General features: G+C 33.8%; 58 protein-coding genes, 2 pseudogenes and 1 other annotated feature (2 of these 61 cut by a window edge). Of the genes and pseudogenes, 12 read left to right on the top strand and 48 right to left on the bottom strand.

Going from position 1 to position 57,671, the window contains the following annotated elements; genetic code table 11:
- The 3 genes in view from AT726_RS11295 to AT726_RS11285 are tightly spaced (at most 15 nt apart) and all read right to left on the bottom strand, a layout consistent with a single transcriptional unit that may run on beyond the window.
- Nucleotides 1-1,827 carry the 5' portion of a PTS fructose transporter subunit IIABC gene (locus AT726_RS11295; protein ID WP_068759612.1) on the bottom strand. Its footprint begins 81 nt before the window's first position, so only the first 1,827 of its 1,908 coding nucleotides appear in the window; the start codon lies at nt 1,825-1,827; its stop codon lies off the left edge, out of view.
- Nucleotides 1,828-1,842: 15 nt separating this feature from the next.
- The gene (pfkB, locus tag AT726_RS11290; RefSeq protein ID WP_068759611.1) at nt 1,843-2,763 is read right to left on the bottom strand and encodes a 1-phosphofructokinase; all 921 of its coding nucleotides are present in this window, start codon (nt 2,761-2,763) and stop codon (nt 1,843-1,845) included.
- Nucleotides 2,760-3,506: a DeoR/GlpR family DNA-binding transcription regulator gene (locus tag AT726_RS11285; protein ID WP_068759610.1), complete on the bottom strand. Its 747-nt coding sequence runs from the start codon at nt 3,504-3,506 to the stop codon at nt 2,760-2,762. Before AT726_RS11285 ends, pfkB begins: the two co-directional genes overlap by 4 nt.
- Before the next feature lie 413 nt (nt 3,507-3,919).
- Between AT726_RS11285 and AT726_RS11280 the strand changes: the two genes are divergently transcribed.
- Complete coding sequence (locus AT726_RS11280; protein ID WP_201023060.1) at nt 3,920-5,143, top strand: IS256 family transposase; 1,224 nt, start codon at nt 3,920-3,922, stop codon at nt 5,141-5,143.
- Nucleotides 5,144-5,157: 14 nt separating this feature from the next.
- Here AT726_RS11280 and AT726_RS11275 read toward each other — a convergent pair whose 3' ends face one another.
- The 7 genes from AT726_RS11275 to AT726_RS11255 all read right to left on the bottom strand — a co-directional run bounded on the left by AT726_RS11275 (nt 5,158) and on the right by AT726_RS11255 (nt 10,894).
- Nucleotides 5,158-6,444 (bottom strand): ISL3 family transposase, encoded by a 1,287-nt coding sequence (locus tag AT726_RS11275; RefSeq protein ID WP_068759609.1) that lies wholly within the window; start codon nt 6,442-6,444, stop codon nt 5,158-5,160.
- Between the two features lie 237 nt (nt 6,445-6,681).
- Nucleotides 6,682-6,858, bottom strand: a complete 177-nt coding sequence (locus AT726_RS13075) for a hypothetical protein (RefSeq protein ID WP_172678164.1) — start codon at nt 6,856-6,858, stop codon at nt 6,682-6,684.
- A 294-nt stretch (nt 6,859-7,152) separates the two neighbouring features.
- The gene (locus AT726_RS13660) at nt 7,153-7,926 is read right to left on the bottom strand and encodes a proline--tRNA ligase (protein ID WP_443079925.1); all 774 of its coding nucleotides are present in this window, start codon (nt 7,924-7,926) and stop codon (nt 7,153-7,155) included.
- A complete protein-coding gene (locus AT726_RS13655; protein WP_443079924.1) occupies nt 7,926-8,582 on the bottom strand; it encodes an aminoacyl--tRNA ligase-related protein in 657 nt (218 codons plus the stop codon). Before AT726_RS13655 ends, AT726_RS13660 begins: the two co-directional genes overlap by 1 nt.
- Nucleotides 8,583-8,705: 123 nt before the next feature.
- Nucleotides 8,706-8,920: a binding site (T-box leader), on the bottom strand.
- A gap of 193 nt (nt 8,921-9,113) precedes the next feature.
- Nucleotides 9,114-9,392 carry a hypothetical protein gene (locus AT726_RS11265; RefSeq protein ID WP_055242216.1) on the bottom strand — a complete coding sequence of 93 codons (279 nt, stop codon included), beginning with the start codon at nt 9,390-9,392 and terminating at the stop codon, nt 9,114-9,116.
- Nucleotides 9,393-9,842: 450 nt separating this feature from the next.
- Nucleotides 9,843-10,277, bottom strand: coding sequence for a hypothetical protein (locus AT726_RS11260; RefSeq protein ID WP_055275370.1), 435 nt, complete (start codon nt 10,275-10,277; stop codon nt 9,843-9,845).
- A 305-nt stretch (nt 10,278-10,582) separates the two neighbouring features.
- Complete coding sequence (locus tag AT726_RS11255; protein WP_055275368.1) at nt 10,583-10,894, bottom strand: hypothetical protein; 312 nt, start codon at nt 10,892-10,894, stop codon at nt 10,583-10,585.
- 458 nt (nt 10,895-11,352) lie between these two features.
- Here AT726_RS11255 and AT726_RS11250 point away from each other — a divergent pair, with 458 nt between their 5' ends.
- Nucleotides 11,353-13,140, top strand: a complete 1,788-nt coding sequence (locus AT726_RS11250) for a glycerophosphodiester phosphodiesterase (RefSeq protein ID WP_068759608.1) — start codon at nt 11,353-11,355, stop codon at nt 13,138-13,140.
- A 134-nt stretch (nt 13,141-13,274) separates the two neighbouring features.
- Nucleotides 13,275-13,535 carry a hypothetical protein gene (locus AT726_RS11245; protein ID WP_055275364.1) on the top strand — a complete coding sequence of 87 codons (261 nt, stop codon included), beginning with the start codon at nt 13,275-13,277 and terminating at the stop codon, nt 13,533-13,535.
- Nucleotides 13,536-13,704: 169 nt separating this feature from the next.
- Here AT726_RS11245 and AT726_RS11240 read toward each other — a convergent pair whose 3' ends face one another.
- A complete protein-coding gene (locus tag AT726_RS11240; protein ID WP_068759607.1) occupies nt 13,705-15,234 on the bottom strand; it encodes a hypothetical protein in 1,530 nt (509 codons plus the stop codon).
- Nucleotides 15,235-15,439: 205 nt separating this feature from the next.
- Here AT726_RS11240 and AT726_RS11235 point away from each other — a divergent pair, with 205 nt between their 5' ends.
- The gene (locus AT726_RS11235) at nt 15,440-15,829 is read left to right on the top strand and encodes a (deoxy)nucleoside triphosphate pyrophosphohydrolase (protein WP_055242202.1); all 390 of its coding nucleotides are present in this window, start codon (nt 15,440-15,442) and stop codon (nt 15,827-15,829) included.
- A gap of 43 nt (nt 15,830-15,872) precedes the next feature.
- Here the strand turns inward: AT726_RS11235 and AT726_RS11230 are convergent, their stop codons facing one another.
- Nucleotides 15,873-18,038 (bottom strand): DUF3427 domain-containing protein, encoded by a 2,166-nt coding sequence (locus AT726_RS11230; RefSeq protein WP_237297104.1) that lies wholly within the window; start codon nt 18,036-18,038, stop codon nt 15,873-15,875.
- Between the two features lie 46 nt (nt 18,039-18,084).
- Between AT726_RS11230 and AT726_RS11225 the strand changes: the two genes are divergently transcribed.
- A complete protein-coding gene (locus AT726_RS11225) occupies nt 18,085-18,291 on the top strand; it encodes a hypothetical protein (RefSeq protein ID WP_068759606.1) in 207 nt (68 codons plus the stop codon).
- A gap of 146 nt (nt 18,292-18,437) precedes the next feature.
- On the opposite strand, the gene AT726_RS11220 is transcribed toward AT726_RS11225, so the two are convergent.
- From AT726_RS11220 to AT726_RS11190, 7 genes are all read right to left on the bottom strand, one after another.
- The gene (locus AT726_RS11220; protein ID WP_068759605.1) at nt 18,438-18,836 is read right to left on the bottom strand and encodes a hypothetical protein; all 399 of its coding nucleotides are present in this window, start codon (nt 18,834-18,836) and stop codon (nt 18,438-18,440) included.
- Nucleotides 18,837-19,150: 314 nt separating this feature from the next.
- Entirely contained in the window at nt 19,151-19,387 is a 237-nt protein-coding gene (locus AT726_RS11215) for a DUF2922 family protein (RefSeq protein ID WP_055305080.1), read from the bottom strand.
- A 28-nt stretch (nt 19,388-19,415) separates the two neighbouring features.
- Nucleotides 19,416-19,622, bottom strand: coding sequence for a DUF1659 domain-containing protein (locus tag AT726_RS11210; protein ID WP_055276117.1), 207 nt, complete (start codon nt 19,620-19,622; stop codon nt 19,416-19,418).
- A gap of 754 nt (nt 19,623-20,376) precedes the next feature.
- The gene (locus AT726_RS11205; RefSeq protein WP_068759604.1) at nt 20,377-21,108 is read right to left on the bottom strand and encodes a hypothetical protein; all 732 of its coding nucleotides are present in this window, start codon (nt 21,106-21,108) and stop codon (nt 20,377-20,379) included.
- Between the two features lie 162 nt (nt 21,109-21,270).
- Nucleotides 21,271-21,759, bottom strand: a complete 489-nt coding sequence (locus tag AT726_RS11200; RefSeq protein ID WP_055277594.1) for a hypothetical protein — start codon at nt 21,757-21,759, stop codon at nt 21,271-21,273.
- Nucleotides 21,760-21,761: 2 nt separating this feature from the next.
- Complete coding sequence (locus AT726_RS11195) at nt 21,762-22,739, bottom strand: hypothetical protein (RefSeq protein ID WP_055245068.1); 978 nt, start codon at nt 22,737-22,739, stop codon at nt 21,762-21,764.
- A 1,395-nt stretch (nt 22,740-24,134) separates the two neighbouring features.
- Nucleotides 24,135-25,267, bottom strand: a protein-coding gene (locus AT726_RS11190; RefSeq protein ID WP_144436975.1) for an IS3 family transposase whose coding sequence is annotated in 2 segments (ribosomal slippage) — nt 24,135-25,006 and nt 25,006-25,267 — 1,134 coding nt in all. Because the reading frame shifts where the segments join, the coding sequence is not laid out codon by codon here.
- Between the two features lie 392 nt (nt 25,268-25,659).
- Here AT726_RS11190 and AT726_RS13650 point away from each other — a divergent pair.
- The gene (locus tag AT726_RS13650) at nt 25,660-25,857 is read left to right on the top strand and encodes a transposase (protein ID WP_144436974.1); all 198 of its coding nucleotides are present in this window, start codon (nt 25,660-25,662) and stop codon (nt 25,855-25,857) included.
- Nucleotides 25,858-25,992: 135 nt separating this feature from the next.
- Here AT726_RS13650 and hflX read toward each other — a convergent pair whose 3' ends face one another.
- The 3 genes from hflX to AT726_RS11170 all read right to left on the bottom strand — a co-directional run bounded on the left by hflX (nt 25,993) and on the right by AT726_RS11170 (nt 29,217).
- A complete protein-coding gene (gene hflX, locus AT726_RS11180) occupies nt 25,993-27,237 on the bottom strand; it encodes a GTPase HflX (protein ID WP_237297102.1) in 1,245 nt (414 codons plus the stop codon).
- A 174-nt stretch (nt 27,238-27,411) separates the two neighbouring features.
- A complete protein-coding gene (gene erm, locus AT726_RS11175) occupies nt 27,412-28,185 on the bottom strand; it encodes a 23S ribosomal RNA methyltransferase Erm (protein WP_068759601.1) in 774 nt (257 codons plus the stop codon).
- 153 nt (nt 28,186-28,338) lie between these two features.
- On the bottom strand, nt 28,339-29,217 hold the full coding sequence (locus tag AT726_RS11170; protein ID WP_068759600.1) for a methyltransferase domain-containing protein: 879 nt from the start codon (nt 29,215-29,217) through the stop codon (nt 28,339-28,341).
- Between the two features lie 423 nt (nt 29,218-29,640).
- Here AT726_RS11170 and AT726_RS11165 point away from each other — a divergent pair, with 423 nt between their 5' ends.
- Complete coding sequence (locus AT726_RS11165; RefSeq protein ID WP_201023059.1) at nt 29,641-30,864, top strand: IS256 family transposase; 1,224 nt, start codon at nt 29,641-29,643, stop codon at nt 30,862-30,864.
- A gap of 120 nt (nt 30,865-30,984) precedes the next feature.
- Here the strand turns inward: AT726_RS11165 and AT726_RS12750 are convergent.
- From AT726_RS12750 to AT726_RS11105, 14 genes and pseudogenes are all read right to left on the bottom strand, one after another.
- A pseudogene (locus tag AT726_RS12750) lies at nt 30,985-31,209 on the bottom strand (IS1595 family transposase); the annotation flags it as partial.
- A 1,009-nt stretch (nt 31,210-32,218) separates the two neighbouring features.
- Nucleotides 32,219-33,061: a S1 family peptidase gene (locus AT726_RS11160; protein ID WP_068759599.1), complete on the bottom strand. Its 843-nt coding sequence runs from the start codon at nt 33,059-33,061 to the stop codon at nt 32,219-32,221.
- A gap of 2,704 nt (nt 33,062-35,765) precedes the next feature.
- Nucleotides 35,766-36,440, bottom strand: a complete 675-nt coding sequence (locus tag AT726_RS11155; RefSeq protein WP_068759598.1) for a hypothetical protein — start codon at nt 36,438-36,440, stop codon at nt 35,766-35,768.
- A gap of 447 nt (nt 36,441-36,887) precedes the next feature.
- The gene (locus AT726_RS13485) at nt 36,888-37,784 is read right to left on the bottom strand and encodes an N-acetylmuramoyl-L-alanine amidase (RefSeq protein WP_068759597.1); all 897 of its coding nucleotides are present in this window, start codon (nt 37,782-37,784) and stop codon (nt 36,888-36,890) included.
- 2 nt (nt 37,785-37,786) lie between these two features.
- Nucleotides 37,787-38,227 (bottom strand): phage holin family protein, encoded by a 441-nt coding sequence (locus AT726_RS11145; RefSeq protein ID WP_055275811.1) that lies wholly within the window; start codon nt 38,225-38,227, stop codon nt 37,787-37,789.
- 37 nt (nt 38,228-38,264) lie between these two features.
- Nucleotides 38,265-38,459: a P27 family phage terminase small subunit gene (locus AT726_RS13645; protein WP_262955215.1), complete on the bottom strand. Its 195-nt coding sequence runs from the start codon at nt 38,457-38,459 to the stop codon at nt 38,265-38,267.
- Nucleotides 38,460-38,481: 22 nt separating this feature from the next.
- Nucleotides 38,482-38,655, bottom strand: coding sequence for a hypothetical protein (locus AT726_RS12895; protein WP_158508553.1), 174 nt, complete (start codon nt 38,653-38,655; stop codon nt 38,482-38,484).
- Between the two features lie 433 nt (nt 38,656-39,088).
- Complete coding sequence (gene ssb, locus AT726_RS11135) at nt 39,089-39,628, bottom strand: single-stranded DNA-binding protein (protein WP_068759595.1); 540 nt, start codon at nt 39,626-39,628, stop codon at nt 39,089-39,091.
- 142 nt (nt 39,629-39,770) lie between these two features.
- Nucleotides 39,771-40,139 carry a hypothetical protein gene (locus AT726_RS11130; protein WP_068759594.1) on the bottom strand — a complete coding sequence of 123 codons (369 nt, stop codon included), beginning with the start codon at nt 40,137-40,139 and terminating at the stop codon, nt 39,771-39,773.
- A gap of 28 nt (nt 40,140-40,167) precedes the next feature.
- The gene (locus AT726_RS11125) at nt 40,168-40,347 is read right to left on the bottom strand and encodes a hypothetical protein (protein WP_055242852.1); all 180 of its coding nucleotides are present in this window, start codon (nt 40,345-40,347) and stop codon (nt 40,168-40,170) included.
- Nucleotides 40,344-41,255 carry a rolling circle replication-associated protein gene (locus AT726_RS11120; RefSeq protein WP_144436973.1) on the bottom strand — a complete coding sequence of 304 codons (912 nt, stop codon included), beginning with the start codon at nt 41,253-41,255 and terminating at the stop codon, nt 40,344-40,346. The genes AT726_RS11125 and AT726_RS11120 overlap by 4 nt, the downstream gene beginning before the upstream one ends.
- A gap of 154 nt (nt 41,256-41,409) precedes the next feature.
- On the bottom strand, nt 41,410-41,625 hold the full coding sequence (locus AT726_RS11115; protein ID WP_068759592.1) for a hypothetical protein: 216 nt from the start codon (nt 41,623-41,625) through the stop codon (nt 41,410-41,412).
- 31 nt (nt 41,626-41,656) lie between these two features.
- The gene (locus AT726_RS11110) at nt 41,657-41,983 is read right to left on the bottom strand and encodes a hypothetical protein (RefSeq protein ID WP_068759591.1); all 327 of its coding nucleotides are present in this window, start codon (nt 41,981-41,983) and stop codon (nt 41,657-41,659) included.
- 25 nt (nt 41,984-42,008) lie between these two features.
- Nucleotides 42,009-42,281, bottom strand: a complete 273-nt coding sequence (locus AT726_RS11105; RefSeq protein WP_144436972.1) for a helix-turn-helix domain-containing protein — start codon at nt 42,279-42,281, stop codon at nt 42,009-42,011.
- A gap of 307 nt (nt 42,282-42,588) precedes the next feature.
- Here AT726_RS11105 and AT726_RS11100 point away from each other — a divergent pair, with 307 nt between their 5' ends.
- The 4 genes from AT726_RS11100 (at nt 42,589) to AT726_RS11085 (ending at nt 45,951) form a co-directional block, all read left to right on the top strand.
- Nucleotides 42,589-43,218, top strand: a complete 630-nt coding sequence (locus AT726_RS11100; protein ID WP_068759589.1) for a LexA family protein — start codon at nt 42,589-42,591, stop codon at nt 43,216-43,218.
- A gap of 72 nt (nt 43,219-43,290) precedes the next feature.
- Entirely contained in the window at nt 43,291-44,232 is a 942-nt protein-coding gene (locus AT726_RS11095) for a recombinase family protein (RefSeq protein WP_068759588.1), read from the top strand.
- A complete protein-coding gene (locus AT726_RS11090; RefSeq protein ID WP_068759587.1) occupies nt 44,189-44,650 on the top strand; it encodes a hypothetical protein in 462 nt (153 codons plus the stop codon). Before AT726_RS11095 ends, AT726_RS11090 begins: the two co-directional genes overlap by 44 nt.
- A gap of 14 nt (nt 44,651-44,664) precedes the next feature.
- Nucleotides 44,665-45,951 carry a recombinase family protein gene (locus tag AT726_RS11085; protein WP_068759586.1) on the top strand — a complete coding sequence of 429 codons (1,287 nt, stop codon included), beginning with the start codon at nt 44,665-44,667 and terminating at the stop codon, nt 45,949-45,951.
- A 105-nt stretch (nt 45,952-46,056) separates the two neighbouring features.
- Here the strand turns inward: AT726_RS11085 and AT726_RS11080 are convergent, their stop codons facing one another.
- From AT726_RS11080 to AT726_RS11070, 3 genes are all read right to left on the bottom strand, one after another.
- A complete protein-coding gene (locus tag AT726_RS11080; RefSeq protein ID WP_068759585.1) occupies nt 46,057-46,749 on the bottom strand; it encodes a phospholipase D-like domain-containing protein in 693 nt (230 codons plus the stop codon).
- A 109-nt stretch (nt 46,750-46,858) separates the two neighbouring features.
- On the bottom strand, nt 46,859-47,542 hold the full coding sequence (locus AT726_RS11075) for a hypothetical protein (protein WP_055275358.1): 684 nt from the start codon (nt 47,540-47,542) through the stop codon (nt 46,859-46,861).
- Between the two features lie 708 nt (nt 47,543-48,250).
- Nucleotides 48,251-48,508, bottom strand: coding sequence for an SH3 domain-containing protein (locus AT726_RS11070; protein WP_055242197.1), 258 nt, complete (start codon nt 48,506-48,508; stop codon nt 48,251-48,253).
- A gap of 185 nt (nt 48,509-48,693) precedes the next feature.
- Between AT726_RS11070 and AT726_RS11065 the strand changes: the two genes are divergently transcribed.
- Nucleotides 48,694-49,344, top strand: coding sequence for a phosphoribosyltransferase (locus AT726_RS11065; protein WP_068759584.1), 651 nt, complete (start codon nt 48,694-48,696; stop codon nt 49,342-49,344).
- 25 nt (nt 49,345-49,369) lie between these two features.
- On the opposite strand, the gene AT726_RS12635 is transcribed toward AT726_RS11065, so the two are convergent.
- The 9 genes and pseudogenes from AT726_RS12635 to AT726_RS11025 form a co-directional block, all read right to left on the bottom strand.
- On the bottom strand, nt 49,370-50,203 hold the full coding sequence (locus AT726_RS12635; RefSeq protein ID WP_237297100.1) for a L,D-transpeptidase family protein: 834 nt from the start codon (nt 50,201-50,203) through the stop codon (nt 49,370-49,372).
- A 103-nt stretch (nt 50,204-50,306) separates the two neighbouring features.
- On the bottom strand, nt 50,307-50,732 hold the full coding sequence (locus AT726_RS11055) for a flavodoxin (RefSeq protein WP_055242192.1): 426 nt from the start codon (nt 50,730-50,732) through the stop codon (nt 50,307-50,309).
- Between the two features lie 23 nt (nt 50,733-50,755).
- Nucleotides 50,756-51,304, bottom strand: a complete 549-nt coding sequence (locus AT726_RS11050; protein WP_055275354.1) for a DUF3793 family protein — start codon at nt 51,302-51,304, stop codon at nt 50,756-50,758.
- Between the two features lie 275 nt (nt 51,305-51,579).
- On the bottom strand, nt 51,580-52,467 hold the full coding sequence (locus AT726_RS11045) for a glycoside hydrolase family 73 protein (RefSeq protein WP_068759583.1): 888 nt from the start codon (nt 52,465-52,467) through the stop codon (nt 51,580-51,582).
- A gap of 229 nt (nt 52,468-52,696) precedes the next feature.
- Nucleotides 52,697-53,251, bottom strand: coding sequence for a DUF3793 family protein (locus AT726_RS11040; RefSeq protein WP_055242187.1), 555 nt, complete (start codon nt 53,249-53,251; stop codon nt 52,697-52,699).
- A complete protein-coding gene (locus tag AT726_RS11035) occupies nt 53,244-53,972 on the bottom strand; it encodes a DUF434 domain-containing protein (protein WP_068759582.1) in 729 nt (242 codons plus the stop codon). The genes AT726_RS11040 and AT726_RS11035 overlap by 8 nt, the downstream gene beginning before the upstream one ends.
- A 192-nt stretch (nt 53,973-54,164) precedes the next feature.
- Complete coding sequence (locus tag AT726_RS13315) at nt 54,165-54,395, bottom strand: DbpA RNA binding domain-containing protein (RefSeq protein ID WP_237297252.1); 231 nt, start codon at nt 54,393-54,395, stop codon at nt 54,165-54,167.
- Between the two features lie 264 nt (nt 54,396-54,659).
- Nucleotides 54,660-55,603: pseudogene (locus AT726_RS11030) on the bottom strand (DEAD/DEAH box helicase); the annotation flags it as partial.
- A gap of 418 nt (nt 55,604-56,021) precedes the next feature.
- A protein-coding gene (locus AT726_RS11025) for a helicase-related protein (RefSeq protein WP_068759581.1) crosses the window boundary here: on the bottom strand, nt 56,022-57,671 show its 3' portion. Its footprint extends 117 nt past the window's final position; the window shows 1,650 of its 1,767 coding nt (coding positions 118-1,767); the start codon falls outside the window, past its right edge — the gene reads right to left on this strand; it ends in the stop codon at nt 56,022-56,024.

The raw sequence follows: 57,671 nt of genomic DNA, 5'->3' as shown, positions 1-57,671 counted from the left end.
CATGAACCAGTTTCCAATTACTGGTAAAACAAAGATTCCACCGTGTGGAGCTGGTAACGTACAACCAAAAATCATCGTTAATGCCCCTGCAACAGCTGAACCAATGACACATGAAGGAATCACTTTTAATGGATCTGCGGCTGCAAATGGAATCGCCCCCTCAGTAATGAATGATAATCCCATGATATAGTTAACTTTTCCTGAGTCACGTTCTTGTTTTGTAAATCGATTTCCGAAGAATGTTGTCGCTAAAGCAATGGCAAGTGGTGGTACCATCCCTCCGGCCATAACCGCTGCCATAACCGCTTCATTTCCTGACTCTAATGAAGCAATCCCAAAGACATAAGCGGCTTTATTAAATGGTCCTCCCATATCGATTGCCATCATACCCGCTACTACAATCCCTAAAATAACTGCTGAACTTGTTCCTAAACTATTTAAGAATCCTGTTAACGCATTATTAACGAAAGCAACTGGTGGATTAATAATAAATGTCATAATGACACCAATTAACAGTGTCCCAAATAACGGATACAATAATACTGGTTTAATTCCTTCCAGTGATTGTGGTAAGAATGAGAAGACTTTACGTAAACCTAATACTAAATATCCAGCAATAAACCCAGCAAGTAAAGCCCCTAAGAAGCCTGCTCCACCTGTACTAGCTAATAATCCTCCAACAAATCCAACAACCATTGCTGGACGATCACCAATACTTACAGCAATAAATCCTGCTAAAACTGGTAATAAGAAACCAAACGCTGCATCTCCGACTGTTTTAAAGAATGCTGCAAATGGGGTATTTGATCCAAAGTTCGCTGGATTAATCGTGCGATCATCGAATAAGAAAGCGAGGGCAATTAAAATCCCCCCTGCTACAACGAATGGGAGCATATTTGAAACACCATTCATCAAGTGTTTATATAATTGACGTCCTAAACTTTCGTTTGATATCTCTTCAACGTCACTAGAACCTTCTGCATTATGATAAATGGGAGCATCTCCATTAATAGCACGAGTAATTAACTCCTCTGATTTATGAATTCCATCTGCTACTTTTGTTTGAATAACTTTTTTACCATTGAAACGTGCCATTTCAACCTTTTTATCAGCTGCCACGATAATCGCATCACAATGTTCAATCTCTTCTTTTGTTAAAACATTTTTAGCTCCTGCTGATCCATTTGTTTCAACTTTAATTGAGATTCCCATCTCAGCACCTTTTTTATTTAATGCTTCTGCCGCCATGAAGGTATGGGCAATCCCTGTTGGACAAGCTGTGACCGCTAAAACACGAGGATATTGAGCATCTCCACGTTTTGGAGTTTCATAGAAATCATCTTTTTGCTCTTCCGTTTCTTCAGGGAAAGCCTCTGTTTCTTTTGCATCAATTAATGATAAGAACTCATCTACTGATTTGGCATTCATTAAATTTTTACGGAAATCTTCATCCATTAAAATCGTTGATAAATGAGATAATACTTCTAAGTGTGTATTATTCGCTCCGTCTGGAGCCGCAATCATGAAGAATAAATGAGCTAAACTTCCATCAAATGATTCATAGTCCACCCCTGATTTACTGACAGCTGCTCCTAAACAAGCTTTTTTAACCGCTTTCGTTTTGGCGTGTGGAATAGCGATTCCCTCGCCAATTCCCGTTGTACTTTGCTCTTCACGAGCAATAATTCCTTTTTTATACGCTTCCTTATCACTTAAGTTTCCACTCTCATTAACTAAATCAACTAATTCATCAATGGCAGCTATTTTACTAGTTGCTTTCAAATCTAGGTTGATTGACTGTTTACTTAATAAGTCTTTAATCCTCATCATTTAACCTCCACTTTATAATTTAGTTACATTAATTTGTGATACCAATTCATCAATATCCCCTCTAGTTGCCACATCACTTGAAAAAGCTGTTGCACTTCCACTCGCAGCCCCTAATCGTAATGCCTCTTCGTAACTAGCATCTTTTTGGTAACCTGCAATAAATCCAGCTACCATTGAATCACCCGCACCAACCGAATTTTTAACTGTTCCTTTTGGAACATTACTACGATAAATCTCTCCAGTTTCTGAAATTAAAATCGCACCATCTCCCCCCATTGAGATTAAAACATTTTGTGCTCCCATCTCTTTTAGCTGATTTCCGTAATGTAACAAATCTTCTGTACTAGAAATGGTTACATTAAACATTTCGGCAATTTCATGATGATTCGGTTTAATTAAGAATGGTTGATACTTTAATACATTTAATAATAAGTTTTTCGTCGCATCAACAATAACCTTCACTTGTTTTGGTGCTACATATTTCATGATTTGTTCATAAAAATCATCTGGTAATGAAACAGGAATACTCCCAGCTAGCACTAGCGTGTCTTCAGAAGTTAAACCATCTAGCTTTTGATATAGTTTTTCAATTTCCTCATTTGAAATCTTTGGTCCTGATCCATTGATTTCCGTCTCATCAGATAATGTCTTCACTTTCATATTGATACGTGAATATCCTTCTTTTAACTGAATAAAGTCTGTTTTAATCCCTTTTTCTTGAAGACTACCTTTTATAAAATCACCTGTAAATCCACTAATAAAACCAAGTGCTATATTATCAATCTCATGTTGATTTAAAATTTGCGAAACATTAATTCCTTTTCCACCTGCATAAAAATGTTCTGTGTTTACTCGATTGACTGCACCTTCCGTTAATTGATCCATGTTTACGACATAATCAATGGAAGGATTTAGTGTTACTGTATAAATCATTTTCTCACTACCTTCACTGTTGTTTTATCTTGATATTGAGTCAAATCATCGTCACTATTTGTAATGATGGTTGCCTCACCTATTTCTGCAAACCTTGTAAAACTGACCTCTCCAAACTTACTATCGTCTACTAAGATAAAGATGTCATTTGAAGCTTTAATCGCATTTTCCTTAATCATTGCTTCTTCTGGGTCAGGGGTTGTAAATCCATGTAACGAATGAACCCCATTACTTCCCATAAAACATTTATCAAAACGGTAACGATGAAGGGCCGAAATAGCTTCATAGCCAACAACCGCTTTTGTTTTTTGCTTCACTTTTCCACCAAGGACGAAACAAGGAATATTGTATTCAATTAGCGATTCAACACGTGATAACCCATTGGTCACCACAACAATTTCTTTCCCTTTCAAATATTTAATCATCTCGTAAGTCGTTGTTCCAGAATCAAGATAAATACTATCTCCTTCGTCGACTAATGAAGCAGCATACTGGGCAATCAGATCCTTCTGTGCAACAAATTGATGTGATTTATCATTAAAGCTTTTCTCAACAAACTTATTCTGAACAGGTACTGCACCACCATGTACACGTTTCAAGTAATTTAATGCCTCTAATTGAACTAAATCACGACGAATCGTGGATTCAGAGATATTAAATTTTTCAACAAGATCTGCGACTCTTACTGATCCTTTTTGCTTTAATTCAGATACAATCAATTGATGTCGTTCTTCCGTAATCACTTTTTCACCTCATCTCATAACTTATCCAATTATTACTGATATTATTAACTAAACTTATTTTTTTGAATGTTTTAACTTAATTACAATTTTATTATAAGAAAAGCGTTTACAAAAGTCAATCCTTTTCAATCAAATTCATTCATTTTCATTCAAAACCAATCACGATAACAATCTAAATAGATTATAGCTACATAAATTACTATGAGATCACTCATTTTCATTCATTTTTCTTTTTAAAACCTTCATTTTCATCTTTCATTGACTCATTGAATCTATTTTATTCTAATCACCAGATGTTTAATTATTATAAAAAAGGCTCAACACCAAAATTGGTGAGGTTGTAAGATAAAGTGTGTAAACTCTTAGAATAGTTACCATAATAAGTTAACTAATTTCGAAGGAGTTTATCATTTATGACAAGAAAAGCTGCAATGAATCAATTATTTAACCTCATTCAAGATGAATATGAAATTAAATCTGCTGGTGATATTGAAGCTGCCTTATTAGATATGTTTGGTAGCTTTATCGAACAAGCACTTGAAGCAGAATTAGACCAACACTTAGGTTACAGTCGATATGATTTTCGTAATAAATCAACTTCAAATGCAAGAAATGGACGTAAACCCAAAACGATTCAGACACGACTCGGAGAAACAACAGTGCAGGCTCCAAGAGATCGTGAGGGGTCATTTCAACCTCAAATTGTTCCTAAGCGTCAAACGAATGTGATTGGAATTGAAGATAAGATTCTATCTCTTTATGCTAAGGGATTATCGACACGTGATATCTCTAAAACGTTAGAAGAAATTTATGGATTCGAAACCTCTCATGAAACCATTTCCGCTGTGACTGATAAAGTCATCCCACTCATTCAGGAGTGGCAACAGAGACCTTTGGATGCGGTGTATCCTATCATCTACTTAGATGCTCTTCATGTCAAAGTGCGTGATGGAATAAGTGCTTCGAATAAGGCTGTTTACTGCATCATAGGAGTATCTTTGGAGGGCCGTAAAGACATCTTAAGTCTCTCTATTGGTGAAGCAGAGAGCGCCTCTTATTGGATGAGTTTGTTAGATGAACTAAAAGCGCGTGGAGTGCAAGATATTTGTATCGCTTGTGTCGATGGTTTAAGTGGTTTTAAACAAGCCATTCAAGCTGTTTTTCCTCATGCCTTAGTTCAACGTTGTTTAGTTCATTTAATCCGTCAATCAACAAAATTTGTTTCTTATCAAGATAGAAAATCATTCTGTTATGACTTGAAACAAATCTATCAAGCCATCAATCAACCGGCAGCAGAACAAGCCTTTAAGACCTTTAAGGATAAATGGAATCCACTGATACCTTTAGCAGTTAGGGTTTGGGAAAATAACATCGAAGAAGTTTATCAACTCTTTCATTTTCCGAAAGAAATACGAAAAATGATTTATACAACAAACGCTATTGAGAGCTATAATAGTCAATTAAGAAAAGTTCTGAAAAATAAAGGAGCTTTCCCAAATGAAACATCTGTGATGAAATTAATCTATCTACAAACCATGGAATTCACTAAGAAGTGGCAACGTCAAATCTCAAACTGGAGTCAAATATTAAATCAATTATTAATCTTATATCCAGATCGTTTAACACCCTACCTATAAATTTTAAAAATAGTTTACACACTTAACTTGACAGGCTCAAATTGGTTCTTGACACTTAATTCATCTATAAAAAATCGTTCATTACATTCTAAGAAGATTCTATTCTCATAGATCATTCGATTCGGAAGAAAATAACTTCTTCGAATTAATGTTTTAATTTTATTATTTCGTCCTTCTACTGAACCATTTGTGTAACGACACTTATGGTAATTAGAAATTTCTTCTGTCCAATTTTCAAAAGGTTTAAGCGCTTCAGTTAATTCAGGAATATTTAGGGCTTTAGCTCGAGCGATCCATTGAATTAAACGTCTATAAGAATTTGTTTCATCACTTAATTCATACCAATTAATCAGTGATTCTTTAATGGCATACACTTCCGTCAGTTCTTTTGAATAGTTTAGAAGTTTTCCTAATTTTCGTTCTTCTTTCTCGCTCAAAGAATCATATCGTTTACCGATAAGGTTTTTATTTCGTTTCAGATATTTACGACTTTCCGGTGTTAGCGATAAACTAATCCGTCTTCTCACAGCCTGTAAGGCATCTGTTAGATAACGATTCACATGAAATCGGTCAGCAATTCGGATAGCATCAGGAAAAACTTCAGCGACAAATTTGTGATAAGAACGTGCTAAATCCATCACAACAGCGTAGGGTTTCAACTCTTTGAGTTGCTTCATTAAGGCTTGATTTTGAATTAACGTTTGATAAGTTCTTCCCATGACTAATGTTAACAGGTTACCATTTCTTAGGTCATGAAATCCTGTATTATAAGTATGACCTTTTCGAATCGCAAAATCATCAATGCCTAATATGAGCCGAGTTGATCCTTGAGCAGCAGCGATCACTTTTCTTTGAATAGACGGAATTAAATGAGCAAGATGTTGCTTAATGAAGCGTTCACCAGTTGAGTAAGGGACCTTAAACGTATCTGTTAATTGTTTAACAGTGGTACCGACTAACGGTTTAGAAAGTTCACGTTTATAATCGTTTGTATAACGAGTTTTCCCTGCCAAAAATGCATATTGATAGGTAAAAGAAACTTCACACTGTTTACAGAAAAGCCGCTTCATCGGAATCAATAAAATGGTTTCACGATTGAAACAACGTAAATGTCTAACTTGACGTAGTTTTTGACGGCTACCTTTACAAATAACAAATGCTTGAGTACGGCAACAAGGACAAGGTTGTTTACTCTTTGTTGGACACAGGCTTAAAAATAAAACATGATCTTCTGAAATATAATAGTTACTGACTGTAACATCTTGTAATTGAATTAAATCATTGATATGATGTAAGTGCATCTAAAATCTCCTAACTTTGATTTGGTCGCACTTACTAAAGTACAAGATTTTAGATGTTTTTTTTATAGGTAAATATAAGCATTTATTTAGTCAAGCACCATTTCTGGTGAAGACTCATAAAAAAAAAGCTTTATTTAAAGGATAGTAACAAGTGAGACACACTTAATACTTCTTCTAAATAAAGCTAAATTAATTTTTCCCCTTAATTTCTATGTTTGTTATCCTTATTATATAGGACTAAAGTTCCCGTGCAAAATAATATAAGCAACCATTGACACCACAAAGACGCCATCCTTCTTTTCCAAGTTCATTTAATTTTTCTTCAAGCTGATCATGAAGCTCAGTATATGCTGGATTTAAAGCTGATTTAATATCAATATGTAATTCCTCTAATCGGTATTCAAATTTTTTCATGATTATTAGCTCCTTTAATGGTTTGATATCACATTATAAGAAGCAAGTTGTTAAAATATGCATAAAATTTTAAACTATATAAAATTAATAAATCATTTATATGATTGGCGTCAAAGTTAAAGTTTCAAAATGTTAGAAACATCAGATAACGATAGAAGCAATAAAGAGTTTTCCATCGTAAAAACTTTACTGCTTCTTATATATTGATTAATTTTTCCCGCTTTGATTTTCTTGTTATTTTCTCACTTGTTCAATGTTTAAATATCGATAGCTTGGCTTTTAAAAATAGAATCATTAGTAAGCTTTGGCCCAGTAAACCATCGTCTTCGCTTTTTTTCCACAGCAGACGCACGTTTGTGAAATTTCTTCTTGGACAAATGGCATACAGCGTGATGTAAATCCAACTTCTTCTTTAATTTTATCTTCACAAGCTTGATTCATACACCACATAGCCTTTGTGAAACCTGGACGATTCTGTGCATTTTCTTTTAATTCATCCATCGTCTTCGCTGTATATGTCATCGCTTCACGCTTCGCTAAAGCTTTTGCATATAAATGACGTTGGATATCTTCTAGTAATTCTGCAACTTTTATTTCTAATTCATCGAGTGATACGACGATTTTCTCACGTGTATCACGACGAACTAAGACTGCTTGATGATTTTCAATATCTTTTGGCCCGATTTCTACACGAACAGGAATTCCTTTCATTTCATATTCACTAAACTTCCATCCTGGTGTTTTATCAGATGTATCACATTTGACACGAGCGACAGTTGCTAAGCGTGCTTGTAATTCATTCGCTTTTTCAATCACTCCTTCTTTGTGTGCGGCAATTGGAATAATAACGACTTGTGTTGGCGCTACTTTAGGTGGTAAAACAAGACCTGAACTATCTCCATGTACCATGATAATCGCACCGATTAAACGCGTTGTCACTCCCCATGATGTTTGATGTGCATATTTCATTTCAGAATCTTTATCTGCAAATTTAATATCAAAGGCTTTAGCAAATCCGGTTCCAAAATTATGTGATGTTCCACTTTGTAATGCTTTTCCATCGTGCATTAAGCTTTCAATCGTATACGTTGAATGGCTCCAGAAAATTTTTCTTTTTCTGTTTTTTGCCCTTTAATCACTGGAATGGCTAAGAATTCTTCACACATTTTGGCATAAGTATCTAACATTAACAAGGTTTCTTCTTGAGCTTCTTCAGCCGTCGCATGAACGGTGTGACCTTCTTGCCATAAGAATTCAGTGGTACGTAAGAATGGGCGCGTTGTTTTTTCCCAGCGAACAACCGAACACCATTGATTATATTTTTTGGGTAAATCATTATAACTTTGAACAATTTTTGAATAATGATCACAGAATAAAGTTTCTGACGTTGGACGAACGACTAATCGTTCTGCTAACTTCTCATTTCCACCATGTGTCACCCAGGCTACTTCCGGTGCAAATCCTTCGACATGATCTTTTTCACGTTGTAATAGTGATTCTGGAATTAACATTGGCATATAAACATTTTCATGCCCTGTTTCTTTAAATTTTTTATCTAAATAGCTTTGAATGTTTTCCCAAATGGCATATCCATATGGACGGACAATCATACACCCTTTTACACTCGAATAATCAACTAATTCCGCTTTCTTTACAACATCGGTATACCACTGCGCAAAATCTTCATCAATCGCAGTAATGGCTTGAACAAATTTCTTACTCATGTTACGTCACTCCCTAAAATCTAAATTAAGTTCGTAGATAAGGTTCATCCTTATCTTTCATCTAGTTTAAGGGGCATCTCGGCGTTTCCTGTATACAAAAAAAAACGCCGCTTTGCTCCCCAAGTAAGGGGCCAAAAACGGCGGTACCACCCTAATTATGATCATAGTCCATGGCTCTATCATCATATCTTTAAAATCGATAACGAGATCAATAGCTTACTCAATCTTTCGGTACAGAGCTCCAAGGCTGGTTCAAGATTCCTTTTTGAGAATTTTCACCAACCATTCTCTCTCTACAAAAAAGGGTAATCTCTACTATTCTTCTTCAACGCGAATATTTGTATTCATCTTAGCTAATAAATTTCGAATTGTAAAGTCTTTTTTTCGACTTTTTTCATTTTTACAGTTAAATAAAACGTTTTTATTCTCATCCACTACCCTTGTTTTCCTTAAAATGGATATACCATTAATACGAATCAATCAAAAAAACAGAGCTTGATTCGCTCTATTTTTACTATTTTTTTATTTTACTTAAGCTTGGAATGCTAAGTCAAAGCTTGATGCTTTTCGATTCATAGCTGCCATCGCTAATGCCTCTAATCCTTCTATCGTAATTTCTTCTAATCGTCCCATTGATAATATTTCTGCATGTGATAATGAGCACACAAAACGTGTATAAATATGATCAACCACTGGGAATTTTACCTCAGTATCTTCACAAGATAAGATGATACTTTGTCGGTTTCCTCGGATTTTAACGTTTGTTGGACATTCATTAATATAGTTGATAAATTCTTTCTCAGTTCTCATGCTAGAAAACCCCTCTCATGTTTTTTATTCATATTTTCCTTGATGTCTTCATTATAGCATGTTGTGAATTTTTGAACAATAACTTTGTGAAAAAAAACTCAATGAAACTATGTGAAAACGTACACAATTTTATAAAACTCTATTCCCCATAAGATGAGAGCGTTATAACGCCTAGTTTTGTCGAATTTTATCCACTAATCCTGACTGCGCTAACGTATACCGCATTTCAATGATATTTAATATAAATTATTCCAATATTTTTCCTTGAAGATACCTCAATAAATACCCTCATCACCAGCATCTCGCTATGGTCAACTGACCATTGCAACGATGTCACCTCTTTTTAAATGCTTTGCTCTTATTAACGTCTTTGTTGCACCAACTCTTTTAATTTTTCAATATTTTACTATTAAAAAACCTTCCTAACCGAATGGTTAGAAAGATTCTATCTTAATAGCACTGGAACGAATCAATTTGATTAACATCCATTCCATAATAACTAAATCCCCATCCTGATGCTCTAAAACCAGCAATACTTCTGCGACCTACATACGTTAAATAAAGCCAAAATCCTTGATTTGAACGTGATGGCCAAATATATACCCATCGATATAAGCAGCCGCTAATACTACCTGCATCAATTGCAAAGGTACTAAATTGATTTTGATTTTTTTGAGGCGTAAAATTTGGAGCTGGCGTTGTTGGCATCATTTGACTACCAGAAGGCTGCGAACCTCCACTTGATGGCATATTATTTCCTATGCTAGGCCCATAAAATGGGGGTCTTGATGGAATTTGAATACTATTTGGTCCTTGATTGATAGTTGTCCACCCAAGAGCTGGATTGAAAGGTTGATTGACGATTCGAATATTTGAATAATTCATTCTATCACTCCTAACTTTTCATCTTATTTTATGAAAAATGAGAGCAATTGCTACTATCTCGAAATAAATAACCTCTTTCATTTGCTACGTTAAACTTAAAGTTCTAAAACAGCTTAAACGGAAACTAACGGCAGAATAAAAAAACTTGTCTTAGTTTCATTTTCATTGGTGCTATTTGATAATAGACTTAAGTAGACCGGTAAAATAGGCAAAATAAATGGTGAAGAAAAAGATAATACCCCTTCAATAATAACGATTCCTAATTCCGTTTCACTTCTTCCTTATAAAAAAAGTAAGCTTAACGCTTACTCATTCATCTCTTTTGTAACAATATAGTGTACTTCTTCTTCGCCTGCTTCATTCGTTTTAATCTCATTTTTAATTAATCCACAAGCTAAAAGTTCCTCAAGTCCTGGCTCTAAATCCTTTTTCGCCTCATCAATTCGGCTGAGTGCATCTAAAACATCTTCTACATTTTCAGTGATTAAATAGATGAAGTAAATATAAATATTTTTAGCTGCATCTGATAATTGTTCACTTTCTAGAATATGCTGCGGAATGTCCATCGTATTTTCATCATAGTAAAATTCAAAATTAGTATAATAACGTTTTCTCATATTTAACCTCACTTATTTGTTATAATTTCTATTATACAAGAACTACATCTAAACTCAAAGTCTATTTCATCTATTATAGATTAAGAATGACTAAACTTTACTCTTTATTTTTATCCCTTACTGCCTAATTTTATAACACATTATCTAATATTATCTCATGATTCAACACATATAGGGTCATACTATAAACTATAACCTCTAATATTTAGTCAATTAGTAAACAATGATTGAACTTTCTAACTTCCTCTTTCAAGCTAGTTTTACTCTAAAAATTTCAAGTAAGTTAATTTTACTCTGTTCTGTCTAAAAGATAGGTCAATCCCCTCAAGAACTCGTTATGACAAATCAAAGACCACTCACTTTCATTATGTCTTTGATTAAATCTTTTCATCATGAAGCAAATTAATTAAATCTTCTGCATATGATTAAGCATTACGGCGGATAGGGAGGACAAGAGAATGCTTCATCTGATTAAACAAACATTATACTATATAAAATGGAATTGGCTGACCCTCTTATTATTTGAACTTATTCATAAATTCTTTGCTTTAGTCGTCATTATCCCTATGTTTTTTTCAATTTTAACCTCAATGATGCAACAAGCCGATTTAACTTATTTAAGTCCTAGCATCATCTATCACTTTATCTTTTCCCCCTCTACCCTTATTCTAGGTTTTTCAATGATTCTTTGTTTAGGCTATTATTTCTTTTTTGAAATTCAGGCCATTTTCATTCTCATTCAATGTGCTATTTATCAACAGAGACCTTCTATTTTTAGATTAATTGAACAAAGTATTAAACAATCCTGTACGATCCTTTATCCTAAGAATATTATATTGCTATTTCCTTTAATTTTTTTCATTCCAGTATCCGCCTTTGTTTTTAAATTTGTCTTTTTAGATGGTGCCTCGATGACTGAATTTTTATTTGACTTCATTTATCAAAGGGCTCCCTTACATCCGATGTATTTCGTTTTTATCGTCCTCATTGAATTATTATGCCTTCACTTTATTTTCACTTTTCCGATTTTTATTTATAAAAAAACATCTGTTTTATCCGCTTGTCAGGAAAGCCTTCAACTGACAAAAAAGAACGTTCGTCAGCTTATCCCCTTACTAATAAGGTGGTCATTATTAGTCGCGATTGGCTTTATGACCGTTTATGGATTTTTTATTTTCAGTTGTGCACTTGTCATTAAAGTAATACTTCCATCATCGAAAGCCATGATGGTCTTTTTTAACGCTTCCTTAATGATTAAAAACATGTTAACCATCATCGCTCCAAGTCTCTTCCTAATTGGAACTTGTGCTTTTATAACCACATTATATGTTCAATCACCTCATAGTTTTATCCCTCACCTCTCTTCAGGCTATGCTTCAAAGCGCCAACATCCCATTCTATTAGCAAGTACAACTCTTATTTTAAGCCTATTAGTTGGGGAGCTCATTAGTCCAGATAATCTTTACAATGTTAATAAACACTTATCTGATGAAATGCAAATCATTGCTCATCGAGCGTCAGCTACTCATGCACCTGAAAATACATTAGCCGCCTTAGACTACGCCATATTAAGTGGCGCCCATATGGCAGAAATTGATGTTCAACAAACAAAAGATGGTGAAATTATCTTAATGCATGATGCCAATCTCAAACGAACAACTGGCTTTAATGGAAAAGTCAGTGAAGCCACTTATTCAGACATTCAAACACTTGAAGCGGGAAACTGGTTCTCTTCAGAATTTGACGGCGAACCGGTTCCAACGCTTGAAGAAGTCCTACAACGTAGTAAAGGTCAGATTACGTTGATGATTGAAATTAAAGCAAAAGATCATCCCGTTGATGTCGCACGGAAAGTCATTGAACTCATCGAAGCATATAACATGGAAAAAGAATGTCTCATCGGGGCGATGGATTATCGTGTTTTACAAGCTGTCAAAATGATTAATCCAAAAATTCAAACCGTCTACATCACTGCGTTAGCTTATGGCGATTACCAAGATCTTGAGGATGTCGACTATTATTCCATCGAAGCCTCATTTATTTCATATGCTTTAATTGATCAGATTCATCGTTCTGGAAAACAAATCTATGCGTGGACTGTCAATAAAGAATCAAGCATGCAATCCATGATTTCCATGCAGGTCGATGGAATCGTCACTGATGATCCCGTTCTCTTACAAAATCAATTGACTGATATTAGTGATCCATACATCTCATTCATTTCAGATCTCCTTTTTGACCAATGAAAAAAGATTTTTTCCTAAAAACCACTGTTTTTATGAATTTCAAAAATCTCTATTATGTTGAAGCATCTCTCTATTGATCACTACCTATATTTCATATAAAATTACTAAAAAAAGCGGATAATCTAATAAAGACGATGTATTGGATACGACATGCTAAACCTGATTTTGGAGTTCATGGTCAATCACGTCCATTAACTAAAGAAGCACAACAAACTACAAATGAAAATACCAATGGTCTTCTTGAACAATTCTCGCAGAAGAAGACAAACTTAGCACAAGTTAATAATGAAGAGATTAATCAGACATTCTGTCTCATTATTCATCAACCACGAAAATGTTTAGGGAAGAAAACTGCATGGGTCACCTACCCACGAAGCGGTATCCTCCTCTGGTAGGGAAGCGAGCTATTTCATCAGAAAGTATCGCATTTGTATTAACAATTCGTCTTATCCAAAAAACCTATAGAATAGCCATTGTTTGATAGTGTCTATTCTATAGGTTATATTTCATATACGTTCTAATATTCTTTTTTAATTAGAGTTAAATTTGCTGTATTGATTGCTTCTAATTTTCACTTTGTTGATTCGTCGCCTGAGCTCGTAACGTAAACATGTTCTCAAGTGCTTCTATTAACTCTGGATAAACCTTTTGCAATTCACCATTCATTTGATTCAAATTATTAAAGTATGTATTTAAGTTACCATTTGAATGGTAGCAATTGGAGTTGACATAATGCGCTTTCCAAACATTACATCCACAATAGGGATTTGCTGTTCCAAGATACAACTCATCTTCACAACTAACCAATAGAGTCCTTCCACCATAACTATATGGATCATGTAGACCATCTAAAACTCTTGGTGTAAAATGACAACCATCGGTGGATGTATAAATATCAAATCCTTTGGGATAATTATATTTATTCAATAAGCATAAAATTTTTGAGTATGCTCTAACAATCTTTGTATAATTCTCTATTCCCATATTTTCTATATATTGCTCTTTATTTTTACGAAACACCTCATATAGGAGTCGTACATTAGTTGAAGCATCATATGTGGTAAGAATTAAATGATTCTCATATTCTTTAATTTGCCACCCATAAACATTAAAGATATTGTTAAATCCTGAATTAAATCCCGAAATGCTTTTATTTCTTTTTCCAGTCGAAGGAGAGGATGAAAGTAATGGCTTCCCTCCTACAACAACTTCCCAGTTATCATTTTTATCAACCCGAATTAAATCAAAGCCGAGTGGTGCAAATAAAGCTAATGGTAACTCTTTAGTCACAGCAATATACAGATGATTTTTAAAGACTCCAGTAGACATCACATTTCGATTCATTGCATCTCCAAATCCTTTATCAGCAACTAGTGTCCAATCATTCATGGTTGGATAGCTATCATTCGAACGCCAGATTTCAGCTCCACTTTCAGTCTCAATCCCTACATACAGTTTATGATTAAAAACTTGTAAGCTATCAACTCCACCAACTGGATTTTGGCTTGGAATAAAAGAACGACTATTAGGGTTAATCACTAACTCAAAAGGTTCAAATTCAGGATCTTGGCTTGAATATAAATATGGCATTCCTCCACCTATGGCTTCATCCAATGTGGCGATATACAATCTACCGTTCAAAGAGGCAAAAGCTCTCGAGCTTGTCCCAACCAATTCAGGGGTGTATAATTTTTTCCAGTGTACTCCATCCTCACTTTTAAAGACATACACCTCTTCACCAATCGTTGCGGCATAAATGGCACAAGAATAATCCGATTGATGTGTAATCATCGCTCGAAATCCATAACTATTATCGGAAGAATTAGTCTTAAAGACTCGTTGCCATGGACAGCTTCCATCCTTTTTATATCTCCAAATTTCAGCGTTATTATCGATTCCAGTTGTAATGATAGGATTTTGATTTAATTGACCACTAAAACTAGTAGCAGCAGAAATCAACATATTTCTGCAAGTTCCAATATAAATATAATCTCCAAATTCCACCATTGACCAAGCATAACTATTTTGTCTTGCATTAGCTGGATCATTAATATCAAATCCTTGAATTTTATTTAATCTTTCAAACCATAACATACGATTTCTCCTTTAGTCTCAAACTATTCATATAGTTCATTATATGGAAGAATGGCTCGTAAAGTGATGACTAGAAAGTTACTTTCCCTCTTTTCTATCATGACTGAGACTAACCTCCTAATTCAGATACTCCATACATGTTAATCTTTTTCCCAACGTCGCTTTTTATGATATAATGGTTATTATTAATAAACAGGTGATACAAATGAAAAAAACAGTCAAAGTCGTTGGTGCTATTATCATCAATGAGTGTGATGAAGTGTTATGTGCGCTTCGTTCACCCAAGATGAGCCTACCGAACTATTGGGAGTTTCCAGGTGGAAAGATTGAGCCTAATGAAAGTATCGAAGATGCTGTTATTCGTGAAATTCAGGAAGAATTAGACTGTACAATAAAAGCTCTTCAAGTATTCAATGATTATACGCATGAATATGAACACATTTTTGTCAACTTAATCACCGTCCTCTGCGAGTTAGTTCAGGGGACACCGAACGCTAATGAACACGCAGAATTACGCTGGGTGTCAAAATCTCAACTCAATAAATTAAACTGGGCACCCGCTGATCTTCCTGCTGTCCATGAACTAATGAAATAACAAAAAGAGTCTTTGAAACCTAAGGGTTCTAGACTCTTTTTTGTTATACTTTATAATTAAATTCTCGATATAACGCTGCTGGGATTTTATGCTCAAGTTCCATTTGAATCGTTATAGGCTTATTTCCTTCTGCGTGAATGGTATTTCCTCTTCCAATATAGATATATGGTTGAACTTCACCATCAATCTTTTTAAATTTACGCACAAATAAGTGAAGATTAATTCCCTTCTCTTTATTATGAATAATCTTTTGTCCACGTTCTGAATCTTGAGTTGTAGCATTTGGAGACTGCCATTGAAACTTATCTGCTGAAATAAACTGATCTTGATAATTAATGCTTTCTTTTATGTCTTCTTCTTTATGTAAATCAACAAATAAGAAGAAATCATTCTGATAGGTTAACAATCCACTTCCTCTAAATGCACTATGTTTTTTATCATAGTTTGCCAGTTTAGCAACCTCCTTCATCGTATAAGATTCATATAACTTGAAGAAAGGTAATCCATAATCATTAGTTCCAAATTCCTCTTGGTAACGGACTAATCCATACATTAAGACATCTTCTAAATAAGGTTTAAAATGAGGGGCATGACGTAATTGATTAAACACCGGTAATACGACTATCGTTTGACCGAGACACTCGAAAAGTTTTAAATACTGAGAAACTTCACCTGTGTCATAATAAACTTGACCTAAACATTGTAAGGCATGTAACACACTTTCCTCACACACGGCATCGACATACTTTAATACCTCTTTGATAGCCACCTCTAAATCTAGATGCATCACTTCAGGATGACGCATTAAATAATTTAATAAGATGAACTCATATGGTCGCCTTAGAGGAAGTTGACCTGACCATTCACGCACTACTTTAACAAATTCATCGGCACCTAAAAGTGACAAAAGAAATGAATCTTGTTCAACTTTAGCAACAAAATTAAGATAAGTTTTTTCTTTTTTAATGAACGATACTGGATCAGGTGCCCCTTCATATTTTAAATAATCACTTAACATATACGGCGTCTGTCCTCGATTCATTCGTTTAAATTCTTGGTAAGTTTCCCTTAAATATGCCATCGAATTAAAATTCTCAGACTCTAATTGTGTTAAAATTTGCTCCTTTGAAATACTATCTAAAATGATAAAACTGTCTCCTGGAATATCAGGGAATCCCGTTGATACGGCTACTTTCAAACTATCTTTATCATAAAAACGATCACCATTTAGTGCAATCGCAGTTAAGAATGATTTATGATGATTACCAATAAAATCTAAAACAGTTAAAAACTCTTTATTTTCTTGCTTACGTAATCCACGACCTAATTGTTGGATAAAGATAATTGGCGATTGTGTCGGACGAAGCATAAGTACCAAATTAATAGATGGAATATCGACTCCTTCGTTAAAAATATCAACCGTAAAAATCACTTCTAATGGATCCTGATCATCTTCTAGACGTTGAATTATGACTTGTCGCTCTTCGGGAGAATGATTCCCCGTTAAACAAGCACTTACAACTCCCGCTTCATTAAATTTTTGCGTCATATACTCCGCATGCTCCACACTAACACAAAAACCAATTGCCTTACGATATTCCCCATCATACCCAAATAATTGCATCTGCTCTAAAATAAAATTAACCCGTTCATTGACTTTAAGTCGCTTTGTTATTTCATGAATTTGATCCAACTTAACATCACTTAAATTCACACCTTCGATATCACGGATCCCAAAATAATGAAAAGGAACAATCAAATTTTCTTCAAGTGCTTCACGAAGACGAACCTCTAATGCAACATGACCATCAAAACAATCAAAAATATTAAAATCATCACAACGTTCTGGTGTTGCTGTCACTCCCAGTAAAAATTTAGGTGTAAAATAATCTAATAATTTTTGATAGGACTGGCCACCAACATGATGTGCTTCATCAATAATGACATAATCAAAATAATCACGTGGATACTGCTCATAGTAACGCGACATCGTCTGTACCGTTGCAAATAAATAATCCGCCTCTATCTCTTTCACATTCCCCGTATAAAGCCCCATCGATATATTACAATCCCCCATTACTTTCTCAAACGTGACCTTCGCACTTCGTAAAATCTCCTCTCGATGCACTACAAACAATAACTTTCTAGGTTTGACCTGACTGACATCAAATGCCGACATATAAGTCTTACCAGTTCCTGTAAGTGCCACTCTTGAAAACCGAAACATAGATACATATTGTTTAGGAGGAATAGCGATGTTGGAATCAAGAAAAGATAATTATTATGGATTTGATGTAACGATGTATAGAATTGGCGATCATCTTTGGATTTCTAATATCATGCCAAACGCTCAATACCTAGTCAATCAGTTTAACTACGACAAAATGATATGGACTCAAACCACCTATACAACAGATGAAATTGAAGAGTTGTTTAACATATCTAATAAAGTTCTTAAATAACAAAAAAAGCAGTTAGGTAACGAATGGCTACTTAACTGCCTTTTTTTATTCTCAATTATTCTTCTAGTAAATCAAACGCTCTCTTCCATGCTTGGCGATACTCTTTTTGTGCCACTTTTTCAAATTCATTAACCTTTGAATAAAGTCTATTTATTAAAAACTCTCAGTAAGAAACTGTTGAAAAACCAAAATACTATCCCATAAATAATTCCTATGATAATAAATACAGCAATCCAAATTATGATGTCATATATACTTGCTTCTAAAGTTATTTTATATCTTGTAGCTAAGATTAAAATCGACACTGCCATACCGCCAGTTACAAAGAAGATTAGATTCTTTACAAATAGATTATGTTTTCTTTTAATCAACTGTGGTAAAAAATATTGTAAATATTTATATTGAATGAAGTCTAACATTGAAATCAACAGTACCACCCATATAAATCCAATTGGCGGTGGAAAGTCTGCACCTGCAAGCATTATTGCATTCCATCCAAAAAAGAATACTATAGTATTTATCCAAATAATTTTTAAATTACTCATATCAGTTTCTCCATTTCCTATAGTTTATCCTTCATTAAATTATAACATGTTTTACGAATATCACACTATTCAGTTTTCAAAGCTCATGTTTATTCATATGACACATTTTTATATATTTAATTATTAGGCTCTGTTAGACAAAAATGTTGATATGGGTTATTGAGGGAATCTTAAAAAATAATGTTCAATAACCACTGCTATCAAACGATTGATTACCACCAAGATTGGCTAACACAGCTTTATTATCACGAGTGATGATCTTCTCCTAGTCAAAATTAAAAGAGCCACTACTGATGTAATGACTCTTTCCTATATTAAACTAATGTAATTTCTTCAACACGTTTCGTTGTTAAACAGGCACCTGCAATACTGGCGTATTTTAAGTCAGGTTGTAGCTCATTTAAGACTAATACTTCACTATCAATCACATAGTTCATGAAGTCTAAAATTTTATCATCTGATAAGTCTTCTGTTGGATTGTTAATCTCGATTGATCGTGTTTTATTTTCAGTATCTTTGAATTTACAAGTTAGTGTGTATGTTTCTTCCATGATTTTTTCCCCCTATCATTATTGTTTATTAAAGCATACGATAATCAGCCACGACCGATTTCGTGTGTGTGCCTGATGATAATGCCACATACTTCTCGGCAAATTGTGATAACTCTTCATCTGTTGTGTCTAAGCGAACGTTTGAAAAAGACTTCGCCTTGACAATGTCTTTTCCCTCATCGTCTTGACCAGCTGTTAAATAAATAGATAACTTGCGATCATAAATATCTTGCATCTTTAATTCCCCCCGAATTCATTATGTTTTTTTAATGAGATAGCGCTACCTACCATTTAATTATATCCCGATTTACGTTTGTATCCAAAAGATGTCCCGCTACTGTGAATGACCTTCATTAAACACATCGACCTAAAACATGGGATTGGTACTGCCCTCACTACGTCAGTAGTCAAGGCAAGTAACAAGACCATGAGTTTTAGGGTGGAGTTGAAGAGGGATTACTCTTTGTAGCGGAATGATTAGGATGATTAAAATGCCTGTTGTGACATCAAGCACTCTAGTTTTTAAAACAGATAATTTAGATTTAAATACCCTTTTTTTGAATAAAAATAGAAATATAACCCATAATAACATCATTGTAAGTTTAAGACTTACTATTCCTAGAACTCCTTATTTTTTAAACTCTCTTTCATTGAACAACCGATCCCCATCAGTTGTTTTTTTCTTTTATTCTTAATACATCCGCCACTATAAAACTACCTCCTATCTACATCCTCTAAAACGGAGATTGGCACTGCCTCACTACGCTATAAAATCCACATCTGTAACTGTTACATGAAAATTAACAAAACAAAAACCATTATCTGAGTTCAGATTAAATCTGATTTGAGATAATGGTTTTTTTAGCCCCTTATTATAATTAGGCTCTGTTTTAGAAGAGTGTTGATATTTAACTAAAAATATGAACTTAATGTTGATTAGGCTAAAGTGATTATTTTTTGAAATTTGATAACATCAATGATTTTAGCCATCAATATTTATTTAAAAGTCTATTATAAAAAACTTTTTCTCCAACTGCCACGCCCCTTAAAGGGAAATTCCGACTTGCTCTAGGTCCGATTGAAATAGTAATCGGATATCGGTATTGTATACGTTGTTCTTGTATTTTTTCTGAATTTGCTTCATTTATAATATTCTGAATTCTTTGAAATTCTTCTGATTGATTTAATAAAACATTTCCAACTTCTTTTAATATTAACATGTTTAGTTCTTGTTCACTTAACGCATCACTTAGTTCACCAGGAACCGTATATCCAATGATTTTATTAAAATCTAAATCATAGGTTATAGAGATTCCACTTTCCGTTTCAATTTCTTCAAATGTTCCTACGCCATCCTCTTCGTGATAATTCTCTTGGTCATAAGTTCCATTTATAATATTCTGAATTCTTTGAAATTCTTCTGATTGATTTAATAAAACATTTCCAACTTCTTTTAATATTAACATATTTAGTTCTTGTTCACTTAACGCATCACTTAGTTCACCAGGAACCGTATATCCAATGATTTTATTAAAATCTAAATCATAGGTTATAGAGATTCCACTTTCCATTTCAATTTCTTCAAATGTTGAATTATTCGTTTCTGTTACAATCAAGTCATTTGTTTCTAGACTACTTAAATTAGAGTTTGCTAAAATATTATTTTCATTTCCAAGTACTAGTAAAGCAGAAAAAAATGTTATAGCATATATTTTTTTCACAGTTATCCCCCCTTTTTTTATTAACTGTTTTATAAGTGTATCATAACATATAAAAATTAAATTTATTGTCTTTTTTTAGGAACTATGAAATCAACTAAAACAGTCTAAAATAATAAAAAGGATTTTAAAATAAAGGACTACTGAGCAACCCCCAGTAGTCCTTTATTTTACGTGAAGTAGTATATCATCTTTTAAAACTTTTGCCTCTTCCAATGTTTTAGCAGGTCCTACTATGACATTGGAAGAGTTTATAATATTAAAAACAATTTTACTGAAATCTTTTGGCGTGTAAAATGTGATTACGCCAACTGGTAACAAATGAGGTATTGAACCCTGTTCATCTAAATTAACACTTATAATGCCAATATAACCATTATTTTCTTCAATTAATTCGATAAACATAGGTTCTTTTTTTGTGAGTTCATTGTTATTTATTTCTATCCTACCGTTAAATTCGTCTTCTAGGAATGTTTTTTTGGTCAATACCCCTTGGATTTTTACAGTTGTTTTATTGAGTTCGATATGACTGATATCATCAAACTCAATCGCAGAGAATTCTTGAAATATTTCTTGTTTGATACCAACGAAAGATAAATAACATATTACGCTAATAAAGCTAACCAGTAACGAAAGAATAACTTTTTTAATCATAATTAGTAAATTTGTCCCATATGTGATGGCATACTAGCTGTGAAACTAGTTACTGTTTTTCCTTGAGCACCTTTTAATGTTATAGTACCTGCCGAAGAATAGGTAGAAGTACCTTTTCTGAAATTATCTATTGCGTTATTATAAACATTATCAAACTCTTTAGATTTGTGAGTAGAGTTAACTTTCTTGTTAATGTTATCAGCTGTACATCCTAAACTTCCATTTCCAGAGCACGTAAAGTTTGGAATTGCAGTAGAAACTGATGTTGTAGCTGCATTCGCTCTAAATGATAATTGCTGATTATTATCTGATTCTCCATTCTTCTTAACATAACAGAATTTTACTTGCGTACCAACAGTTCCAGTGTAAGTAGCTTCAACATTACTTACCATTTGTGATGAGCTAAATACGTCTCCTGCTAATTGATATAATGAAATAGCAGTACCTGCAAAACCAGATATTGATGAAATAGCAGCATTTGCAGCATAATCAAATATTTTCAACGCACCAGCACTAATTAGCTGTGATGATGACTTAATTGTTGTTTTTGATATAGATTTAGCTAAACTACTAGATGTGCTTGTAGGAACAGCAGTGATGACTTGAACTTCATAGTTCACTCCATATTTCAGAACAACAGTTCTTCTAGATGTCCAAGTAACATTACTAGTTGTACTAGGATAAGATACACGTTGAGATACAGGTAATTTTCTATTAACTTGTTCTTGAGTTAAAATTTCCGCACCCAAACTCACCATTTCTTCTAAAATTCTTTCTTTTTCTTTTTCTTTAAGTTGTTCGTCATCAATAAATATTAACTCGCTTAGCTCTACGTGTAATTCATCAAGACGTTCACTATTTTCTAATTCAATAATCTTTACATCATCATTTGCACTAACGTTTAAATTATAAGGTGTTAATACTGCAAGTGCACAGATTAAACTAATAAATTGTTTTATTCTTTTTTTGAAAAATTTCATCCTAACCCCTCCTATAAACTTTAGAAAACGTTTATATATTAACATATATTTCTTTTTGTGTAAATTTTTAGAAAAATGTAGGTGGTGGATGTAAGTTTAAATGGGATTAAGAGTAGATATGAGGTTCTAGAGAGTTTTAAACTAGTAATATTAATTTTATCGCTATAAAAGCAGATAGGAAATAGTAAATAATCGACACTCATTCTCTCTTATATGTCGTTATTTACTTCATTCTTACCTGCTTTTTCTTGTTTTTAAAGATAACGTAGCACTAAAACCAGTTGAATCAGCATTGTTTTTTCGAGTTTTTACCTTAAAAAATGTCTACCTCCCGTGCTTCTAACCACTCCCCTACTTTTTAATCAAGGCACTGTTTTAAAATAAGGTTGATAAATTCTAATTAATATCTTTCTTTGAAGATTATCTAAAATTAATATAGTTGTCAATATTAGTGATTTTTTTATCAATATTTAATTGTATAATAAACTTAAGAAAACATTAGGAAAGATAATATGCTTTTGATAATTTGTTTTATACTTTTAATTTCTGTTTTATTTTACTCACTGCCAACTTCCACATCAATTGAAACTTCACCACTTACGATTTCAAGTGGTATCACCTCACCAGAAGACTTGTCAGTTAGTACCACTTTAATTCCTCAAGAAGTTTTAACACTAATTATACTGTTGTTAATATTTAGTCCTTTAATTTATAAGCTCATAAAAAAAGTTTGTTTTTTAAAAAATATTGATAAATAATTAAAAAAAGAGTAACAAGAATGGCAAGGATATTCCATATGATTCCGTTTATATTTTCGGTTTTAAACATCCTGTATAAATCGCAAGAATAACACATTACGAATACACGGTCAATCCATTTTAAAATCTCCCTTTGGATAAATCTATCTCAAAACATGATGGATACCAACACCGCATTTATGCCGTGTTTGTTTTCTTATGGTTTGTGAAGAAATATTTTACTTAGAAGAGTGAGTGTTTTTTTTATGAACCCTTAATTGTTTATAAATTTAGGATTAGAATGATGAAGTGGTAATTATTGCTGCTGCAACAGTTAGCACTTCATCCCCTCTGTATAAAGACTATCACTAGGTATAGAAATAATTGTCCCGCTACTTTGTGTCATCTCTATTAGATATAAACACTAAATATCAAGTCACACCGCCCTAAACATACGCTAGTATGTCGGCCGGGTGGGAATTAAATATTTAGTGATCCTCTTATTAGGAAACAATCCAATGAGAAAAGGCTAATGACGTTTTAACGTGATTAGCCTATCCATGCTTTAATCTATTTCTTTGGGAGCAATGAAGTTAGAAAATTCCTTGTAGCGGGATAGCTCATGATTAATTCAATCCCCTGGATTGTCAACACTAAACTAAACAACTTTTTTAAGGGTGTTTTTACGATACTCAACTGGGGACAAATAACCTAGTGAAGAGTGGATCCTATGATTGTTATACCAGTTAACGTAGTCGGCAAATTCATAACCTAGTTGTTCTTGGGTTTCAAATATCTGATGGTTTACAAATTCTGTTTTGATTACTTTATAGGTCACTTCTGCAACAGCGTTGTCATAGGGACATCCCTTCATACTTAAAGAGCGTTCAATTTCAAATACCTCTAAAATCTCATCAATGATTTTATTCTTAAATTCGTTACCTCGATCCGTGTGGAAAATCTTGATTTGACTTAGGTTAGTTTGGACTGTACTGAACGCCTTCTTAACTAATTCTGCATCCTTATTAGGCCCAGAGCTATAACCGATAATTTCACGATTAAACAGGTCTACAAGCACACAAAGATAGTGCCAGCGATTTTTTACACGAACGTACGTTAAATCACTGACAACAACGTTTAAATGTGGTTGTTCATCAAAGTTACGATCCACGATATTTTCAGTGTTATCTTCGTTACATTTAGCTGTATGCGGCTTAAATTGAGCAACGGTATAATTCGATACAAGGCCTTCTTGTTTCATGATACGACTAATACGACGACGTGAAACTTGTTGTCCCATCTTTTTTAACTCTTGCTTAATTTTTCGAGTCCCGTAATTATTTCGGCTTCGACGAAAAATCTCAATGATATCAGTAACCAGTTGAGTTTCATCTTTCTTCGGTTTAGACTCATAATAATAAGTGCTACGAGGCACATTAAGGACTTTGCACATCGCTGAAACTGAATATTTGTGTGTATTGTTTTTAATCACATTTATCTTCGTCCTAAGATCAGCGCGGCTTGCTTTAAAATATCATTTTCCATTTCCAATTGCTTAACTTTTTTACGAAGTTGGATTAACTCCTGTTCTTCTTCTGAGCGGTTATCTTTCTCCTTAAAAGAACCTGTAGAAGTTGACTGTTTAATCCATTTATCGAGTAAAGACGATGAGATATCGTATTCACGAACAATATCACATTTACGTTTCCCATTTAAATAAAGCTGGACTAATTGGTTTTTAAATTCATCTGTATACGTACGGCGTGGTCTACGAGTTTTAGTTTGGGTCATGTTAAAGCTCCTTTAGATTGATATTATTTATAATTCTACATGACCTTAAAAAAACTGTCTAATTAATTGTAACCTATCCAAAATTATGAAAGAAGATTTAAAGATACAGATTTATTTGAGGTTATATTCAAAAAAATATTAGCTCAAGCTACGCTTAATGGATTTATTGATTCATCTAATATTTTCATAGATTCTACTCATATAAAAGCAAGTGCAAATAAAAAGAAATACAATAAAATAGAAATTGATATGCAAGCAAAGAAATATCAAGATTTATTGAATAAAGAAATTAATGAAGATAGATTAAAACATGGTAAAAAACCTTTAGCTAAACCTGATTTAAGTGTAAAAAAAAACAAAAAATAGAGAGTAAAACAGATAAAGATAGTGGGATGTTCTTTAAAAATGAAAAGGAAAAATGCTTCGCATATTTATCTCATACAGCATGTGATAAAAATAATTTTATTTTAGACTTTCATATAACTCCTGGCAATATACATGATAGTGTAGCCTTTTCTGACTTATATAAAAAGTTAGGCTATGTTAGCTTTCTTCGTGATAAATATGGCATAAAAATAACCACACATTAGTATTTTCAATATATTGAATTCTAAGATGTGGTTATTTTTATAGATTGCTTCAAATTGTTCGTGCTTTATTAATTTTGTAATTTAATTAATTCTCAACTATAGTAATATACTTTATATCATATATCTAAGTTAATGCTAAATTATGTATTGTTTATATTTAACATACTCTTTTTCACTAAATTCAATATTGAATATTACTCCATCCTCTATATATTCAGAGTCTAAGATAGTTGCATTCTCCATTATATTAGATATCATCTTTCCTTCTGAATATGGAATTTTTAACTTAAATCTTATATAATCTTCAAATACTTTTTCACAAATAGATTCTATTAATCTATCTATTCCTATATCTCTTTTAGCTGAAATTAATATTTTATTATTATCTAATTTATCTAAATCAATTAAATCAATCTTATTATATACATAAATCATAGGAATATTATCAGCTCCTATTTGGCTTAATGTTTCATTAGTAACATCTATCTGATTTTTATAATTAGGATTAGATATATCTATAATATGAACTAATAAGTCTGCATCGCAAACCTCCTCCAGTGTTGATCTAAAAGCTTTAACTAAGTTATGAGGCAAATCGCCTACAAATCCAACTGTATCATACAGTAAAAAAGATTTGTTATTATGTAGTTTAATATTTCTAACATAAGTCTCCAATGTTGCAAATAGCATGTTTTTTTCAAATACTTTTTTATCTTCTTTATTAATAAACTTTTCAACTAATACATTCATAACTGACGATTTACCTGCATTAGTATATCCTACTAGCGCTACATTAGGTATGCTAGATTTTTTTCTTTTGTTTTTTTGAGTATTTCTTTGATACTTCAATATTTCTAATTCCTTGTTTAAACTAGCTATTCTATCTTCTATACGTCTACGGTCTAGTTCTAACTTCGTTTCTCCTGCTCCCCTATTTTTAGTACCAACTCCACCACTTTGACGACCTAGGTTTTCATTGGCACCAATTAACCTTGGGAGTTCATACTGAAGCCTTGCAACCTCTACTTGCAACTTAGCTTCTCTTGTTTTTGCTCTATTTGCAAATATATCTAGTATTAAAGCTGTCCTATCTATAATACTACACTTTACTTCTTCTTCAATATTTTTTATCTGTGATGCAGATAATTCATTATTAAATACTATTATTTCAGCATTCATCTCTTCGATTAAATCTCGTAATTCTTCAATTTTACCACTACCCATATAGAAAGTTGGATTTATCTTCTTTAAATTTTGCTCCATTTCTCCAACTATTTCTATATCACAAGCTATACATAAATTCTTAAGTTCTATTATAGATTCCTCAAAATTATTTTTATTATTTATATTAATTCCTACAATTATTCCTTTTTTTATCATCTTCATAATCTCCTGTAATTTTATATTTAAATATTAACTTTAAATATCACGGGATTATGACTCTTTATTAAATTAAGATAATAGCCACAACCCGTGACTTATCCTCTTAATCTTATTGAAGCTATTCCACCATTCATAATCATTTTAACACCTCCTAATTTAAATCTCTTATTACTAATCTATCTTTTGTTTATATCTAAATAACTGTATCCAATCATTATAAGAAATTTCACTAATATTATTAAGATTTATACCTAGGTATTTAATTACTGCATGAATTTGATTTTTTGTAAATACATCTCTTAAGTTATTAATAGACTTAGATATAAAACTTGTATATTCATTCCATTCATCTTTAGATATATCATATTTATATTTTCTTTTAAAATATACTAAGACGCAATCTACACTAGGCATTGGATGGAAGTCTTCTCTATTAAAATAGTGCACTATCTTAATATCAAATTTAGTTTTTAAAAGTAATGATAATTTACTCTCTCTAGGTATTCCCATAAATCTTTTTGCTGCACCTTTCTCCATAACTAGCCACATATCAGTTGGTGGATTTAACTCTTCTAATAATAATTTCTTAATGATCTTTGTTGTTATATAAAAAGGAATATTAGAAAATACCTTATATTCTCTTTTTTTAGGTAATTTCCAATTTAAAAAATCTTTATTAATAAGAGTAACATTATTTTTACTTTTAAATTTATTTATTAAATTTCCATATAAACTTCTATCTAGTTCTATAGCTGTAACCCAATAACTTTTTTCACATAAAGCTTCTGTTATATGACCTTTTCCTGGTCCAATTTCAATAACAAAATCATTTTTGGATATATTTGTTTTTTTTATTAATTTATATATAGTATTTTTACTAGTAATAAAATTTTGCGATACACTAATATCAACTTTTCCTCTATAATTATTACTTTTAGCTTTCATTCATAATCTCCTATAATTTTATATTTAAACTTAAATATTTAAATATCACGGGATTATGACTTTTAATTATGTTAAGACAATAGCCACAACCCGTGCCTTATCCTCTTAATCTTATTGAATGTATACATCCACGTATATTCATTTTATTACCTCCTAACTTTTACCTACTTTACCGACTATAATTTTTAAATCAATCGTTATATTTTCTATATCACATTTAGTTAATTCATTTATTTGTTCTTTGCTCAAACCAGATGTTAATGGCGTCATTTTTATAAAATCTTCTAAATTATATATATTTGTTTTATAAGTGATTCTTTTATCATAGACGATTTCCAAGTTATCTTTAAATGAATTTATAACATTTTTATTAGAGTAAGTGTCTTTTTTTATTTTATCTTTTATTTTAGACCTTATCTCTTTTAAGTAGTGTTCATCTGGAATTACTTTTATTACAACTCCACCTTTGTTTAAAACTCTAGTAAATTCACTATAATTCGATGGTGAAAGTATATCTATTATTATATCAAATTTACCATTTTCAAATGGTAGATTTGATAAGTCTGAGACACTCCATAGTATGCTATTTTCGTATCTTGTAGCAAGTGAAATTCCTTCTCTTGATATATCTATTCCAAATAATTTACACTTACTATTTATTTTTTCATCTGAATATAGTTGATTTAAATAATACCCTTCTCCGCAACCAACATCTAGTACAAAATTAGCATTCTTTTTTGACGTATATTTATCCACTATATCCATTATCTCTTTAGAAAGCTCGTCATATATACCATATTCATATATTTTACTTCTAGATTCAAATAATTTTTTATCATATATTGTCTTAGCATTATTCTTTACTAAATTAACATATCCTTTTTTAGATATATTAAAGCAATGGTTATTTTCACATAATACACTACTTTCTTTTATAGATTTTATAGATTTTTTACACACTGGACATCTAAGTATTGATATATTTTCATTAAGTAATTCTCTTAAAACTTCAATCTTTTTTAATTTTCTCATTGTTCATAACCTTCCTATTTCTATTATTCATATAAAATAGCACGAAGTTATGACATTTTATTAAATTTGTTTAACGATAGCCACAACTCGTGCGCTATCCTCTTAATCTGATATATGCAAGCATTATAGCCACCTCCTTATTTTAGTTAATAAAAAAATCCGCTTGAATATAATTAAATACTCCAGCAGATATATGTCTTAAATATATTTATATAATATATATGTAGGAGTTATATCTATTATTTTTAATTTATTAATCATTCTATATAAATTTATCATAAATCTAACTCCTTTCTTGTTTTATCAAATTTAATAGTAACATAAATAATATTCACTGTAAAGTAGAGGTTGTAAGATAAAGTGTGTAAACTCTTAGAATAGTTACCATAATAAGTTAACTAATTTCGAAGGAGTTTATCATTTATGACAAGAAAAGCTGCAATGAATCAATTATTTAACCTCATTCAAGATGAATATGAAATTAAATCTGCTGGTGATATTGAAGCTGCCTTATTAGATATGTTTGGTAGCTTTATCGAACAAGCACTTGAAGCAGAATTAGACCAACACTTAGGTTACAGTCGATATGATTTTCGTAATAAATCAACTTCAAATGCAAGAAATGGACGTAAACCCAAAACGATTCAGACACGACTCGGAGAAACAACAGTGCAGGCTCCAAGAGATCGTGAGGGGTCATTTCAACCTCAAATTGTTCCTAAGCGTCAAACGAATGTGATTGGAATTGAAGATAAGATTCTATCTCTTTATGCTAAGGGATTATCGACACGTGATATCTCTAAAACGTTAGAAGAAATTTATGGATTCGAAACCTCTCATGAAACCATTTCCGCTGTGACTGATAAAGTCATCCCACTCATTCAGGAGTGGCAACAGAGACCTTTGGATGCGGTGTATCCTATCATCTACTTAGAGGCTCTTCATGTCAAAGTGCGTGATGGAATAAGTGCTTCGAATAAGGCTGTTTACTGCATCATAGGAGTATCTTTGGAGGGCCGTAAAGACATCTTAAGTCTCTCTATTGGTGAAGCAGAGAGCGCCTCTTATTGGATGAGTTTGTTAGATGAACTAAAAGCGCGTGGAGTGCAAGATATTTGTATCGCTTGTGTCGATGGTTTAAGTGGTTTTAAACAAGCCATTCAAGCTGTTTTTCCTCATGCCTTAGTTCAACGTTGTTTAGTTCATTTAATCCGTCAATCAACAAAATTTGTTTCTTATCAAGATAGAAAATCATTCTGTTATGACTTGAAACAAATCTATCAAGCCATCAATCAATCGGCAGCAGAACAAGCCTTTAAGACCTTTAAGGATAAATGGAATCCACTGGTACCTTTAGCAGTTAGGGTTTGGGAAAATAACATCGAAGAAGTTTATCAACTCTTTCATTTTCCGAAAGAAATACGAAAAATGATTTATACAACAAACGCTATTGAGAGCTATAATAGTCAATTAAGAAAAGTTCTGAAAAATAAAGGAGCTTTCCCAAATGAAACATCTGTGATGAAATTAATCTATCTACAAACCATGGAATTCACTAAGAAGTGGCAACGTCAAATCTCAAACTGGAGTCAAATATTAAATCAATTATTAATCTTATATCCAGATCGTTTAACACCCTACCTATAAATTTTAAAAATAGTTTACACACTTAACTTGACAGGCTCGTAAAGTATATCGAAGTTCACAATATATAACAATTACGTACTTGTTTTTATTATAGCATTATTTTTACCAATTTATCACTAGTTAAATAAACTGTGCTCTTCTTAATTTAAAATCCTTTACTTTAGTATAAGAATATACTACATTACTTTGTACAATAAAATTCTTAGCTTTAATAGAATCTCTATCAGTTTCAAATATTCTTAGCCATTTAAAGCATTGCATATAGTTTGAGATATATTTACTTGCAACACCGTTAAATCTACCCATCCATTTCTTCAAATTACTATGAAGGCTATTGATGTGTTTACATGATTAGCCTATCCATTGATTATTAGCAGGAATTGAAGTTGGAATAATTCTTGGTAGCGGGATACTCATGCTTATTGAACATTCTTTTTATATCTCTATCACAACAAAATCATGGATACCAACACCGTATCATACCGTGTTGGTTTTCTTAGTCCACTGTTGATAATTGCTACTTCTTTAATCAGTAGATATCGTTTAGTAATCTGAGTAAATAACCGTTCATTTTTGAACCGTTATTTACGTCCTTATTTATAATATGGTTGATAATGATAAAGCCCAATCGTTGTGCCCTGCAACCGTTGGGGCTTTATCAAATTCTATGTACTTAGATTTAGTCTGTAATTAGAAAGAGCACTCTCCCGCTACTAAGAAGTCCCCTCTGTTAAGAAAAACCTAAACATCAAGCCCTAAAGCCCCCAACATCAGCATGATGTGGGCAAATAAGGGGATTGAATGGTTAGGGAATGTCTTGTTTTAAAAGAATTCGCTAAGTGCAAAAATCGTTAGATTTGCACCTTAGCATCAAATAAGAAAAGGCGAATGATGTGCGAACATGATTAGCCTATCTATTTAATATTAGCAGCGGGAATTGAAGTTGGAATAATTCTTGTAGCGGGATGCTCCTGATTTTTTAAAAATTCTTTTTATATCCCTATCACAAAAGAACATGAATACCAACACCGCATTCATGCCGTGTTGGTTTTCTTATGGTTTGTGAAATATCCTTCCACTTAGAAGAATGAGCACTTTTTATGAAGTCTTAACTCTTTAGGAAGTTAGAATTAGAATCATGAAGCGCTAATCGTTGCAAAGCAACCGTTAGTCGCTTCATGCCCCCTTGTATGAAGAAGAACACTAGGTATACTAATGATATTCCCGCTACGTTGAATAATCTTGGTTAAACAAAAAAGCTAAGCAACAAACCCCAACGCCCCAATATCGGGACGATATGGGCAAATAAGGGGATTGATGCTTAGTGATTGCCTGGTTATAAATCCCCCATCCATTATTGAAATTTTTGTCTAAAAAGTCGCTCTAATTCTATAATTCTTTCTGCCTTTATAATTAACCCAAGGTTATTTGGAATAGTTGTAATTGAAATAGGTCTCTGTACTGTTGGTACATCTATGATTCTAACCTCTCCTGTAGTTGTATGCTGTGGTCCCGCATATAAAACTCCCATTAATATCACTCTACTTTTTCCCATGTAAGTATTTCCGTTTTTATCTCTATATCCGCCTTCGTTGAAAATAAAAACTGGTGATCCACTAGAACCTGGAAAACAAGCTGCATCTATCAAGAACTCTTTTTTTCCATTATAATCCAAAATAGGGTTAGTTGCAGTTACACCTTTTCTAAATATCGGCTTATTATTTATACTATCCCAAATACCATTTGGGTAACCTACCATTAATATTTCTTCAAGTGCAGATATTTCTTTTAGTTGCTCCTCTGTTGGTAGCAATGACATATCAAGCGGAATATAAAAAAGTTTCTCTTTTGTTATCTCAACTTCATTTAAAACTGGTGCAATTGGCATAGCACATAAATCAACTTCTTGATTAGGATGGTTTATCCATAATGACTCAAAGTTATTAAACCTTGCAATATAATGTTCTCTATCAGTAGGCTCATTATCATTATTGGCCTTAGTAAATAATAATTGCCCTTGACTAGCCCCATTTATCACATGTTTATTGGTAATTATAACGGGTATATAAGTATTATTTTCTTTATTTTCTAATAATTTAAAGAAAAAGCCTGTACCAGTTCCTGAGCTTCCATCATTATACTGACATTCAATTCTAATTGTTGAATATGCTAGTTGTTCAGATATCGATAACTTCATTTTATTTCCCTCATTTCACCAATTATAGTATATTTATTTAATACTTAATTATATCAAACTGACCCCCAAAATTAAAAATAGAAATATAATTTATTATACAGATATATTATTTATAATAAGATGGTTGTTAATTCTAAAATAGTCTTAACTAAGTCATATCAATGCTTAAGACTAAAGCCTCTGTATTTCAAGCAAAATTTTAGATTACCATAAACAAACCTAATTTTATGATATGGTCTTTTATTTTTTTCATTCTAAATACACATAAATTCACAATTTCTTAAATTATATATATTGGACGTGGATACTAACCGAAACGCCCCATCTCCACCATTAAATATCAAGCCGACCGACCCTTACCATACGCTAGTATGTGGGGTACTTGGAGGATTCAATGTCTAGTGATTCTTTCTTTTTTGGGATAAGGTTTTATTCTCCTTTGTAGCGGGAGGCCTATAATTAATCTGAATGCTTTTTAAATTCATTCTCAAAAAATCAAGGATACCCACACCGCAGCTCTGCCGTGTGGGTTTTCTTATCACCTGTGAAGTATCCTCTCACTTAGAAGAGAGCCATCCTTTTATGAAACATTCACTCTTTAGGAATTTAGTGTTCAAATCATGAAGTGCTAATCGTTGCGAGATCTCCTTGCAACAGTTAGCAACTTCATGAAAACGATGTACCTAGATTATCACTAGGTATAAAAAAGATTTTCCCGCTACGTTGTAGCTACCTTTATTACCTGGGTAACTAACCATCAAGACACACGTCCCTACCATACGCCAGTATGTAGGGCAATAAGTGACTTGATGGTTAGTGATGAAAGGTTCTAGTGCTAAAAATCCAATCAGAAAAGGCGAATGATGTCAAACATGATTCGCCTATCCATACTTTAATATAGCGGGATTAATATGATTATTAAATAACACTAAATAGCAATTCCACTGCTCCAAAATATCCGCAGGATATGCCGGAAGTGGATTGATATTTAGTGGAAATGTAGTCAGATACTTTCTTGTAGCGGGATAGTTTATCCTTATTCTTAGTGCTTTTTTGATTTCTTTCTCAAAAGATGATAGATACCAACACCGCATTGATGCCGTGTTGGTTTTCTTATTAGTTATGATTGATCATTCTCCTTGAAAAGTGATAATTTTTTATGAAAAACAAAATTTTTATAAATAAATGTTTAGGATCATGAAGGGCTAATCGTTGCAAAGCAACAGTTAGCCACTTCATGAAACTATGTACTAAGATAACCACTAAGTATAGAAATCATTTTCCCGCTACTTTGAAATCCTTTTTATTAAATGAAAAAAACTAACCACCAAGACTCCACTCCTAACATACGTCAGTATGTAGGAAACTCGGAGGATTGATGGTTAGTAAGAACCATAGTTTTAGTGCTAAAATTCTAATATGAAAAGGTGAATGATGTGTGAGCATGATTAGCCTATCCATGTTTTAATGTATTTCCTTAGTGAAAATGTAATTAGATATTTTCTTGTAGCGGGACACCTATGGTTAGTCAAATACTCTCTTGTTAATGAAGGCACCATCATCACTTATTTTCAATAAAGTGAATACTTTTAAACATTTATGCCAATAACATTAGGGTGCTACTCCCCCTAGCACTTATAAAAAAATTTACTTTCTACTCTTCCTTATAATTATATATTTACATTAAAGTAAACCCTAATCGTTGCTCCCCCCTGCAATCATTAGGGCTTTTTTCATACTTATACATATTTTTTAATGTTGAAAACATTAGGTGATTTCCCGCTACTCTGAATTACCTTTGTTAAACACAGCAACTAAATATCAAGCCACACCACACCCGCCATATGCAATAGGTGGGTGACTCGGTGGGATTGATGATTTAGTTACTCTTTCTTTTGGGGATAAGATTTTATCTTTCCTTGTAGCGGGATGCTTAGGGTTATTTCAATCACCTTTTAGATCCCTAGCACGATAAAAAGCATGGATACCAAAACCACAGGTGTTCCTGTCGTTTTGGTTTTCTTATTGTTCTTGCTACATGATTTCTTCCTTAATCAGAAGATACTATTTAGTAATTCGATTAAATAACAGTTCAGGATCTACCGTTTACGGATCATGGCTGAACCGTTATTGACGGACTTTGTATTTATATTTCTGTTGATGATGATAAAAGCCCCAATAGTTGCCTTACAACCGTTGAGGCTTTTATCAATTTCTAGGTACTAAGGTTTATTCTTTATCCACAACGAAAACTCTCCCGCTACGATGAATGACCTTTATTAAATACAGTACTAAACATCAAGCCCCACGCCTAACCATACGCTAGGATGGTGGCACTGGCGGATTGAATGTTTAGTGATGACTTTGTTTTAGAATGAAAAATACGATAAGAAAAGGCTAATGATGCAAGTGCATGATTAGCCTATCCATTTACTTATTGTTATTAGGAAGCATTGAAGTTTAATCACGCATGGTAGCGGGATAGGTCCTAATTAGTTCAATCACCTTTTAAATCTATCTCAAAACATGATGGATACCAACACCGCATTCATGCCGTATTAGTTTCTTGTTCATCTTGTGATTTCAGTCTCTTCTTTAATCAGACGATAATCTCTCGTCATAAAAGGAAATAACAGATTAGCGCCTACCGTGGATAGGCTACAATTAATTAGCTCTTTTTTTACTATCAGATTCATTAAATTTTTTAATCGTAATAGTGCATCCCACCTTCTTCAAGTAATGCTGTGAATTTATTTTTATTTAACTCATAACGTTCACTATCTTTTCCATAAATAAGTTCAGAACAATCGATAACCATTTGGGCTAATTTTTCATCAGTCATATCAAATTCCGGAAGTGGTCCAAATCCAGTAATTTCTCCATCACTAGCTCTAATTGCTAAAGAAAACTCTGAACGATCAAATGTAATATTCATAAATTTATCTTTTTCTTTGTGGAGTTCAGATCTAGGTTGAATAAGCTTAGTTAGATAACAAACGAAATCGGAGTAGTGAAAACTACCTTCTTCAAGTAATGTTGTGAATTTATTTTTATTTAACTCATAACGTTCACTATCTTTCCCATAAATAAGTTCGGCACCATCAATAATCATTTGAACTAGTTGTTCATCAGTCATTGTTTTTGCTGTTTGAGGGAGTGGACTATATCCAATGATTTCGCCATTGCTTACCTTTATTTTTAGCGTAAAAAAAGAATCATCAAATTCAACATTTATAAATTCTTCCTCATTTTTATTTACCTTATAAGGATTTACTAATTTTGTATAAGAATCATAAGAATCTACTGATTTTGCATCAACTCGTATACAACTAAAAACCATTAGTAAAGTTAATATTGAAAGCACATATTTTTTAATCATGTTATTTCTCCTTTCTTTATTATTTACTTTACCCCTTAAAAAATAAAAAACACTGAATTGTGTTTTTATTTTTTGGATTATCAACACTAACTGCTGAACTGTTGTTCTCCTCCTTGTATTTAGACTTCTATTTGGTCTGTACGCATTCCCTACTAGCGGAGGATACATTTACTTCGTAAATGGCAGGGGAACCACTTTGTTTTAGGCTATGCAACAAACTCTCTCAGAGTTTGTAATGAAATATCGTCGTCGGGCTTGATTTCGTACACATACAAGATAATAAGTGAGTCGTGTCGGTTATTTTCTCAAACCTTGATTCTATGATTAAATAACAAAAGAGGTGGAAACGGAAGAATCCGAATTCACCTCTTTTTGCTGTTCATTTTTGATATTTGATTTTTGGTATTGTATTTAGGCTTCCACCTATCATTATTATAGCATATTATTTTATATTTTTTGAACGTATTTAGTTGCAGCTGAAATCCATCCCGCTCCTGATTTCAATTGATATAATCCATTTTGTTGGTCCACGATCGTGAATACTTCCCCCTTTTTAACAACTCCGATCACCTCTGAATTAAAATCAGCTTTTTGTCTGATGTTTAACTCGTCACAGATAATCTTAACTAAGAATGTTTTATCTGTTGCAACAACGGTATTAGCACTCACCTGTTCCACGTCATCAACCCAAACCCATGAAATAATATCCGATAACAACAGTTGATCTCCCGCTACCTTTGTGACTTCATAAATCGAGCCTTTCACAAACCATGCCAGTGCTTGTCCTGTGGCATACTGTGTGGCTGATTCCTTCACTCGAACCTTCTCACCGACTTTAAAGCCTGATGAGGAGGTTACGGGCATATCATTTAAATAACTTTTAATCATTTGAATGAAGCCATTCCACCCCTTATCAAGGGTGCGATGGGGGCAATATTTATTTCTAAAATCTTGATGTTTTTTCACCTTTTCAATACCCCAACCTCGCTCTCTTAAAAGATTGGCGATAAAGTGTGCGGCATTTTTTTCAGCCTGATCAAAGCGTGTTCCCCCTGATTTAGAATAACAGATTTCTATGGAAATTCCTTTTCGATTCCCTTCGCCATTCCCATCTCCTGCATGCCAAGTATTACGGTTAATCGGTACACCTTGGACAACCTCTTGATCATCGACGGCATAATGAAAGGAGACTTGATTTTTATTACCAATCATATAGGCAACCTCATTTTGTGCGGTTGCATCATTAGCGGTATTATGAACGACGATAAATTCAGCAGTCATGGAATGTGGACATTTTACCGAATAGTTTTCTGATGCGACTAAATTTTGTTTAATAATATACATTTTTATTTTTCCCCCTCTAATGTAACTTTTAAGCGTTCCACCGATTTCATAATAAAGTTTGGTAATGGTACCCCAACTTCCCCTAAATTCTCAAACAAGCTCACGAGTTCAAAGAGTCCAAAAAAGCCTAACATGACATGGCTAAGTCCAATACATGTCTGTTGAAGCTTGAACACGTCTAACACCTCACTTGGAATGAGCGAAACAAAGTTTAATTCCACAAGAGAATCTACCACAATAAATACTAATAACGCCAATAAGACCCCTGCTTTTCTAATAAGTCCGTTCGTTCCGATGGTTGAATTGATGCCCCGCTTCTGAGCGATGGCTTTAAATATTCCACTGAGAATATCACAGATCATTAAAAAAACTACCAATGTCATTCCCCCAACTGGCACACTAATTTCATGTGAAAAGACCTCTATCATTTTGGTTGCTATCACGTTTTACACCCCCTTTCAGATTAAAACGTAGCCTTCATCATTTACTTAGTTTAGCTCGACTAATAGGACTAAGCCCCAACTGAACGCAACCCTGCCAAAAAATCTTCTGATAGTCTTTTTCAATGTTAGCCGCAGGATTTTTAACGAGCTTTTCCCCTTGCTGAATCAATAGTCCTTCTTGATCTAGTGATTGTCTTGCTTGTCGCATTCGATAAATCGCATAGGCGGTCATTTCAATCAAATCAATATCAAGATTACTTAAAACATCTGCCCCCTCTAAATGCCAGGCCTTTCCCTAGCAATTGAGGATACATTTTCTTCGAAAATGCCAGGTGACCCATCGCCTCATACAACCTTTTGACTTCATCAGGCAATCCCTCTCTTGCACTGTAAGCCAAGTCACAATTTCCTCTTAATTTGTTTTCCATTTTCACTTCCCCTTTCATTTATTGCTATTAAAAAAGCCATTCACTTGAACGGCTTAAAAGAAAATATAAGAGACTTTCTTGAATTTTAAAAAATAGTGATGAGTAAATGGAGGAGATTTTGCAACGCTTGGTGATCGTTACAATAATAATTATACTTCGATTTACGTTTTCATCCCATTAATCCCCACTCCTCACGTATCATCTCGTATGTGTATAGCACATCAGTAGAAAACTAAACATCATTGCAAACTCGGGGAGTTTGCCACGTAACCTAAAACAAAGTCCGTACAGACCAACGATAAGTGTTAAACAGTTCAAACATTTACCGAGGTCCAAAGCCTGTATACAACGTTTGGCGATTATATCCTAAAAAGATATATCAACTATTCTTGAAATAAATTTGAGTGCCATCTTTTTTATCACGAATTATGCCCTAAAAAGGTAAATCATCATCACTAACTGAAATAGGATTCATTGCCCTATTTAAACTCCCAGCCAAAGTTGTAGCGGTTGTAAAGGGATTGTTGTAGTTTTGACTGGTGGGAGAGTAATTAGCATTTGAGAAGTTCGGATCATAAGGATTATAACTTGTTTCAGTAGTGGGATCATGTTGTGCCTTAAAAGTGTCTACTGATTCTAAGGTATTATTACTTTTCTTGGACTCTAAGAATGTGAATCGATTGACTAAAACTTCTGATAGATACTGGCGGACTCCCGCTTCATTCTCATAATTTCTGACTTGTAATCGCCCCTCTACTCCAATCAGCGTCCCTTTAGAAACATAATTAGAAAGAGTTTCAGCCGTTTTATTCCATGCAACACAAGTAATAAAATCTGCCTGTTGCCCACCTTGCTCATCTTTATAGGGACGATTCACGGCTAATGTAAATTGTATATAGTTTGTGCCATTTTTGTTTTGCTTTAATTCGATCGTTTTGGTGGTCCGCCCCACTAAAACAATATTATTAATCATACCAATTCTCCTTTTCTTAATTTAAAGTCAATCTAGTTTCATCGAACAGAATCCCTATAAAGTTTCCTTTCATCACCTTTCTTCTGTCAAAGAAAGGGCTAAAAGTTCAACTTTCACGTTCTTCTAACCGTTCGATTCAACTTTATAAAGCCTCCTTATCATACTTCACTAACCAGTAGCCTTTTGCTTGTCTAACATAATAGGGAATGTTCTGTTGCAATAAATATTCTTCTATCTCTTGTAAGTGATGACGGTAATAACAATAGATGTCACCCGCAGGCTCACAATGAATACACACGCATTCTTGAGATAGAAAAGAGGTGTTCGGTTCACCCACTTTCTGCTTCCCATCATTAATAATATTTAACTGTTCAAAGACACGCTTGATCGCTTCATCTCGTGTGACTGCCCCCTGTTTCACTCGAAAAAGCCCGTGATAATCCAGATTATACGTTTTAGCAAATGTCGATAACTTCATCTGATGCTGCTTCAAATACTCTTGTAACGTCACGGCGATTCTCCTTTCCCGCTTCAAATCATCAGTTATTTAACAAATGATAAAGTCGTTGTTCTAATTGATCACAATGCTTTGCACAAAATTCGGCTCGATTTCTCTGCTCAATGGCAACCAATTCATTATGAATCAAAAGTCTTAAAATACGTTTTGTTTCTGCCAACACTTCAATATCAAATGGATAAATCACTTCTAACTGTTTCATCTTCTCACCCTCATTCGTTTTCGTTTATCTTGCATCCGTGCATAAATATAAAACAAACCATTCCACTCACTATATCTGATTTCAACTTCTTTAAACTGATACATGGGATAGTCTCGCTCTAATTTCTCACCAATCGAATCTTGATTTAACACCATATCCATCACTTTACGCTTACTCATTTTGGTGCGATTCTTTGAGGGCTTGGGTAACACAAGATTTCCTTTACTACTTCCCCATCTCCGTTTCCCCTTTAATCTGAAAGCCGCTCTTTTATACGTTTCTTCATCTTTCATCATGTACTTACAAACCCCAATGAAATTTTCTTCTTTGTAGTAATTAAGCGTTCTAATGGTGGATGAACCTAGTTTCCACTTGGATTCCACTTCTGCTTTGGTTAACCCATTATCCATAATTAAATGAAGATGAAATCGTTCGGTTCCCGTTGTTCCTTCCTCAATGACATACACATATTTCGCATTTTCTAACCCTTTTTTCTTTCTAACTCGGTTAATCCGTCTAAAAAAATTCTTACTTAACCTTTCTGCTGTTTCTAAATCTTGTGGTGCCTCTTTAAACGTTAGGGTACACCAGTAATCACCCGTATAAAAATTTTCATGAACTAACCGTATTAACTTTTTCTTAGCATTTCGATCATTCAAATTCTTCTGTTGCTCACTACTCTCACGACTTTTCTTTTGTTTAAATCGTCTCATCATCTCAGGAATCTCTTTTTTAAATGAGGGATAAATCTCTACTTCTAACTGATTTCCCGCTTTGATGGTTGCTGTGGTATAAGCCACTCCCCTTAACGACTTCACACGATCATTTAATAATTCCCCTGTTTGTTCATCAAATGAATGATTATAAAAACTTTCATAATCATAATTATCAAACACTTTTTTCTTCATCACGACTTCCCCCATTTTAACTCCCACTTATTCGACAAAATCTAAAAATGGTCGACTTGTTAATATCCTATACAAGTTCGTTAAAGAGAAGAATTTCTTCTCTTTTTGTCGAACATCTTTTCTATCTGCTTATCGTGATGAATCATTAGAAATCCTATCCCTTCAATTCATGAATAATCCAACCCGCGACTCGCATCACGGATTTATCACGCTTAGTAATAATATTGATATCTTTGACAATAGCCCCAATCCACGTATGACTTCGATATTCAAGGGTTGCAACTTGTTCATCTCCCCAAATCACTTGATATCCTGTTACAACCCCCTCCTGATTCATCTCATATTCTTTAAACCGAAAACCTGCCAACACGTTTGACTCCCCCCGATCTATCACTCTCTTATTAAACAACTTGTGCCACGACTCCGATGTATGTTTTTTGCATTAACTCTTCACATTGATGACATCTAATGCTTTCTAAATTAAACCCCGATTTTAATTCATAACCGCATGGACACGTATACTCATAATCCTGCGGTTTATCTTTCATACAGCTAATCTCTGTAATCGCCTGATTGGCTGCATTACGATACCATAAAATTTCTTTCCCCTCGTCATATGTCTGAATCTTCAACTTCTTTAAAGTCTTTTTTGTATCGACCGATGCATAACCATAATTTTTTAATGCATCAGAAAATTCAATGATTCCAAGTGGTGTATTAACTTTCATTTCTAATCCCCCTATGATTGCCCCCTTAGTTATCGTTGCTTTTAGTCAACGCATCAGGGAAAAAAATATTTAACAGCTCATCGGGTGTTAAATCTAATGTTTGCATAATTAATTTAATGTCAGAACGCGAAAAACTATCTGGTTTTCGCAGCTTAGCATAGATAAAACTTCTATTAACCCCTAACAGTGCAGCAAATTGAGTGAGATTCATTCCCCTTAATCCAATATAGTATTTCAATAATGCAACATTCATTGTCATTGTATCCCCTTCCATTTCGTGGCTTTTAATCAACTCCATAATATACCAATTTATGACTTTAATCAATAGGAAAGCGCTTATTTTTGTAAATTTTTTATTTTATTCTTCAAAAAGTGTCATGATAGACAAAACAACACCAATTCCCATCAAATGTTATTATCTAGTTCTGTATGTTTATCAAAAGCAACGATTGTTGTATTTTATTACATAAAATAACTTCAAATTGGAAAAAATAATATTAAATCAACAACAGATGTTGATTTCAAGCAACACGGGTAGTATCATTAAAAAAAGGATGTGGTTATATTAGAAAAAAATGTATTAAAAAGGAGATTTAAGAACTGCGATGAACAATACAGAAGTTAAAGACATTATCAAAGCACGAAGAATACAATTAGGTCTTTCTTATAGTGATTTAGGAAAGCTATGTGGAGTTGATAAGACAACGGCATGGAAATGGGAGTTAGGAAAAATTGAAAATATGAGACGAGATAAAATGGTCCTTCTCTCGAAAGCATTAGACATCTCTCCACTTGTATTGCTTGGGATTGAGGAGTATGTATCAGAAGGTACAACTACTTATTCCAATGATAAAGTCAGTGTTTATCATGAAGTGTTTGCTAATAAGTTTGGGGATGTCATAGGTGAAATTAATAATCCTTATTCTAGCGAAACGGGTCACTTTTTCGCCTTAGAAATTGAAGTGAAGGACGAAGGAATGACGGGACTCCTTGTTGATAATAAGGTTTATGCGATCTTTAAAAAGCAGTCAGTGGCGGAAAATGGAGCAATTGTTGCTGTTGCACTAGCCGATGAAAAGGCAATGATTAAGAAGTATTATCACTTTGAGGATGTCATTGTCTTACGATCACCAACTTCTGAAAATGAGAAGCCTATCACAATAGTTGGTGATCAGGTAGATGAGATTTGTATTTTGGGAAAATTCGTTGGGATGGTAAGCCCATTTGTTGATTAATGAATAGTTATTTAGAGAATAAAAAAGGCCTCACACTGAGGTCTTTACTACTATTATCGGAGGAAAAGGAAAATGAAAGTAGCACTGTATGCAAGAGTTTCAACCGAGCAACAAATTGAAAACTACAGCATTCCTTTACAAAAGGAAAGAATGAAAGCGTTTTGTTTGTCTAAGGGATGGGATGACATGACGGAGTATGTAGACGGAGGATATAGTGGTTCTAACCTAAACCGCCCTGCGCTCCAACAGTTGCAAAAAGATATTGCTGATAAAAAGATTAATGCGGTGATTGTTTATCGTTTAGATCGGTTAAGTCGTAGCCAACGTGACACGCTCTATTTAATTGAAGAAATGTTTCTTCCTAATAATGTAGAATTCATCTCAATTTCAGAAACGATTGACACCTCTACTCCCTTTGGTCGAGCGATGATTGGGGTGATGTCAGTCTTCGCCCAACTAGAACGAGAAACGATTACCGAACGTTTACGCTCAGGACGATTTAAAATGGTTCGTGATGAGGGGCTTTGGGCCGGTGGTGCTGATGCCAGTCCCTATGGTTATACCAGACTTAAACGCGGAAAATTAGTGGTCAATGAAGCAGAACGTCAACATATCGTGCGAATCTTTGAGGAATACGTGACGTTAAAGTCTTATATTAAAGTGCAAAAGAAATTAGAAAAAGAAGGGTTCTCCCCTCTACCTGAATATCGTATTATAACCTTACTTAAAAATAGACTCTACATTGGTGAGGTCTCATTCGCAGGCGAATGGTTCAAAGGCTCACACGAACCCATTATATCGGTTGATTTATTTAATGCAGCCCAAAAGGTAAATGAACATTTCAAAGGCTACAATTATGGAAAAATAAAAAATAATGTATTTAGGCACAAAGTGATCTGTGGGTGTTGTGGTGAAACTTACTATTCTTATAGCATAAAAGATAAAAAAAACGGGTGCCACTTACTACTATATGGTGTGTCGTCGTCGCAAACTACCCGCTCGCTACGAGAGTAAATGTTTTAATCGTAATCTAAAACGTTCAGATTTAGAAGAAGAAATCTTTAACCGCATTAAAAACTTAGAAACAAGTGGTGAGATTGAATTTACCAAAAAGACTGAACCGATTGACTACGAGAAAAAGATTAAAAGTATCGATGATAAAATCAATAAACCATTAGATTTATATATGGATGATCGACTTCCAAAAGAAACGCTTGATGCGAAATTAGCCGACTGTAATGCTCAAAAAGAGAAACTATTAACACAATCTAAAGAAACAGAGTACGAAACCTCACTGATGGAAGAATTCATTGAAAACGGGATTCCTAACTTATTTGAATGTGATCTAGACACCCAAACCGCGATTATTGATTTATTTGTCGATAAAATCATTGTGAAAGAGGATGGATTACAAGTGATTTGGAATCAATAAGCGGAGGGATAAACATGAAAGTGGCATTGTATGCAAGAGTTTCAACGGAACAACAAATCGAAAACTACAGTATTCCATTACAAAAGGAACGAATCAAAGCCTTTTGCCTCTCTAAAGGTTGGGATGATGTTACAGAATACATTGATGCGGGATATAGCGGTTCTCATTTAAATCGACCTGCTCTCGAACAGTTACAAAAAGATATTAAAAACAAGAAGGTGAATGTCGTGATTGTTTATCGTCTCGATCGAATAAGCAGAAGTCAACGTGACACCCTCTTTCTGATTGAAGAACTATTTTTACCTAATAACATTGAATTTATCTCAATCTCAGAAACAATTGATACGAGCACTGCATTTGGTCGTGCAGCCATTGGCGTTTTGTCAGTCTTCGCTCAGTTAGAACGTGAAACCATCAACGATCGTTTATGGAACTGTCACCGCAACATGGTTCGTGATGAAGGCCTCTGGTCGGGTAGTGCAGGAGCAAACCCATACGGCTATACAAGGCTAAAGCGTGGAGAATTAGTCGTGAATGAAGAAGAACGTCAACATATCGTGCGAATCTTTGAAGAGTATGTTCATTTAAAGTCGTATGCTAAAGTTCAAGATAAATTAGACAAAGAAGGTTTTAAAAGAATTCGAGCTAATCGTATCAGTCGGCTACTTCAAAATCGGCTTTATCTTGGCGAAGTTTCATTTGCGGGTGAATGGTTCAAAGGCTCACACGAACCTATTATATCGACTGAACTATTTAATCAAGCACAAGAAGTTCATGAAAAACATCGAACGAAAAGTTATGGGACGGTTAAAAATAAAGTGTTTACAGGAAAAGTTTTTTGTGACCACTGTGGCGAAGAATATCGTCCTTATTTAATCAAATATAAATTATCAACTGGTGAAAGCGTCACTCGTTATGACATGATGTGTAAGCGTCGTAGACTGCCTTCTCGCTACGATAGCAAATGTTTTAATCGCAAAATTAGACGTGAAGAGTTTGAAAAAGAAATATTTGATAGACTCCATCGACTGGGAACGAGTGGTGAAATTGAATTAAGTCCTAAATCGATTAACTACGGAAAACAAATTGAACGTATTGATAAAAAAATAAATAAACTACTCGATTTGTATATGGACGATCGATTATCTAAAACATCACTCGATGCGAAATTAGCCGATTTAAACGCACAGAAAGAAAAACTATTAGCACAAGCAGAAGAAGCAAAATATGAAGAATCTGAGATTGAACAATTTATTAAAAGTGGGATTCCTAACTTATTTGAATGTGATTTAGACACTTAAACCGCGATTGTTGATTTATTCATCAATAAAATCATGGTTAAAGAGGATGGATTACAAATCATTTGGAATCAATAACTAATTTTTTGTGCCACTCTTTTTCGGTTTTCAGTGGGTGGCAGTGGTTGCTGCAATCACTAAAGCTTTCTTTTCTCCTCTTTGACGAAGTGAATTCAGTCGTTTCATGGCCGCTTGTTGCATCAGATTTGGACGAACCTCACTTGGTAATAATAGTGCATCTTCTACTTCTAACAAGCTCTCTCTTTCAAAAGCCTTAAATCTTTGATAGCTGGCTTTGTACTTTTCTAATTTCTCTTTCGTTAAACTACCTGCAGCTTCCCATAACAATTCATAATCAGATAATACGTCCTCAACCATTACATCACTCTTTGATTTAGTTAACTTCACATTCCATTCAATATTTTCTTTTAATGCACTCGTCGTTAAATTGGATGAACCAATATAAACCTCAACAAGCTCTCCTTTCATAAATAGATAACCTTTTGCATGAAGTCCCCCTTCAATGACTTGATCATATAAACGAACTTCTATATTTTTAAAAGATTGTAACTTCTCAATCGCCTTCGGTTCTGAAAATTGCTGATATGTTGATGTCAAAACGCGACCATAAATACCACGTTGTTCCAATTCACTTAACTTTTGAACTAATAGCTGAACTCCACCAAACGTCATAAAGGCCACCGTAAAACAAAAACCTTCACACTGATCCAGTGATTGAAGTAAGTCACTCAGTACTGTCACGCCACCTTGGTTTCGAATAAATACTGTCTCTTGTTCCATCTCTGACACTCCTTACAACATTTCACTTACAATAAGATCATTTTAGCACAGTATTCCTCAATCGATCTACGACAAAAATAAAACTAGAGGATTTCCTCTAGCTTTATTTTTATTCAATAACTTCCTCTCTTTCCTCCTTATATTTTATATTCTCGCCCCATCCATATAACTCATCATGACCTTGATATTTCATGCTTGTTAATATCGTCTTTATATATTCCGCTTCTCTTAATATCTTTTGATACTGCTTTGATGAACAAAAAACATCTGCAGTGATAAATCGCAAATGAATTTCTGGCATCTTGATGTTTGTAGTCATAACTTGTACTTCAAGTCTTGTACAAACTTCATCGACAGTGCGGTAATTGAGTTGATTCTTATAAAAGCTTCGTTCATTTATTAACTCGACTGAGACAATATCACAAAAATCAAAAATATGTATCCTTTTATAATCTGGCATAACCTTTTCTTTTTGAATCACAAACCATTTATTATGTCGACTATCTACATAAATGATCGTCTTATCATCTCCCATTTCTTCATCAAAACTTAGTTTCAACTTTTGATAGACTTCATTTAATTGCATTGCTTGATGAAGTCGATGATTATATCTTTCATGTTTCCTATTTTTTATCATTGGTAATTTTATAAATCCAATCCCCATTAAACCTATAGCTATAACTAATAAAAGATGACCTGCAATTCCTAGAAAATCAAACGACTTTAGACAAATCCATGCTATCAACACACTCATGACAAAATACCATACGGCCTCATTTCTTTGTTCATTCATTTGATCACCTCAAATCTACTGTTTAATCAAGCTCTCAGTAGTATTTATCAGCTAGCCTCTATTTATACTAAGGAATTTTAATATAAGCCATTCATGTTCTTCTTATGCGATAAAGCTTTTATTCCTAACCCTCTTTTTCACTAGTTCACCAAATAAGTGACTAACTTCATTAAAATTTGAAGAGGAATCTTACGTTGATCAATAGCACAATTAATCATAAATGACTCACGCTCTAAATACACTGAAAGTCAACGATTTAGTAGAAATTAACGATATTATCCCCCCTGCTAATATCAGTAGCTATATTTATATGATGCTATGAAATCCTCTATCCCATGTATTTTTCATCTATTGATCCCATTCATCTAACCACTTATCGTAATCCTGGTCATAACAACAATCAACCCTATTTATCTTTATATCGTTTGCAATTTTTTCTGATTTCATCATAAAAAAAGCCATCTCGATTTCAAATCCAGATGGCTTTTAGGTAAAGTTTCTAGCAAAGAATACAATACACTACCTATTTTAATTCTCCAAATAGAAAATGACACCCCAATATCTATTTTCTATTTTTCTTCCCTTACCTTTCTATTATAAAAATTTTAACCGGCAGAATTTGTCGGATTTTATATTCTGTCAGATACTTTTTTTCAGATTGTCACTTCTTTTCTCAACTTGCTCCTCAATTTTACAAGCTAACATCATTTAAATAACCTCTTTTTGAAAATTAAGTTGCAATGATTTCTCGACTAGCTCACTGACTGAAACCGATTGTTTAATGACAAAACCAATATGACCTTCATATACTACTTTTAACCACAAGCCATCAACATCAATCACCTCAAATTTCGTATGAGATGGGATTACTGTTAAAACTTCAGCAATCATTGATTTTTCCGCTCGTAATTTTAAACTTGTCCATGTATATTGATAGACAGACATGTGGTGTTTCAAAACTTTCACTTTAAATTCATCCTTTCTAATGACATTTCAATGCATTTTATGCTAATTTTTTGAATTTGTTACCCATGAATTTTTAAAGCTTCCCTCACCGATTCACTTTTTATTTATCTCTTGTTTTTTGATGATATGAATCACCGAAAATTCACATAATAATCAAAGCATTTTTAATGAAAGAAGGGATTTAGATGCTTTTTAAAGACCGATTCGATGCAGGCCAACAAATCGCTAATCAACTCAAACGATATGAGATCGATCATCCTCTCATCTTACTCGTTCCCCGTGGAGGCGTTGAAGTTGAGCTCGAGACCATTCGCCGTTATCAACTAGATTGGGATTTTATGATTCCGCGCAAAATCGGTGCCCCTCATAATAAAGAAATTGCCATCGGTGCCGTCACGATGGATGGAAATTATTTATTATATGAAGAATATATTAATCAAATTGACGTTTCTTCTGACTATATTCAAGAACAAATTCAACAAGAAATGATGGAAATTAAACGTCGACTCCAGAAGTATCGAGGAAGTGAAACATTCCCACCTGTGATGAATCAAACGGTCATCTTAATTGATGATGGGATTGCCACAGGCTTCACCCTACTTGCTGCCATTAAATCTATTCATGCTCACGCACCTAAAAAACTTATTCTGGTTGTCCCTGTTGCCCCAACTGAAACGATTGAAGCATTCCGACAATTTGTAGATGACATTATCTGTCTCCATTCCATTGATCGCTTCACTTCAGTTGGCGCTTACTATGAATCGTTTCCACAAGTCACAGAAGAACAAATGAAGTCTTACATCGATTTACTCAACAAACAGCAGGTGATTATGTAAAAAAACGCCCATTATTGGGCGTTTTCTAATGAATAAGAACCGTGGTGCCATCTAAAATATTATCATAAATCCATTTCGCATGCTCCGGAGCTAATCGAATACAACCATGACTAAGTGCCTCACCTAACCGATCATCAATGATTCGCACTCCGCTTGGATCGTATAAAACCGAATGATAATAATAACCGTCTTTAATGCGGGTCGCATGTTTCACTTGATAACGGTCAGTTCCAAAAGAAGGTTTACGACCACTAATATGGAACGTTCCTGTAATCGTTGGTGTCACCGGTGCCCCAATCGTAGATGGCCAGCGATATAATTCTTTCCAAGTTCCTTTATTATCTTCAAAGACATACGTTTGTTTGGCTTTTAAATCTGTCGTTAATAGAAATGATGTTGGACTTTTAATTTTATTATCATTAACATATTTCGTCATATCAGTGTAGAATACAGCTAATTTATCTGGGTCTGACTTCGCCCCATCATTACTTAAATACGCGCTATAAATAAATCCAAGCTTTCCATCATAAAAAACTTGACTCCAAAGCCCATCTTGATCCACCAATTCAACCTCTTGATGCTTTTTTATCACTTTCATGGACTGAGAGTTTTTCGATGGTTTAGTTCTTAGATGAACATTACTTGTGGTCATCTTGGTTGCTGAAACATAATCCTTATAAACATAACCGATTTGGTTATCGTATAATACTTTCAACCATTCATCATCTGAGTCAATGAGCTCAAAACGAGAATAGGCTGGAATCACCTTAATAATCATAGCCGATTTAGAGGGCTCTTTTCGCAAATTAAGATTCGTGATGGTATATTTATTAATCGGCGCTCTCATGTCTTCACTCAAAACTTACTCACACCTTTCACTCTATCTTTTGCTATCGTATGACATATCTTTAAAATAAGTGATTAAATGACAAAAAGAAGCGGGAATATTCCGCTCCTTCCTCTTATTTTACTAATGACTGTCCAAGATGGTAGCAGGCATCTAATGCTTCTTCATCAGGATAATCATTACAAATCACGCTTTGACAAACTAGATTTGCTGAAGCTTCTGAACAAGTAGACTCCCACTCTTCCATCCACTGACCATCACCCCAGCCATATGAACCAAATAATGCAATATTCTTATGCGCAAGCTCAGGTAAACAAGCTTCAAACATCGGTTCAAACTCACTATCTTCTAACTGTTCCACGCCCATGGACGGACATCCAAATGCAATAGCGTCATACGTAGCAACTAAGCTCTTCTCAAACTCAGCAGCTGTAAATAAATCTACCTCGGCTCCTTTACGCTTTGCACCTTCTACTACTTGGTTTGCCATCGCTTCCGTATTTCCTGTTCCGCTCCAAAACACAACTGCAACTTTACTCATCATTCCACTCTCCTTTAATTATATTAATCAGCAACAATTAATTGCTGAATCGAAACACCACTCCCAAATCGTTGCTTATAGATATGCTTACACTTTTTAAACTTTGTAAAGAGCTTAATACTCTCCACTACATCCCCATACACCTTCCAATATCCTGTGTGCTTACTATTTTTCCCTTGATGCCTTATAAATCCAACGACATCTTCTACAGGATAGCCAAGAAATAATCCTATTTCATGTGGAAATGTTTCTTGATAACAAAGACGTTCCTTTAATAATTCTAGGCATGGTCTTAGCATTACACTAGAATAACCAACCTTTGATAGGACTTGTTGGCTCTCTAATCGTGATAAATCCATTTCTAACTGTTGATGGCGATACACATAAATCAAAGCTGAGGTTTGACGCAGTCGTAAAACTTCACAATAAAGACCTTTATCATTTAACATTTGATTCGCCATCAACACCTTTTGATCCAACTCCTCACGAGTTGAAAAAGATAAATTAAATAAACTCGCTGTCTTTAGCCCCGCTAACGTGGGTGCACAATGTTCAACTAAATACTTCTGCATCTTTATCCCTCCACTTTATTTTAGTTAGCTTATGCTAACCTGATCTTAAAAATAAAAGACACTTCTCAATCTTTATTTAAAAAATATCTTTTTCAACGAGTTAGCATAAGCTAACTAATCTTTAAAAATAAAAAGTAGTTATCAATATCCTCACACCAAGTTAGCAATAACTAACTCGATACTTAAACTATAGCATGTTTATCAATGATTGAAAAGCCTCAACGATGAAGTTCTAAATATAATCAAAAAAACCTCTATTTAAAAATAAAGGTTTTCTATGAATATAAAACAGCATGATCAATTAATTGTAAATTATATTGACGAATTAATTGACCTAGCATTTCAGCATAAATTTTATCCCCATTTTCATCTTTAGCGGTACTATATCCCGCTTCTTCTAATGCTTTTGCCTGTGTTCTATAAGTCTTAACTTCAAAAACACCACTTTTAGTATAACGAGGATTGGCTACTAAAAATTGACCATGATCAATGATGGATGCATTAAGCGATGGATAACTTCTAAACTCATCGATAATATACTCATCAAAACCTTCTTTCGTTTCAAAACTCATGACTTCACCTGACCAATTCGTTCCCGTTTTAATTCCAAATAAATTATTCGCTTGATTCGCTAAGTCTGACTGTCCCCAATTAGATTCTAATATCGCTTGTGCAATCGTAATTGAAGGTAAAATTCCATATAACTGATAGTTTTCAATCGCCCCTGCTTTAACCGACTCAATAAATCTCATCTCAAAAGATTGAGGATCTGTTTTAGAAGGAATATAACCATAATCTTTTAATTGATTCAAGTTATCATAGGCCCTCTTTTGTTCTTTCTCGTTTAAATCTAATTGATTGAGAACCTCATCAAAGGACAAGACTTGATGATTCCTAATAAAAAGTGAAGCTTGTTGCTGTAACTCTTCCTCTGAAATTTGACTTAAATCTTTTTTCGGATCCATTGCAATTATCGCCACGATTTCTTGCCAATTAAGTTGAAAGTTATCGCCTCCAAGCTCGTCGACCTCATTGACGATATAAGGTAAATCTAGTAGCTCTTTCGCTAAAGGAGGCCGAACAAACATCTTTAGTTTCCACGTCAAACCCATACTTATCAGAAGGAGTAAAATAAGGACTCCGATTAGATATTGTTTCCTCATAATCTCTGCCTCCTTACTCTTGCTGTCAATATCATCAATATTTCAGTATCATGATTCGACACCAACTCTACTAATTATCCATTTTCACTTATCTATCATATCGAAAAATAATCCATATTTCATAATAAAAGGGTAAAAAAACTGTAAAATCATCAAACGTTCTTCATACAGACCGACGATATAAGCAGTCAAATTTTTACGATACATAAGAATGATTACGTCTTATCTATTAATCTATTATTGTATCACACAAACATTGTAGCGATATGCCTTGTTCATATTGCTTAAGGTAATATTGTTTACAATCTGCATATTTTTTAAATAGATGTTTCATTTCCTCAACGTTTGCATAAACCTTCCAGTATCCTTTGTAAGCATAGTCTTTCCCCTCATGTTCAATAAATCCAATGACATCATCATACGGATAACCGAGGAAAAATCCTATTTCATGTGGAAATGCTTCACTGATCATCAAACGTTTTTTTAAAAAATTCAAACAATCTTTAAGATTAAAGGATTGATACCCAATCGTCGTCAAAAATTGTTTTACGTTCAATTTTCTTAATTCAATTTCTAACGCTTGTTGCTGATAGACATAAATTAAAGCTCTTTTCTTTCCAATTTTAAGTAACGTGGCGTAAATACCAGATGGGTTTATCTGTTCATTGACCGCCCTTAACTCTTCTTTGAGAGTTTCTAGAGATGTGAGCGGATAGCTAAATAAATTAGCCACTTTAATATGAGCAAGTGTTGGCGCACAATAGTTAATGATAAATTCAATCATCGATACTCCCTCTTTCTTTCATTCTAAAATCAACCATCATGGCACTCACTTGGTTCTCTCGAATTATCGCTTTTGATAGATTGAAGTAACTCAGGCATGAATCTAAAATAGCAGCATCTGTACTCACGACATATTCTTTATTGACAAGTAGCACATCTGCATTCGGAACTAATTCCACTTCAACAGAAAGAGGAATGGCTTTCATCATCGATAAAATACTGGATTTTAACCGTTTAGAGTTTGAAACAGGTGCATCTAAATAGAAAATGACATGCGAAACTTCATATCGCTTAAAAAATTGTCCCAGTAGTTGAAGAGCCTGTTCAGTTTCTTCAATCATTCGATAACTGCCTCGAAGTCCTGCTAAGTCACGAATATTCCCATCATTCCCAAATACTAAGGTGCCACCACTTAATGCCACTTCAAGTGTAATAATTAAGTTGAACCCATCAATATAGAGTGTCTTTCCTTTCATCTGCTCTAGTGGTAACTCTTTTTCCATACGTTTTAAACAACATGTGCTTGCACAAATAACACGCTTTAATGCTTCACGTTGGCGGTTTGAAAATAAAAAGCGATTACTAACAAAAGTAACACTTCCTTCTAGTTTATAACCTCGATTGATGAGCCAAGTAATATCATGATTTGCCTGTTTTAACTTCTCCAATTCTACTTGGGAAAACCAGCGTTCGTCTTGGCTATCGTACCCACGTCGTACCATTTTTACACCTCATTTTGAAAAAAAGCAGACGAAATCCTCCCCGTCTGCTTTTATATCTTAATAAAACTAGTATGACAAATTGATGGATTTGCTATGCAATAAACTAGCATTTCCGTCCATTTACCAACGTATTAATCATATCAAAAAAAGATCGGCGAATTTGCCGACCTTACTTTTCATCTTTTAAATCGTTTAGTTATACGCTTTTTGAACCTTTAGTTTTTTCCCTTTAATGGTCTTCGTTTTTAACCCATCAATGACACTCCAACCTTTACCATTTAAAATATCAATATAAGTAACATTTTCCTGAATATCAATAATTCCGATATCTTCTTTTTCAATGCCTTCAATTGATAAAATGGTTCCTACAAAGTCGATGGCACGAAGTTTCTTTTTCTTCCCACCATTTAAATAAATCTTCATGATTTCACGATTCACATCCGCGCGTTTTTCCATTCTCATCTTCGGTTTTGCTTTTAACTTGGCTTCAAATGCAGCTCTTGATTTTTCAACTTCAGTCGCCACTGGACGCTCAGCAACCGGTAGCTCAAATCCAATATAGTTTTGAATTTCTTCTAACCATTTCGTTTCAAATGGTGTGACAAATGTAATAGCTTTTCCTTTTTCTCCCGCACGACCTGCACGACCGATGCGATGAACAAAGGCATCTTTTTCTTCTGGCAAATCAAAGTTAAAGACATGAGTCATTCCACTGACATCAATTCCACGAGCAGCTACATCGGTTGCCACTAAATATGCAAAACGTCCCATTTTAAATTGACGCATAATATCGAGACGATCTTTTTGTTCAAGCCCTCCATGAAGACGATTCACCAGATAACCTTTCGCTTTTAATCCTTGATATAAAGCATCGACCGCTTCTCGTGTTGAGCAGAAAATAATGCAACGTTCTGGATTTTGTACGGTTAATAAGTCTTGAAGTAAACGAACTTTTTCTTGCATACGAACTGGATATAATTCATGTTCAACTAATTCCGTTGTCACATGCTCAGATTCAATTTTAATTTCAATCGGTTGCGTTAAATAGTTTTGTGCTAATTCTTTAATACGATTAGACATCGTTGCTGAAAATAGCATCATTTGACGAGTACTTGGTGTCATTTTAATAATCATTTCCACTGTCTCAATGAACCCCATTTTTAACATTTCATCTGCTTCATCTAACACAACACACTTAATTTTTGTAAGTTTAATGTTCCACGTTCGATATGGTCTAATACTCGACCTGGTGTTCCAACGACGATATGTGTTTTTTGTTTTAATTCGCGGGCTTGATCTTTAAAAGGAGCTTTTCCGTAAACAGCTGCCACCTTAAGTCGTTTGAAACGACCAATGTGCATAATTTCTTCTTGTACTTGAACGGCTAATTCACGAGTTGGTGTTAAAATCAAGACTTGTGGCTTATTTTCTTCCCACTCAATCTGCTCACACAGTGGAATCCCAAAAGCTGCCGTTTTCCCGCTTCCCGTTTTTGATTGAACTAAGACATCTTTTTGGTTTAAGATAGCTGGGATTACTTTGGCCTGAACTTCAGTTGCCTCGTCATAACCAAGCCCAGCTAATGATTTTAAAATCTCAGGACTAAGTTGTAATTCATTAAATGTTGTCATACGTTTTACCTCTTTTGTTATTCAAATATCTTAATTGTAACACTTCTAGTCTTTACGTCAACCATTGTTTTTGTGCATAAAAAAAATCTCATGCGCCAACATGAGATTATTATCCTTCGTTGCTTATCGGCCCTTGTCCGCATCGCAACTGTATTTCTACTATGATCGGATGAATTCATTATAGCAACGAATCTCTTTAAAAACAATCCTTAATATTTTCCGTTTTTTCTAATTGATGACAGGTACCCATGATTTTTATATAAACTGTTATCTTCAAATTAATTTATCACATCATTACGCACCTCAACTATTTCTAAAAATATCACATAATTCTTGAATAAAGTCTTAATGTTTCTAATATAAAAACCAGTATCAACAGATGAATACTGGTTTTTTATTAGATTATTAGTTTTCCGATTTAATACTTTCCGTTCACTAACAATTCATTGATTCGTTCACTGACACGAAGTCGTTCATCATAAACCCAATCCAAATCAAATGGAATGTCAAAATTTTTACAGAATGAATAATAAAGATTTACTTTTTGATAATAAGTTTCTAATGTTCGTAAGCTTTCTTCTCCGTGCGAAGGTTTTGGTAGTTCAGTTTCCCCTCGAACAAAGTAGCTATCAATAAAGAGTAACAGCGTTGAGAGCACTTCTTCATTATGAACATCCATTGGTAATTTCATCAAACGCCACTGATCTTCTTCACTTAAATGATAGCGTCTAATTTTATCTAAAATCAAAATGTAATCTCGGATATCCATTTTTCGGTACCACTCAACCTCAATAGCCGTTGTACTCCAAAGGGCAAGTTTTTCTTTTAAAGGTAGCCCCTCAATTTCTAAAATAGCTTCACTTGGTCCTATAACTGCCTCTTGAATCGGGTCATCTTCCATTTCAATTTTTTCTTTTAAGAAAGAGTACCCTCTTCCATACGAACAAACATAACCCACTTCATAAAGTCCTTTTCGTCCTGCACGTCCTGCAATTTGCTTCACTTCTTGAGAGGTTAGCCAACGTTCTTCCTCTCCATCAAATTTTTGAAGATTCATAAAGATAATTCGTCTAATCGGTAGATTAACGCCCATTCCAATGGCATCGGTTGAAACAAGAATAATATTTTCTTGATCAATGAAATCATGATATTGCATCTTACGTACTTCTGGAGGTAAATCGCCATAAATGACACTTGCCTTAATCCCATTTTCACGATAAAACTTTGCTAATTCAAGAACTTTTCGCTTTGAAAATAGGATAAAAGCATCACCGACTTGGGCTTCTGACAACTTAAAGGGTTCCTTAATAAGTTGAAGTGGCACTTGGCGAACATACTCAATGACTTCAAACTCATCACCACAATCTTCTATCATTTCAATTAATACATCTTTTGAATTTAAGGCACCACAGAGATGAATTTCTGGACATCTTAAACCAAGTAAAGCTCGTGTCCAAGCGGCGCCTCGTTGAGAATCACCTAACATTTGTATTTCATCAATCACTGCAACGTCATACGTACGATCTAAGTTTAATTTCTCGACCGTTGAACTTTGATGATGAGCACCTTCAACGATCACTTCTTCTTCTCCTGTTAATAGGTTACATGCTACACCCTCTTCATTTAACCGCTCAAAAATTTCAAGTGCTAAAATTCGTAACGGTGCTAAATAGATTCCATTTGTACTTTGTTTTAAACGTTGAATGGCTTGATAAGTTTTGCCTGTGTTCGTTTGACCTAAATGAAGGTAGACTTTTCGTTTTAACGCCCTTGCTTCTGGATATTCATCCTTAGGGTTATGTGGGAAATGTGTTTGAAAAGCCTCTGCCATCAGCGATGGAATATGACTACTCACAAGAGCAGTTAAAATACCCGATGATAAATATTCCGATTCATACTCTTGAATGATTTCCTCAAAGTCAAACTGAGTTTGATTCTTTTCATTATAATCTTCAAGTAGTCGATGCGAAATCTCATCAAGAAGCTCGCGATAATCCATCACCAAGTTATCAAACCCTTTAATGGAGCGACCATCCATTTGAGAAAGTTGTTTTAGCTTTTTTCGGAC

It is taken from the genome of Turicibacter sp. H121, from assembly GCF_001543345.1.
GTDB lineage: Bacteria > Bacillota_I > Bacilli_A > MOL361 > Turicibacteraceae > Turicibacter > Turicibacter bilis.
This window is presented reverse-complemented; position numbering and strand designations above follow the sequence as displayed.

Coding starts and splice junctions, on each gene's coding strand:
- AT726_RS13485 (WP_068759597.1), bottom strand. CDS start 37,784: ATGTATATTATTAAACAAAATTTAGTCGCATCAGAAAACTATTCGGTA.
- AT726_RS11120 (WP_144436973.1), bottom strand. CDS start 41,255: ATGAAGAAAAAAGTGTTTGATAATTATGATTATGAAAGTTTTTATAAT.
- AT726_RS11065 (WP_068759584.1), top strand. CDS start 48,694: ATGCTTTTTAAAGACCGATTCGATGCAGGCCAACAAATCGCTAATCAA.
- AT726_RS11250 (WP_068759608.1), top strand. CDS start 11,353: ATGCTTCATCTGATTAAACAAACATTATACTATATAAAATGGAATTGG.
- AT726_RS11035 (WP_068759582.1), bottom strand. CDS start 53,972: ATGGTACGACGTGGGTACGATAGCCAAGACGAACGCTGGTTTTCCCAA.
- AT726_RS11225 (WP_068759606.1), top strand. CDS start 18,085: ATGTTGGAATCAAGAAAAGATAATTATTATGGATTTGATGTAACGATG.
- AT726_RS11260 (WP_055275370.1), bottom strand. CDS start 10,277: ATGAATTATTCAAATATTCGAATCGTCAATCAACCTTTCAATCCAGCT.
- AT726_RS11085 (WP_068759586.1), top strand. CDS start 44,665: ATGAAAGTGGCATTGTATGCAAGAGTTTCAACGGAACAACAAATCGAA.
- AT726_RS11200 (WP_055277594.1), bottom strand. CDS start 21,759: ATGATTAAAAAAGTTATTCTTTCGTTACTGGTTAGCTTTATTAGCGTA.
- AT726_RS13075 (WP_172678164.1), bottom strand. CDS start 6,858: ATGAAAAAATTTGAATACCGATTAGAGGAATTACATATTGATATTAAA.
- AT726_RS11220 (WP_068759605.1), bottom strand. CDS start 18,836: ATGAGTAATTTAAAAATTATTTGGATAAATACTATAGTATTCTTTTTT.
- AT726_RS11265 (WP_055242216.1), bottom strand. CDS start 9,392: ATGAGAACTGAGAAAGAATTTATCAACTATATTAATGAATGTCCAACA.
- AT726_RS11275 (WP_068759609.1), bottom strand. CDS start 6,444: ATGCACTTACATCATATCAATGATTTAATTCAATTACAAGATGTTACA.
- AT726_RS11125 (WP_055242852.1), bottom strand. CDS start 40,347: ATGAAACAGTTAGAAGTGATTTATCCATTTGATATTGAAGTGTTGGCA.
- AT726_RS11160 (WP_068759599.1), bottom strand. CDS start 33,061: ATGAAGTTATCGATATCTGAACAACTAGCATATTCAACAATTAGAATT.
- AT726_RS11050 (WP_055275354.1), bottom strand. CDS start 51,304: ATGCAGAAGTATTTAGTTGAACATTGTGCACCCACGTTAGCGGGGCTA.
- AT726_RS12895 (WP_158508553.1), bottom strand. CDS start 38,655: ATGGAAAACAAATTAAGAGGAAATTGTGACTTGGCTTACAGTGCAAGA.
- AT726_RS11110 (WP_068759591.1), bottom strand. CDS start 41,983: ATGAAAGTTAATACACCACTTGGAATCATTGAATTTTCTGATGCATTA.
- AT726_RS11095 (WP_068759588.1), top strand. CDS start 43,291: ATGAAAGTAGCACTGTATGCAAGAGTTTCAACCGAGCAACAAATTGAA.
- AT726_RS11075 (WP_055275358.1), bottom strand. CDS start 47,542: ATGAATGAACAAAGAAATGAGGCCGTATGGTATTTTGTCATGAGTGTG.
- AT726_RS11215 (WP_055305080.1), bottom strand. CDS start 19,387: ATGGAAGAAACATACACACTAACTTGTAAATTCAAAGATACTGAAAAT.
- AT726_RS11235 (WP_055242202.1), top strand. CDS start 15,440: ATGAAAAAAACAGTCAAAGTCGTTGGTGCTATTATCATCAATGAGTGT.
- AT726_RS13645 (WP_262955215.1), bottom strand. CDS start 38,459: ATGACCGCCTATGCGATTTATCGAATGCGACAAGCAAGACAATCACTA.
- AT726_RS11195 (WP_055245068.1), bottom strand. CDS start 22,739: ATGAAATTTTTCAAAAAAAGAATAAAACAATTTATTAGTTTAATCTGT.
- AT726_RS11245 (WP_055275364.1), top strand. CDS start 13,275: ATGTATTGGATACGACATGCTAAACCTGATTTTGGAGTTCATGGTCAA.
- AT726_RS11155 (WP_068759598.1), bottom strand. CDS start 36,440: ATGATTAAAAAATATGTGCTTTCAATATTAACTTTACTAATGGTTTTT.
- AT726_RS11280 (WP_201023060.1), top strand. CDS start 3,920: ATGACAAGAAAAGCTGCAATGAATCAATTATTTAACCTCATTCAAGAT.
- AT726_RS11240 (WP_068759607.1), bottom strand. CDS start 15,234: ATGTTATGGTTTGAAAGATTAAATAAAATTCAAGGATTTGATATTAAT.
- AT726_RS11090 (WP_068759587.1), top strand. CDS start 44,189: ATGGTGTGTCGTCGTCGCAAACTACCCGCTCGCTACGAGAGTAAATGT.
- ssb (WP_068759595.1), bottom strand. CDS start 39,628: ATGATTAATAATATTGTTTTAGTGGGGCGGACCACCAAAACGATCGAA.
- AT726_RS13315 (WP_237297252.1), bottom strand. CDS start 54,395: ATGAAGATTTATTTAAATGGTGGGAAGAAAAAGAAACTTCGTGCCATC.
- AT726_RS13660 (WP_443079925.1), bottom strand. CDS start 7,926: ATGCACGATGGAAAAGCATTACAAAGTGGAACATCACATAATTTTGGA.
- AT726_RS13655 (WP_443079924.1), bottom strand. CDS start 8,582: ATGAGTAAGAAATTTGTTCAAGCCATTACTGCGATTGATGAAGATTTT.
- AT726_RS11040 (WP_055242187.1), bottom strand. CDS start 53,251: ATGATTGAATTTATCATTAACTATTGTGCGCCAACACTTGCTCATATT.
- AT726_RS11165 (WP_201023059.1), top strand. CDS start 29,641: ATGACAAGAAAAGCTGCAATGAATCAATTATTTAACCTCATTCAAGAT.
- AT726_RS11055 (WP_055242192.1), bottom strand. CDS start 50,732: ATGAGTAAAGTTGCAGTTGTGTTTTGGAGCGGAACAGGAAATACGGAA.
- AT726_RS11170 (WP_068759600.1), bottom strand. CDS start 29,217: ATGAGAAAATTAAAAAAGATTGAAGTTTTAAGAGAATTACTTAATGAA.
- AT726_RS11255 (WP_055275368.1), bottom strand. CDS start 10,894: ATGAGAAAACGTTATTATACTAATTTTGAATTTTACTATGATGAAAAT.
- pfkB (WP_068759611.1), bottom strand. CDS start 2,763: ATGATTTATACAGTAACACTAAATCCTTCCATTGATTATGTCGTAAAC.
- AT726_RS11045 (WP_068759583.1), bottom strand. CDS start 52,467: ATGAGGAAACAATATCTAATCGGAGTCCTTATTTTACTCCTTCTGATA.
- AT726_RS13650 (WP_144436974.1), top strand. CDS start 25,660: ATGTTCTTTAAAAATGAAAAGGAAAAATGCTTCGCATATTTATCTCAT.
- hflX (WP_237297102.1), bottom strand. CDS start 27,237: ATGATAAAAAAAGGAATAATTGTAGGAATTAATATAAATAATAAAAAT.
- AT726_RS11080 (WP_068759585.1), bottom strand. CDS start 46,749: ATGGAACAAGAGACAGTATTTATTCGAAACCAAGGTGGCGTGACAGTA.
- AT726_RS11100 (WP_068759589.1), top strand. CDS start 42,589: ATGAACAATACAGAAGTTAAAGACATTATCAAAGCACGAAGAATACAA.
- AT726_RS11105 (WP_144436972.1), bottom strand. CDS start 42,281: ATGGAGTTGATTAAAAGCCACGAAATGGAAGGGGATACAATGACAATG.
- erm (WP_068759601.1), bottom strand. CDS start 28,185: ATGAAAGCTAAAAGTAATAATTATAGAGGAAAAGTTGATATTAGTGTA.
- AT726_RS11210 (WP_055276117.1), bottom strand. CDS start 19,622: ATGCAAGATATTTATGATCGCAAGTTATCTATTTATTTAACAGCTGGT.